Genomic DNA, 55416 nt, shown 5'->3' on the forward strand with positions numbered 1-55416 from the left:
ACGTTCGGACCCTCGCAAGGGTCCGAACGTCAGGGACTATCGCAATTTCAGAGGGCTTCGACGGCGTCCTTGGCTTCCTTCAGGCCGAGGCCGGTCTCCTCGCGGTGCACCTTGATCGCCTGGATCTTCTTGCCCTCGATCGCGAGCTGCCGGACACGAGCCGAGATCGGTGCCCCCGTGGCATGCGGCGCGGAGGCCGTTGACGCCGCCGGGACGATGATCTGGCTGATCTGGTGCTCGGAGATGCCCTGGTGGCGGGCGAGCAGCTCGACCAGTGCCTCGAGTCGGCCGATGCGGGCGCGCAGCGCCTCGACGTCACGGGCGGATGCGGCATTGAAGATTCCCATGCCAGGCAGGCTAACCGCCGTCACGGGTCGTGGTGTGCCGTCGGACAGGCAAGTGGCGGCGATCGTGCTCGTGGGCACGCTCAGCAAGGCGCGCGGGCCCGAAGGTTACCTGTCCTGCGGTCCGCTCGCCCGCGGCCGGACGGGCCATGCGTCTCTCAGCGGGTGCTGACCAGCAGGTAACGCTCGTCGGTGGTCTCCTTGCCCCACAGCACGGGGTCGGTCAGTGGGGTGACCTTCGCCTGCATGCGGTGCACGCGCACGGCCTGCGACGCCTCGCTGGCGTGCAGCCCCGCGCCGGTGGACCAGAAGCCCTCGACCAGCACGAGGATGCCGCCGGGAGACAGCAGGTCGCACCACCGTGCCACCGTCTCGACCGGGTCCTTCATCGCCCAGAGCACGTGTCGACTCAGCACCACGTCGTAGGTCCGGCGCGGCAACGTCGGCGCGCTCGCGTCACCGATCTCGAAGGACGCCGCCACGCCGTGCTCGGCTGCCTTGGCCCGTGCCCGGTTCACCATCTCGGGCGCGAAGTCGATGCCGTCGACCTGGTGCCCGTTCTCGGCCAGGAGCACTGCCAGCGAACCGGTGCCACAGCCGAGGTCCGCGACCCGTGACGGCGCTTCGGGCAGTACGCCGTCCAGCAGCTGGCGCCACGCGTCGCGCGTGGCCGGGTCCTGCAGGCCGTGATCGGCTTCGTCGTCGAAGGTGTCGGCCTGGGCATCCCAGAGGGCTGGGGTCTGTCCCGAGCTCATGGGCGCGAACCTACCGGCCGGGCGGGGATGCGGGCGGCTCGAGGCCCGACTGGATCGCGAAGACGACGAGCTGGGCCCGATCGCGGGCTCGGAGCTTCACCATCGCCCGCGAGACGTGGGTGCGCACCGTGTCGGGGCTGACCACGAGCTCCTCGGCAATCTCCTGGTTGGAACGGCCGGTGGCCACCCACGCCACCATCTCGCGCTCCCGTTCGGTGAGCTGGCCGAGCTCGGGGTGCGGCGTACGACGGGGCGAGGATCCGGCCCCGAAGTGCTCGATCACCCGCCGGGTCACGGACGGAGCCAGCAACGACCCGCCCTCGGCGACCACCCGGATCGCGTCGAGCAGGGCAGTCGGATCGGCGTCCTTGAGCAGGAAGCCGGAGGCACCGAGCCGCAGCGCCTCGAAGACGTACTCGTCGAGCTCGAAGGTGGTCAGCATGACCACGCGTACGTCGGCCAGCTCGGTGTCCTGGCCCACGGCCCGCAGGAGCTCGAGCCCGTCCATGACCGGCATCCGGATGTCGCAGAGCACCACGTCGGGTCGTTCCCGGCGGATCAGCATCAGGCCGCCGCGACCGTCCGCGGCCTCACCGACCAGCTCGAGGTCGGGCTCGCTGCCGACCAGGGTCCGCAGCCCGACTCGCACCAGGGCCTGGTCATCGACCAACGCGACGCGGATCATCGCACCAGAGGCAGCGACGAACGCACGGCAAACCCGCCGTCGGCGGCCGGACCGGACTCGAAGGTCCCGCCCAGGGCACCGACCCGCTCTCTCATGCCCCGGAGACCCATGCCCTCATCGTGCACCACTCCCCCGATCCCGTCATCGACGACCGAGAGGGTGAGCGTGTCGCCGCGCCGGTCCAGGGCGACGACCACGTGCGCAGCATCCGCGTGGCGCAGCACGTTGGTCAACGACTCCTGCACGATCGCGTAGACGCCCGCATCGACGTCCGGGGGCAGGTCGCCCGCGTTGCCGTCGACCCGGACCTCCGGGCCGGCGGCACGCACCCGCTCGATCAGCACCGGTAGATCGGCCAGACCCCGACGCGGGGCGCGTTGGGCGACCTCGCCGGTCATCTGCGACAGCTCGCTGCGCAACGCGTCGAGGGACTCCCGGCTGGTGTCGCGGATCGCCTCCAGGGCCTCGCGGACGGCGGCGGGGTCCTTCTCCAGCACGTGCAGCGCGACCCCGGCCTGCATCGCGATCACGGCCAGCCCGTGACCGACCCCGTCGTGCAGGTCCTGGGCCATCCGCAGCTGCTCCTCCGTGGCGGCGCGGCGTCTGTCGATGGCCAGCGCCTCGCTCTTTGCCCGCACCGTCGTGGCGATCGCCGCGGCCGCCGAGACCAACGCGCCCACGCCCATGGCCTGCCACACGCCGACGGTCAGCTCGTCCCACCGCAGACCGCGAGTCAGCAGGCCCGCCCAGACCAGCACCGCCGAGACGAGCAGCAGCGGCCACCAGGCGCGGAACGAGCGGCGCGTGGCGACCAGGAACGCGGCCACCACGATGGTGAAGAAGATCGGCCCGTTGTGGCCGCCGATCGCGAAGTATCCGCCGACCAGGGCACCGTTGGCGACGACGGCCAGCGGCCACCGGTCGACGGCGAACAGCACCGCAGCCGACAGCACGGCGAGTACGACGGCCGCGATGCCACCAGCCAGCTCCGAGCCGGTGTGGAAGTCGCCACGCTCGCCGAAGTTCACCGCACCGGACCCTCCGGTGACGATCACCAGGACAGGAACCAGCCACCACCGGCGCGTGAGCAGGGACAACGTCGAGTTCATGCCCCCGACGCTAGGGCAGTCGACCGCGTTCGTCGTACGACCCGCGGCGGCGGCTGCGTACGCAGGTTTGCGTAGCCACGGGCCGCACCTGGTCGGACGCCGTGCGGGGCGATCCGCGGAAACCTGAGTGCCATGAACGAATCAGTGGTGGAGACACACGGGTTGACCAAGAGGTACGGCGACCGACTGGCCGTCGACCGCGTCGACATGACCGTGAAGACTGGCGAGGTCTACGGCTTCCTCGGGCCCAACGGCGCGGGCAAGACGACGACCTTGCGCATGATGCTCGGCCTGATCCGGCCCACCGCCGGCTCGGCCAGTGTCCTGGGGCAGCCCGCCGGCCGCCCCGACGTGACCGCGCGCATCGGCGCCTTGATCGAGGGCCCGGGCTTCTACCCCTACCTGTCGGGCCTCGACAACCTGCGGGTGATGGCGCGCTACCGAGGGCTGCCGAAGTCGACGGCCGCAGCGGCGCTGGCCCGGGTCGACCTGGCCGATCGTGGGTCCGACAAGTTCAAGTCCTACTCACTCGGCATGAAGCAACGACTCGGCGTGGCGTCCGCCCTGATGGGCGACCCCGAGCTGATCGTCCTCGATGAGCCCACCAACGGGCTCGACCCTGCCGGTATGGCCGACATGCGGTCGCTGATCGTCGAGTTGGCCCGGGGTGGTCAGACCGTGCTGCTCTCGAGCCACCTGCTGGACGAGGTGCAGGAGATCTGCGACCGGGTCGGCGTGATCAACAAGGGCCGACTGCTCCGGGAGTCGACCGTCGCCGACCTGCGAGGTGGCGCCTCGCTCGTCGTGCGCGGGTTCCCCGTCGACGCGACGCTGGCGGTGGCGATGGAGGTTGCCGGCGAGGACGCCGTTCACCTCGATGGCGAGGACGTGCTGCTCGACGTCTCACCCGGCCAGGCCCCGGACCTCACCCGGGCACTCGTGGCCCGCGGGGTCGACGTACACCAGATCGGGTCCACGGAACGGACCCTCGAGTCGGTCTTCTTCGAGATGACGACCGAGAAGGAGGCAGTGTCATGACTGCACTGACCACGAACGGCATCTTGTCCAGCACCCGCGCCGAGCTGCTGCGGCTGCGCAAGTGGCCCGCGGTGTGGGTCACCATCGGCGCCTGGCTGGCGCTGAGCCTGATGTTCGGCTACCTGTTCAACTACCTGTCCTACACGAGTGGGGACAGCAGCTTCAGCACCGAAGGCACGACCAAGGCGGCCCTGCTCGCCGAGATGATGCCGGCCAACGTGCCGGACGTCTTCGTGCAGGGCATGCCGATGTTCGGCGGGGCGTTGATGATGGTGCTCGGCGCGATCGTGGCCGGCAACGGCTACGGCTGGGGCACCTGGAAGACAGTCTTCACCCAGGGACCCTCACGCACGTCGGTGCTCGCCGGCTCGCTGGTCTCGGTGACCGTGGCCGTGCTCGGCGTGATGGTCACGTCCCTGGTCGTCGACTTCGGCTGCTCGCTGGTGATCGCAGGCACCGAGGGACAGTCGATCGTGTGGCCCTCTCTCGGCGCCATGGTCGAGTCCTTCGGCGCCGGGTTCCTCGTCCTCGAGATGTGGGCGCTGGCCGGCTTCGTGCTCGGCACCGTGGCTCGCGGACCGGCGCTCTCGGTCGGGCTCGGCCTGGTCTGGGCCCTGGTCATCGAGAACCTGCTGCGTGGTGTGGGGCAGCTGCTCTCTCCCGTGGAGGCGTTCACCGAGATCCTGCCCGGCACCGCGGCCGGCTCACTGATCGGCTCGATCGTGGGTGTCGAACGCGGAGGCGACGGCACGCCGGGAGTGCTCGACGTGCTCTCCGGCACCCAGGCGACGTGGACCGTGGCGGTCTACGTGGTGGTGCTGCCGCTGGTTGCGCTGTGGCTGGTCCGCCGACGCGACGTCGTCTGACGATCCGCTCCCCGCTACCGAACAGTCAGCAGGTTCTGTCACCAGAAATCTTGCTGACTGTTCGGTAGCGCGAGGGTGAATCGTCAGACCTGTTTGGCGAAACAGCGAGAGAGCGGCTCGTCCCGGTAGTAGCCGAACCCGTCGACAGGCGTGTAGCCCGAGGTCTCGTACAACGCGATGGCCTCGGGCTGCCTGGTGCCGGTCTCGAGGATCAGCACCTCGGCCCCGGCCTCGGCGGCGGTCGACTCCAGGTGCGCAAGCATCGCCCGCGCCACTCCGCGGTGACGTGCCCGCGGCACGACGTACATGCGCTTGATCTCGGCCGTGGTGCGTGACCCGAGGGCGAGTACGTCGTCCCGCCTGCGCCAGGCCCCCGAGGCGACCGGCTCGTCGTCGAGGTAGGCCACGAAGAAGCTGCCGGTCGGCGGGTCGAACATCGCCGGGTCCAGCGGAGTGTCGTCGCGGCTGCCGTAGCGCTCGACGTACTCGAGCTGGACGTCCTCGATCAGCCGCAGTGCGTGCCGGTGGCCGAAGCCGACCCGCTCGATGCGCGGCTCAGCAGATGCGGTTGCCACAGGAGACACAGAATGTCGCGTCGGCGTGGTTGCGCACCCCGCACTTGATGCAGAGCTGGCCGGACTCGTCCCCCGAGGCCGCCTGCTGCGCGAAACCCGGGTTCGCTGTCATCGGCTGGACTCCATTCGTCAGTGGCTTGAGCCGGATGACACAATAGGGCTTCGCTGACAGCGTGGTCAGGAAGCTCACCCTGAACGAAGATGAGGTTGTCCGATCGTGACCGACATCCAGATCCCCGCTGACCTGCTCCCCGCCGACGGCCGCTTCGGCGCCGGGCCCTCCAAGATCCAGACCTCGCACCTCGACGCGCTGGCCGCCACCGGCGACAAGCTGCTCGGCACGTCGCACCGCCAGGCCCCGGTGAAGAACACCGTGGGCCGCGTGCGTGAAGGCCTCGCCGCGCTCTTCGAGCTGCCCGCGGGCTACGAGATCGTGCTCGGCAACGGTGGCGCCACCGCCTTCTGGGACATCGCCACCTTCGGCCTGATCCGCGAGAAGAGCCAGCACCTCACGTTCGGCGAGTTCTCCTCCAAGTTCGCCAAGGCGGCCAAGCAGGCGCCGTGGTTGGCCGACCCGTCGGTGATCGAGGCCCCCACCGGCTCGCGACCCGACGCGGTCGCCGAAGAGGGCGTCGACGTCTACGCGTGGGCGCACAACGAGACCTCGACCGCCGTGATGGCTCCCGTCGTGCGCCCGGCCGGCGCGGCCGACGACGCCCTGGTGCTGGTCGACGCGACCTCCGGCGCCGGTGGCCTGCCGGTCGACCTCAATGAGGTCGACGCCTACTACTTCGCTCCGCAGAAGTGCTTCGCCTCCGACGGTGGCCTGTGGATCTCGATCATGTCGCCGGCGGCCCTCGAGCGGGCCGCGTCGATCGCGGCCAGCGGTCGGCACATCCCGGCGTTCTTCGACCTGCCCACCGCGATCGACAACTCCGCGAAGAACCAGACCTACAACACGCCTTCGGTCGCCACGCTGTTCCTGATGGCCGAGCAGCTCGACTGGATGAACGCCAACGGCGGCCTCAAGGGCATGGTCGAGCGCACCACGGCCTCGTCCGACGCGCTCTACGGCTGGGCGGAGAAGACGGCCTACACCACGCCGTACGTCGAGAACCCCGACCACCGCTCGCTGGTGATCGGCACCATCGACTTCGACGACGCGATCGACGCGGCGGCCATCGCCAAGACACTGCGCGCCAACGGCGTCGTCGACACCGAGCCCTACCGCAAGCTGGGCCGCAACCAGCTGCGCATCGCGATGTACCCGGCGGTCGACCCGTCCGACGTCGAGAAGCTCACCGGCTGCATCGACCACGTCGTCGGCCAGCTCTGACCACTCACTGGGCGAGGGCGGCTGCGATCTGGTCGTAGGTCGACCGGTCGAACGCCACCATCCGGGCCTCCTCGACGTTCGTCGGGGTGGCCCGGAGCGTTTCCAGGGCCGCGGCGATCGCGTCCTCGCGCGGCCAGCCGTAGACCCCGGCACTGACCAACGGGAAGGCGAGGCTGGCCGCACCGAGCTCGTCGGCGACGCGTAGGGCGCTGGCGTAGCACGAGGTGAGCAGGCTCCGATCGCGCTGACCGGCGGTGAAGTTCGGCCCGACCACGTGGATCACCCAGCGCGCGGGCAACGCACCGGCGATCGTCCACCCCGCTTCTCCGGTGGCCATCCCGTCGGGGAATCGGCGCACGCAGTCCTCGAGGATCACCGGCCCCCCGGCCCGGTGGATGGCCCCGTCGACGCCGCCCCCGCCGCGCAGGTGGCGGTTGGCGGCGTTCACGATCGCGTCGACCTGCTGGGTGGTGATGTCGCCCTGGGCGACGGTGATCTCCATGGGACCAGTGTGCCCCCGTCCCGCCGATCAGGTGCGCGGTCCGGGTCAGCGGGGCCGGAGCGCGCGCAGGAGTACGACGACCGCGCCCAGACCGAACATCCCGCCGATGATCCAGGGCCACGGGTCGGGATCGGAGTCCTCTTCGGACGACTGGTCGGACGACTGGTCGGGCGAGTGGCCATCGGTGACCCGGTCGGAGCCGGGACCTGCCGAGGCATCCTCCTCCGGCTCCTTCGAGGCATCACCCTCCGCCGTCGCGTCCCCGTCGAGCGCCTGCTGGAGCCCGGCCGGAAGCCTGATCCGCAGCACTGGGGCGTGCACGCCCTCCGAGCTGAGGTAGATGCGTCCGTCCGGGCCGATCGCGAGCCCCTCCCCCTGTTGTTGCGAGGGCAGGTCGAAATCGCCCAGAGACGTCATCGCCGCGGTGTCGTAGAGGTAGGCGGTGTCGTAGTTGCGCAGCAGGAAGTGCTTGCCGTCGGGGAAGAACGCGCCGTCGGTGATCAGCCCCCGGGTCTCGCCGACCGGCTTGAAGACGTTGCCGCCCTGGTCGAGGGTGGCCGGGCCGCGGAGCACCTGACCACCGAGAACACCCTTGGTCACCGTGTAGAGCCGCCCGGTGACCGGGTGCACCATGAGGGTCTCGGCGTCCTGCGGTCCGCCCTGCCAGGACACCGGATAGCGCTCGGTCGCGGAGCCGTCGAAGGGCACCCGCACCACGACCAGGTCATGCCTGGCGTGCCGGTTGTCGCCGATGTCGGCCACCCAGACCGCGCGTTCGCCCCGTGCCGCGGGCGCGATCGCCTCGACGTCCCTGGCCCCACCGGGATAGGCCACCTGCGAGGTCGTCGAACAGTCGTCACGGTCGACGAGGAACACGCGAGCCGTGTCACCGGAGTCGTTCACGGTCAGCATCGTGTCGTCGCGCACGACCAGCCCGCTGGACTCGTTGATCGCCGGGTCCGTGAACGCGCAGACGGCCTGCTCGACCGGCCCGGGGTCGGCGACCGCGGCACCGACGGCGAAGGGCGTCGCGATGGCCACGGCCACCAACGCCTTCAGCATCAGACCTCCACCAGGTCGGCCAGTTTCGGCCGCACGCCCCACATCTCGGTGAGGTCGTCGTACTCCTTGCGGACGCTGCCGCCCTTGACCCGACCGCCGGCCCGCACGGCGCGCAGCAGCGTGTTGCGCGGCGTGTGCTGGCTCTCGACGAACTCCACGACGTCGACCCTGTAGCCCAGCACCCGCAGGATCGAGGCGCGCAGCGCGTCAGTGAGGGTGTCCGCGAACCGCTCGCGGAGGATGCCGTGGCGGGTCAGCATCGAGTACGGCGCCGGCGTGGGGTTCTTGCGCAGCTGGGCCGAGATGTCGTGGTGGCAGCAGGGCGCGGCCAGGACGAGCGCGGCCTCCCACTCCACGGCGCGGGCCAAGGCCTCGTCGGTGGCGGTGTCACACGCGTGGAGGGCCAGGGCCACGTCGGGCGCGCGGTCCCGGGTGGCGCTCGCGATGGAGCCGACCACGAACTCGGTCTCGCTGGCGATGCCCAGCCCCGCGGCCACCTCGGTGTTGTGCCGCGCCGACTGCTCCTTCACGTCGACCCCGGTCAGGTGCACCGGTAGGCCACGGACGTGGCTGAGGAAGCGGTGCGCCGCGAAGGTCAGGTAGGCGTTGCCGCAGCCCAGGTCGACGATTCGCAAGGGGTCGTCGGCAGTTGCCGTGCGCAGCGCCCCCTTGGCCACGGCGTCGGTGATCGAGGCGTCGAGCAGGCGCAGGAACTCCTCGACCTGGCGGTACTTCGCCTGCCGGGTCGGCTTGATCCGGCCCTGGGCGTCGGAGATGCCGAGCGCCACCAGCACCGGGTCGTCCTCGGGCAGGAGCCGCTGCTTGGCCTTGTCGTGCTCGCGTTCGACCTCCACCTCGTCCTCACGGGCACTCGTGTGCACCATCGCCTCGAGCTTCTTCGTCACCCGGATCTGGTGCTGCTCGGTCGTGGTCTCGACGTGCCAGTTGGCGAACGGTTGGTCGAGCAGGTCGTCGACGGCGTCACGTGCGTCGGTCTGGTCGGGCCCGACGGCATGGTTCGAGGTGTGGGCCTGGGTGTCGTCGTACGCCGTGATCTGGAGGCGCCGGCCGGCCTTGAGGTCGACATAGCGCAGCTCCACACGCTTCCACCTCGTCTGCTGGCCGCGCTGCCGCCCCGAGGCGACGGCCCGCACGAGCACGGTGTCGTCGAGGATGATTCCGCGCATCCGGGCCAGGGCGCGCAGCAGGGGTTCGGCTGCCATCACTTCACCAGCGCGGCGACGACCACGACGAGCAGGAGCCCCACCAGTGCCACGGGGATGACCAGACGGCGGTAGCGGGGATTCATGGACCCGATCCTACGTGCGAGGCCCGGCGAGCAGCTCGGCCAGGTGCACGGCGCGTACGCCGGCCAGGTCGTCGAGCTGCACCTGGCAGGACATGCCGTCGGCCAGGACGACGGCACCGGGCCCAGCGGCACGAACGGCGGGCAGCAGCGCCTGCTCCGCCACGGCGACCGAGACCTCGTAGTGCCCCTTCTCGACCCCGAAGTTGCCGGCCAGGCCACAGCACCCCCCGACGCGGGTGAGGGTGACACCCGCCCGCCGGAGCAGGGCCTCGTCGGCCTCCCAGCCGAGCACGGAGGCGTGGTGGCAGTGCGGCTGCGCGACCACCTCCACGCCGGTCAGGTCGGGTGGCGTCCAGTCGATCGAGCCGAGGAACTCGGCCAGGGTCTGCACTCCCGAGGCCACCGCGGCTGTGCGCTCCCCCGGGACCAGCTCGGTCGCGTCACTGCGCAACGAGGCCAGGCACGACGGCTCGAGCCCGATCACCGGAACCCCCGACGCGACATACGGGTGCAGGGTCTCGACCGCGCGACCGACGATCGTGCGGGCGGCGTCGAGCTGCCCGGTGGTGATCCAGGTCAGGCCGCAGCAGGCGGACTCGTCGATCACCCGCACCCGCAGCCCGGCAGCCTCGAGGAGCCGGATCGCCGCGAGACCGGAGGCCGGGGTGAAGTGGTCGGTGAACGTGTCGGCCCAGACCCACACGTCGGGAGTGCCGTCGTCAGCAGTGCTGTGCATGCTTCGCCGCAGGGTCCGGGGCGCGAACGCCGGAAGGCTGCGGCGCTGGTCGATGCCGGCCGCTGCGCGCGCCAGCTTCGCCAGCGGCTCGATCCGCAGCGACGCGTTGAGCGCCGGCGCCAGGCGCGAGACCAGTCTCGCCCACCGTGGCAGCCGCCCCAGGGTGTAGTGGCTGCGCGGTCGCCGGCGGCCCCGGAACTGCTGGTGCAGCACCTCGGACTTGTACGTCGCCATGTCGACGCCGGTGGGGCAGTCGCGGGCACATCCCTTGCAGGACAGGCAGAAGTCGAGCGCCTCGGTCACTGCGGGATCGTTCAGCCCGTGGACGAGTTCCCCGTCGAGAGCCTCCTGCAGCACCCGCGCCCGCCCCCGGGTGGAGTCCTTCTCGTCGCGAGTTGCGGTGTAGGACGGACACATCACTCCACCCGACCCGGTGTTGTCAGCCAGGCACTTGCCCACGCCCGTGCAGCGGTGGACCGCTCGCCCGAGGGAGCCGTCGTCGTGCGCCAGGGCCAACAATGGCCGCAGCGCAGCGACCGGGCGAGCCGGCCTCAGATCCGCGTCGAGGGGTGCCGGGTCGACCAGCACGCCGGGGTTGAGCAGGTTGTCGGGGTCACAGATGCGCTTGACCTCCGCGAAGAGCTCGAGCGCGCGTTCGTCGTACATCATCGGCAGGAGTTCGGAGCGGGCCCGCCCGTCGCCGTGCTCCCCGCTCAACGAACCACCGTAGGCCCGCAGCGCCCGGGCGGAGTCGGTCAGGAACGAGCGAAAGCGTGATCCCCCGTCGTCGAACGGGAAGTCGATGCGCACGTGCACGCACCCGTCCCCGAAGTGGCCGTAGGGCACGCCGTCGAGCCCGTGGGTGCGCAGCAGCTCGTCGAAGTCACGCAGCCAGGCGCCGAGGTGCTCGGGTGGCACGGCCGCGTCCTCCCAGCCCGAGTACGCCGGCCGGCTCAGGCTGCGGGCGGCCAACCCGGCACCGTCCTCACGGATCCGCCACAACGCGGCCCGTTCGCCGGCCGCGTCGATGACCCGGTGGCCGAGGGCGCCGGAGGCACCGATCACCAACCCGGCAAGGGATTGCGCCTCATCTGGCGAAGCCGCACCGATCTCGACGAACAACCACCCGGCGCCTCGGGGAAGCTCGGGCACCGGCTTCCCGGCGGCCCTGACCACGTCGACGATCCGGGCATCCAGGCCTTCGCAGGCGACCAGTGCGTGGCCACCCGCAGCGAGGATCGGGGGTACGACGTCCGCGGCCTCGACCATCGAGGCGAAACCGAGCACCACCAGTGTCGTCGCGACCGGTTCGGTGACCAGCTCCACGGTCGCCGACCGGACCAGTGCGAGGGTGCCCTCACTGCCGACCAGGAAGCGATCGAGACGACGTCCGCGCTCGGGCAGCAGGTGCTCGAGGGAGTAGCCGCTCACCTGGCGCCCGAACCGGCCGAACTCCGTGCGCACCACAGCCAACGACTCGTCCACCAGTCCGGCCAGCGCCGAGCCGACGGAGGAGTGGTCCGAGGTCGAGACGGTCTCCCCGGTGCCGAAGACCACGTCGAGACCGGTCACGTTGTCCGACGTGCGTCCGAAGCCCAGGGCCCTGGAGCCGCACGCGTTGTTGCCCAGCATGCCGCCGACCGTGCAGCGGGTGTGGGTCGAGGGATCGGGGCCGTAGCGCAGGCCGTGCGGAGTGATCGCGCGTTGGAGCTGGGCGTGCACGACGCCGGGCTGCACGAGCGCGGTGCGCGCCTCGGGGTCGACGGCGAGGATCCGGTTCAGGTGCTTCGAGGTGTCCACGACGATGCCGGGCCCCACGGCGTTGCCCGCGATGGAGGTGCCGGCGCCGCGCATGGTGACCGAGGTGCCGTTCGCGCGGGCCACGGACAGGATCGCCTCGAGCTCGTCCGGGTGCCGGGGTCGTACGACGACCGCGGGCACCACGCGGTAGAGCGAGGCGTCGGAGGAGTGGAGCGCGCGGTCCAGGGCGGAGGCGGAGACGTCGGTGACTCCCTGCCGGCGCAGGTCCGCGAGGACCGCATCGTTCATGCCGTCACCGTCTCAGCGCCTCGGCGGTCGGTAGCGCCAGGTGGACATGAGGACCACCTGCCCGGCCACGGCCACCAGGAACGCCAGGATCGCGGCCACCCCGAAGGCACCCATCGAGGGCTGAGGGTCGTCGGCCACCCGGATCGTGATCGCCAGGACCACGGTGAGCAGGGTCATCGTGCAGCCCCCGACCCATGCCAGGTCCTGGGCCAGCATCGCGCGCAGCCGGTCCTGGTTCTCGGGCTGCATCCACCACGACCGGTGCGGCACGTTGACATGGTGCAGCGAGCCCCGCCGGAAGAACAGGATGCAGCCGCCGAGCAGCCCACCCAGCACGAGGCCGACGCCGGTCATGCTGAGCACGGCCACGCCACGGCTCTGGAAGCGGTCGGCGGTGCCGCTGGCGTCGAAGTGCACCGGGACCCGGTCGGGATAGAGCAGCGCCGCGGCCACGATGGTGGCGAAGTAGGCGAGCACCGACAGGCGGAAGAACCAGATCACCAGTGCTCCATGGAGTCGGCGAAGATGTGCGCCAGGTCCTCGGCCCTCACCTCGCACGGAGCGGTGGCCAGCAGCCGCTGTTGCTTGAGGGAGCCCTCGACGAGATCGCTGACGTCGCGGTCGTCGTACCCCACCTCGGCGAGGCCGCTGGGCAACCCGATGTCGCGCATCAATGTGGTGAGCACGTCGGGCAGCAGGTCGGGCGAGTCGACTGCGGCCGACGACGGATCAAGCAGTCGGGCCGCTGCCAGATGCCGCTCGGGAGCGGCCGAGAAGGTGAACCGGAACGCCTCCGGCGCGGTCAGGGAGACGGCCATGCCATGCGGCACCATCGCCTCCTCCTGCGGGTAGCCAGCGGGCCGGTAGTCACGCACCCGTCCTGCGATCGGGTAGGCGTTGGCGTGCGGGATGTGCACGCCGGCGTTGCCGAACCCCATGCCGGCGAACGTCGCGGCCAGGGCCATCTGCTCCCGCGCCGGGGCGTCGCTTCCCTCCCGCACGGCGGTCCGGAACGCGCCTGCCAACAACGACAGCGCCTTCTCCGACCACATGTCCGCGATCGGGTTCGCCCCGCAGTAGGGAACCCGTTCGGCGGCCCGCTTCGCCGGGAACTCGGCGTACCAGCGGGCGGTGTAGCTCTCGAGCGCGTGGCAGAGGATGTCCATGCCGGCCGCGGCGGTGACCATCGCGGGCTGCGACATCGACAGCTCGGGGTCGACGACGGCCTGGGTGGGCCGCAGCCGCGGGTGGCTGATGCCGGTCTTCACCTTCAACGACAACACGTCGAGCACGCAGATCGTGGTGCTCTCGCTGCCGGTGCCGGTGGTGGTCGGCACCGCGATCAACGGCTTGAGCGGGTGCTCGGGATCGAGTGCCCGTCCGACGGGGGCGTTGATGTAGTCCATCAGCTCGCCCTCGTTCGTGCCCAGCAGGTTCACCGCCTTGGCGGTGTCGATCGCCGAGCCACCGCCGACGGCCACATAGGCGTCGAACGGTCCCTCGGACCGGCCGAACTCGACCGCGCCGGCCAGGCTCTCGTCGGTGGGCTCGACGTGGGCGTCCTCGAAGACGACGACCTCGATGCCGGCGGCCGCGATCTGCTCGGCGATCCGGGTCGGGTGGCCGGTGGCGGCGACTCCGGGGTCGGTGATCAACAGCACCCGACGGGCGTCGTACTGCCCCAGGTCGTGACCGATCTCGGCCGAGGCCCCGGCACCGAACTTGAGACCGGGCGCAGCATAGGTGAAGACCGTCTCGTTCATCATGACCTGCCTGACGTCGGAAGGGACAGGGAGTGACGCACCAGGTCGAGCACGGGCACCACGCCGGACTCGACGTCCGCGACCGGGACCCAGGCGACGTCGTCGGTGGTGCCGTCGACCTCGACCACCCGCGGTGTCGCGCCGTCGTCCACGTGGGCGCCGAAGATCAGGTGGACCCCGTGGAAGTCCTCGTGCCGACCGCTCGGCGCGGTGCCGGCGAACTGGACGTCGTGCACGTCGAGCAGCTCGCCGGGGGTGCACTCGATGCCGCATTCCTCACGCACCTCGCGGACCAGGGCGGCCGCCGGTCGTTCACCGTGGTCGATCCCCCCGCCGGGCAGGGTCCAGTGCCCGGTGTGGAAGGCCCGTTCCGAGAGACGGGTCAGCAAGATGGTGTCGGCACGTCGGATGACGGCGTACGCCGCGATCCGCTGCAGCTGGAAGGGCCGGTGGTCGGCCAGGGCCTCGTGCACCAGGGAGGTCACCGAGATGGTGCCGCTGCGTACGTCGGCCAGCGGCACCCAGGCCGCCTCCACGGTGGAGCCGTTGACCTCGACCACGTGTGGTTCCGGGGCGTCGGTCGGAACCCAGCCCTCGAAGACGATGCGCAGTGCGTGGTAGTCGGCCGGCCGCTCGCCGTGGGTGGCCTTCGGGTTGTGCAGGGAGTAGACCCGGGCGTCCTCGGAGACGCCTGCCTCGAGGCCGGTCTCCTCCTGGATCTCGCGTACGACGGCCGTGCGCGGATCCTCGCCGTGATCGAGCCCGCCACCGGGGAGCGTCCAGAGCGGGGTCTTCGAGATGCGCGGCGCCAGCCGCGAGAGGAGGATGCGGTCACCCCGCAGGATCACGGCATATGCCGCGACCCGTTGCCGTTTCGGAAGTCGACCCATGTGACCCGACTGTAGTCCTGTGGCGACTCGACTTGCGTCATGGTCTCGCTTGTATACCGTGGACCGAATGGCTCGCGACCCCTGGCTCGACAACGTCAAGTTCACCTTGGTGACCCTCGTGGTGATCGGGCACTCGATGGGCCTCCTCGGAGCCACCGCCCTCGACCTGCAGGTCTACGACTTCATCTACTTCTGGCACATCCCGGCCTTCGTGCTGCTCAGCGGCCATCTGTCGAAGAGCTTCGTCTGGGACCGCCGCCACCTGTCGTCCCTGGTCACCACGATCGCCCTGCCCTACCTGATGTTCGAGCCGGCGCTCTACTACTTCCGCCGCCACATCGACCAGCCCGAGGACGGACCGTTGTGGCTCGAGCCGCACTGGGCGATGTGGTATCTCTGCGTGCTGTTCTTCTGGCGCCTGGCCACCCCGGTGCTCAAGAAGCACTGGGTCGCCGTCCCGATCGCGGTGGCGGTCTCGCTGCTCGGCGGGCTGACCGACGAGCTGATCTTCTGCCTGCCCCGCATCCTGGGCCTGCTGCCGTTCTTCGTGCTCGGGCTGCACCTCAGGCGTGAGCACCTCACCCGACTCACCCGCTGGTGGGTCAAGCCGTTCGCGATCGTCGCGCTGGTCTGGATCTTCCGGTTCAGTGCCGACACCGACGAGTGGGCGCGCTCGGCGTTCCTCTACTACGACCAGGGCTACTCGATGCTGGGCTTCTCCGACGGTGACGCGATGGTGATCCGCGCCAAGGTGCTGGCGATCGGCCTGCTCGGCACGGCCAGTGTGCTGGCCCTGATCCCGCGCCGGGCGTCAGTGGTCAGCACCATGGGCTCGGCCACCCTGGTCGTCTACCTGTTCCACGGCTTCTTCGTGCGGTACGCCGACTACCGCGGCTGGCTCGACCCCTACCTGGAGAGCCAGTGGTTGTCGATCGGCCTGGTTCTGGGTGGCGCGATCGCACTGTCGTGCTTCCTGGCCGCACCGCCGGTGGCCCGGGTGCTGACCTGGTGCGTCGACCCGATCGGTTCGGTGCGTCGTCTACGGTATGGCGGTGGCACGCGACCCCTGGCTCGACAACGTGAAGATGACGCTGGTGACGGTCGTGGTGATCGGCCACATGCTGGTGCTGGTTCCCGGTGAGGGACGCAACAGCCAGATCTACGACTTCATCTACTCCTGGCACATTCCCGCGTTCGTCCTGGTCACCGGCTACCTCTCCCGCAGCTTCGTCTGGACCCGACCGAAGCTCTGGGCGCTGTTCTGCACGATCGTGGTGCCCTACGTCATCTTCGAGTGGGCCATGCTCGCCTTCCGTGGCCACTACGGCGACACCGACCCGGGCTCGGGTCCGATGTGGCTCGATCCGCACTGGCCGATGTGGTACCTCACGGCCACGTTCCTGTGGCGGATGGCGACCCCGATCCTGGTCAAGCACTGGTCGGCGCTCCCGCTCAGCGTCGTCGCCAGCCTGCTGATCGGCACCCAGAGCGCGGAGTGGACCACCTGGCTCGATCTGCAGCGCACGATCGGCTTCCTGCCCTTCTTCGTGCTCGGACTGCACCTGACGCCGCGCGAGGTCGGACTGCTCAAGCACCGGTTCTCACCGGTCGTCGGAGTCACGGTTCTGGTCGGTATCTTCGTGGTGGCCGGCCACACCGACGAGTGGATCGCCACGAAGTGGCTGTGGTACTCGATCCCGTTCGACTCCTTCGGGGTCGACACGGTCGATGGCATGTGGAACCGCTTCCGGGTGCTGCTGCTGGGTGCCGCCGGTTCGCTGGCCGTGCTCTCGGTCATCCCCCGCCGGCGTACGTGGTTCACCGACATGGGTGCGGCCACCCTGGTGGTCTACCTGTTCCACGGCTTCTTCGTACGCCGCCTGGAGTTCGCCGGCTACCCCGACTGGGCCAACGAGCAGGGGACCTGGACGATCTGGCCCACCATGGCGCTCGCGGTTCTCGTCGCCGTGGTGCTGGCCGCCCCGCCGGTGGCACGCAGGCTCACCTGGGCGGTCGACCCGATCGGCTCCGTCCAACGTGCCCGCTCCCGCTGACCCGTCGCCAGTTCGGGCTGACCCGTCGCCAGTTCGGGCTGACCCGTCGCCAGTTCGTCGAACTCACGACGGGTCGATCCGAATTCACGACGGGTCGATCCGAACTCACGACGGGTCGAGGGGTCCCCACGTGGGGCGTACGGCACTGCGCGGCACCGCGTCCAGACCTGCTGCCTCAGCCCGGTCGGGAGCATGTCCACCGAGGTGCGCGGGATACCACGGGGCGTACTCCCCCGGCCGCGGCCGATGGTGCGGCAGCTGCTGCAGCTCCTCGAGCAGGGCTGTCAGCCTGACGCCGAGCCCGCGTGTCCATCCGGTGAGGTCCTCCCCCGGTGCGACTGTCATGGGCGCGCCGAACGAGACGTCGACCCGGCGTCCGCGTGTCCAGTCGGGCGGCGGCTCACGTCCCCCGACCGGCCGGCCGACCGAATAGATCCGCTGGCCTCCCCACAGCGCCACCGGCACCACCGGCACCCCGGTCTCCCGGGCCAGGGACGCGACGCCGCGCATCAGCGCTCGCACCGTGTAGGAGTAGGAGATGCCCGCCTCCGGGAACGCACACACGGCCTCGCCGGCGCGCAGCAGTGAGCGCGCCCGCAGATAGGCGCCCGCCGGGGCCGCCCGGTCGACCGGCACGTGCTGCATGCGCTCCATGAACCACGCCGCCCATGGCCTGTCCCAGACGTCGTGCCGGGTCATGAACCGGATGTGGGGCCGGCGCTCGACGGCGCCACGCTGCACGAACACGAAGTCGGGGTAGGACACGTGCGTGCAGGCCAGCAGCACCGGTCCCGTCGTCGGCACGTGAGCCGTCCCGCGGGTCTCCACCCGTACGTCGAGGGCACGCAACACGCCACGACCCAGCAGGTTGACCGCGGTGTGGATGCGGTCGCCCATGGCAGCGAAGCCTGCCACATCGAGGGCCTGCCCTGCGCCAGACTGTCTCCATGACCACTCCTGCCGCCTCCCCGGCACCCATCGCCTCGCTGCGGATCCTCACCGGCGCCCTCGTCGCCTCCCCGATCTGGATCGGGGTGGCGATCTGGTTCGTGCTGACCGACGATCCGTTCGGCTCCCCGGAGACCTGGGCACTGGCCGTCGTCGTCGCCGTCGGGGTGGCGGCCACCGGCCTGATCCTCGGCGTCGGTTTCCGAGCCCCCGCGCCGAGCGTCAGCACGGGCCCGGACGAAGCCGCGGCGGGTGCTCTGGAGGCGTTCCGCGCCGGAACCATGCTGCGCTTCGCGCTCGCTGAGACACCGATCCTGGCTGGCTTGGCGCTCGCGTTCGTGACCGTCGAGGGAGGCTTCCTGCTCTATCTGATCGGCGCCGCCATCGGACTGGCGCTGATGCTCACCCAGGTCTGGCCCGGCGACGGGGTCATCGCCCGTGCCCAGCGCGTGATGGAACGCGACGGCGCGCAGGTCCCCCTCCGCGAGGCGCTGTACGGCGAGCCGTCGGCCGGCGGTACGACGTACCGGAGCTGATCGGCACAGAAATGCCACGAGGGCCCCAGCCGGAATCGGCTGGGGCCCTCGTGCTGACCACGTCGAATCAGTTCTGGTAGGAACCGAAGTCGAAGTCGTCCAGGGCGACGGCCTGGCCGCCGGTGCCCCCGAACTCGTAGTCGTAGTTGTCGTAACCGGAGACCGAGTACGCCGCGGCGCGGGCCTCCTCGGTCGGCTCCACCCGGATGTTGCGGTACCGCTCGAGGCCGGTACCCGCCGGGATCAGCTTTCCGATGATCACGTTCTCCTTGAGACCGCGCAGCGAGTCGCTGCGCCCGTTGATGGCCGCGTCGGTGAGGACTCGGGTGGTCTCCTGGAAGGAGGCCGCCGAGAGCCACGACTCGGTCGCCAGCGAGGCCTTGGTGATGCCCATCAGCTCGGGACGACCCGATGCCGGCTTGCCACCCTCGGAGAGAACACGGCGGTTCTCCTCCTCGAAGCGGACCCGGTCGACCAGGTCGGACGGCAGCAGGTTGGTCTCACCGGACTCGAGCACCGTGACCCGGCGCAGCATCTGCCGCACGATGATCTCGATGTGCTTGTCGTGGATCGACACACCCTGGCTGCGGTACACGCGCTGCACCTCGTCGACCAGGTGCTGCTGGGCGCGGCGGACACCGAGGATGCGCAGGACCTCCTTCGGGTCCTCCGTTCCCTGGGTGAACTTGTCGCCGACCTCGACGTGGTCACCGTCGCTGACCAGCAGGCGCGAACGCCGGCTGACCGGGTACTCGATGACCTCGGACCCGTCGTCGGGGGTGACCACGATCTTGCGAGCCTTGTCGCCGTCCTCGATGACCACGCGACCGGCGACCTCGGAGATCGGAGCCAGACCCTTGGGGGTGCGGGCCTCGAAGAGCTCCACGACGCGGGGAAGACCCTGCGTGATGTCGTCGGCCGAGGCCACACCACCGGTGTGGAAGGTACGCATGGTCAGCTGCGTGCCGGGCTCACCGATGGACTGGGCGGCGATGATGCCGACCGCCTCACCGATGTCGACCAGCTTGCCGGTGGCCAGCGAACGGCCGTAGCACTTGGCACAGGTGCCGGTGCGGGCGTCACAGGTCAGCACGGAGCGAACCTTGACCTCCACGATGCCGGCAGCGACCAGCTCCGCGATCTTCACGTCGCCGAGGTCTTCGCCGGCCGCGGCGAGAACCTCGCCGCTCTCCGGGTGGGTGACCTCGCCGGCCGAGGTGCGGGCGTAGGCCGCGGTCTCGGCGTTCTCGTGCTTGATCACCTTGCCGTCGGCGAGGACCTCGCCGATCACCTTCGGCAGACCACGCTCGGTGCCGCAGTCGTCCTCACGGATGATGACGTCCTGCGAGACGTCCACCAGACGACGGGTCAGGTAGCCCGAGTCGGCGGTACGGAGCGCGGTGTCGGCCAGACCCTTGCGGGCACCGTGGGTGGAGATGAAGTACTCCAGGACCGAGAGGCCCTCACGGAAGTTGGCCTTGATCGGCCGCGGGATGATGTCACCCTTCGGGTTGGCCACCAGACCACGCATGGCGGCAACCTGACGGATCTGCATCATGTTTCCGGACGCGCCCGAGTCGACCATCATGTAGATCGGGTTGGAGCGGTCGAAGTTCTTCTCCATCGCCTTGGCGACCTCGTTCGACGCCTGGGTCCAGATCTCGATGAGCTCCTGGCGACGCTCGTCGTCGGTGACCAGACCACGCTCGAACTGGGTCTGCACCTTCGCGGCCTGCGTCTCGTAGCCCTCGAGGATCTGGGCCTTGTCGGCAGGCGTGGTGACGTCGTCGATGGAGACCGTCACACCGGAGCGGGTGGCCCAGTGGAAACCGGTGTCCTTGAGGGCGTCCAGCGATGCCGCGACCTCGACCTTGGTGTAGCGCTCGGCCAGGTCGTTGACGATCACGCCGAGCTGCTTCTTGCCCACCTCGTAGTTCACGAAGGCGTAGTCGGCCGGAAGCGCGTCATTGAAGATCGAGCGACCCAGGGTCGTGGCGACCGACTCGCCCTCGAGACGCAGCGTGACCTTGCTCTGCAGGCTGATCTCGTTGCGGTCGAAGGCCATGATCGCCTCGGCCTGCGAGGAGAAGGCACGACCCTCGCCGGGCTCACCCTCGCGGTCCGTGGTCAGGAAGAACAGGCCGATGATCATGTCCTGGGTGGGCATGGTCACCGGACGGCCGTCCGACGGCTTGAGGATGTTGTTGGTCGAGAGCATCAGGATCCGCGCCTCGGCCTGGGCCTCGGCCGACAGCGGCAGGTGCACCGCCATCTGGTCACCGTCGAAGTCGGCGTTGAACGCCGAGCAGACGAGCGGGTGGATCTGGATGGCCTTGCCCTCGATCAGCTGGGGCTCGAAGGCCTGGATGCCGAGGCGGTGCAGCGTGGGTGCGCGGTTGAGCAGCACCGGGTGCTCGGTGATGACCTCTTCGAGGACGTCCCACACGACCGGGCGCGAACGCTCGACCATGCGCTTGGCGGACTTGATGTTCTGCGCGTGCGACAGGTCGACGAGGCGCTTCATCACGAACGGCTTGAAGAGCTCGAGCGCCATCTGCTTGGGCAGACCGCACTGGTGCAGCTTCAGCTGCGGACCCGACACGATGACCGAACGGCCCGAGTAGTCCACGCGCTTGCCGAGGAGGTTCTGACGGAAGCGACCCTGCTTGCCCTTGAGCATGTCGGAGAGCGACTTGAGCGGGCGGTTGCCCGGACCGGTCACCGGACGACCACGGCGGCCGTTGTCGAACAACGAGTCGACGGCCTCCTGGAGCATCCGCTTCTCGTTGTTGACGATGATCTCCGGGGCACCGAGGTCGAGCAGGCGCTTGAGCCGGTTGTTCCGGTTGATCACCCGACGGTAGAGGTCGTTCAGGTCGGAGGTGGCGAACCGGCCACCGTCGAGCTGGACCATCGGACGCAGGTCCGGCGGGATGACCGGAACGGCGTCGAGCACCATGCCGATCGGCTGGTTGCCGGTCTTGCGGAACGCGTCGACCACCTTGAGCCGCTTCAGGGCGCGGACCTTGCGCTGACCCTTGCCGGTGGCAATGGTCTCGCGCAGGTTCTCGACCTCCTGGGCGATGTCGAAGTCCTGGAGACGCTTCTGGATCGCCGTGGCGCCCATGTGGCCCTCGAAGTACTTGCCGAACCAGGTCTTCATCTCGCGGTAGAGCAGCTCGTCGCCCATGAGGTCCTGGACCTTCAGGGTCTTGAACGTGTTCCAGACCTCGTCGAGGCGGTCGATCTCGCGCTGCGCACGGTCGCGCAGCTGCTTCATCTCACGCTCGGCGCCGTCGCGGACCTTGCGGCGTGCGTCGGCCTTGGCACCCTCGGCCTCGAGGGTGGCGAGGTCTTCCTCGAGCTTCTTGGAGCGGTCGTTGATCGAGGTGTCGCGACGACCCTCGAGCCGGGTGCGCTCCAGGCCGACCTTGCCCTCGAGCGAGGACAGGTCCTTGTGACGCGCGTCCTCGTCGACGGAGGTGATCATGTAGGCCGCGAAGTAGATGACCTTCTCGAGGTCCTTCGGAGCCAGGTCGAGCAGGTAGCCCAAGCGCGAGGGAACGCCCTTGAAGTACCAGATGTGCGTGACGGGAGCGGCGAGCTCGATGTGGCCCATGCGCTCGCGGCGCACCTTGGAACGGGTGACCTCGACGCCACACCGCTCGCAGATGATGCCCTTGAAGCGGACTCGCTTGTACTTGCCGCAGTAGCACTCCCAGTCCCGGGTCGGGCCGAAGATCTTCTCGCAGAAGAGTCCGTCGCGCTCGGGCTTGAGGGTGCGGTAGTTGATGGTTTCCGGCTTCTTGACCTCACCGTGGCTCCACCCGCGGATCTCGTCCGCGGTGGCCAGGCCGATCTGAAGCTGGTCGAAGAAGTTAACGTCGAGCACCTTGGCTGCAACCCTTCAATTGTTTCGAAACTCAGTGGTGGTGGGGGCGGAGGCGGCGCCCGGTACGACGATGCGTACCGGGCGCGACGCTCACACCTCTTCGACGGAGCTGGGCTCGCGGCGGGACAGGTCGATGCCGAGCTCCTCGGCGGCGCGGAAGACGTCTTCCTCCGCGTCACGCAGCTCGATCGAGGAGCCGTCCTGGGAGAGGACCTCCACGTTCAAGCAGAGCGACTGCATCTCCTTGACGAGAACCTTGAACGACTCGGGGATGCCGGAGTCGGGGATGTTCTCGCCCTTCACGATCGCCTCGTAGACCTTGACGCGACCGGGCACGTCGTCGGACTTGATGGTCAGCAGCTCCTGCAGGGCGTAGGCGGCGCCGTACGCCTCCATGGCCCAGACCTCCATCTCACCGAAGCGCTGGCCACCGAACTGGGCCTTACCACCCAGCGGCTGCTGCGTGATCATGGAGTACGGCCCCGTGCTGCGCGCGTGGATCTTGTCGTCCACGAGGTGGTGCAGCTTGAGGATGTACATGTAGCCCACCGAGACCGGGTCCGGGAACGGCTCGCCGGAGCGGCCGTCGAACAGGTCGGCCTTGCCCTTCTCACCGATCATCCGCACACCGTCACGGGTCGGCAGGGTCGAGCCCAGCAGACCGGTGATCTCGTCCTCGCGCGCACCGTCGAAGACCGGGGTGGCCACCTTGGTGTTCGGGCCGGACTTCTCGGCGTGGATCTTGATCAGACGCTGCTTCCAGTCCGCGCTCTCGGGGTCCTCGTGCAGGTTGAGGTCCCACCCCTGCTTGGCGAGCCAGCCGAGGTGGAGCTCGAGGATCTGACCGATGTTCATCCGTCGCGGGACACCGAGCGGGTTCAGGATCACGTCGACCGGGGTGCCGTCCTCCATGAACGGCATGTCCTCGATCGGCAGGATCTTGGCGATGACGCCCTTGTTGCCGTGACGACCGGCGAGCTTGTCACCGACCGAGATCTTGCGCTTCTGGGCAACGTAGACACGGACCAGCTGGTTGACGCCCGGGGGCAGCTCGTCGCCGTCCTCGCGGTCGAAGACGCGCACGCCGATGACGGTTCCGGACTCACCGTGCGGGACCTTCATCGAGGTGTCGCGCACCTCGCGCGCCTTCTCACCGAAGATGGCGCGCAGCAGGCGCTCCTCCGGCGTCAGCTCGGTCTCGCCCTTGGGCGTGACCTTGCCGACCAGGATGTCACCGTTGGTGACCTCGGCGCCGATGCGGATGATGCCGCGCTCGTCGAGGTCGGCCAGCATCTCGTCGGAGACGTTCGGGATGTCCCGGGTGATCTCCTCCGGACCCAGCTTGGTGTCGCGGGCGTCGACCTCGTGCTCCTCGATGTGGATCGAGGTGAGGACGTCTTCCTGGACCAGGCGCTGGCTCAGGATGATGGCGTCCTCGTAGTTGTGGCCCTGCCACGGCATGAATGCCACGAGGAGGTTGGTGCCCAGCGCCATCTCGGCGTCGTCGGTGCACGGACCGTCGGCGATCGGCGAACCGGCGCGGCCGGTCAGCGGGTCCCGACCCTCGACCCGGTCACCCTCGGCAACCAGCGGGCGCTGGTTGATGCAGGTGCCCTGGTTGGAGCGGCGGAACTTGGCCAGGCGGTACGACGAGTAGGTGCCGTCGTCGTTCATGACCTCGATCAGGTCGGCCGAGACCTCCTTGACCACACCACCCTTGTCGGCGGTGACCACGTCGCCGGCGTCGACGGCGGCACGGAGTTCCATGCCGGTGCCGACGATGGGCGAGTCGCTCTTGATCAGCGGCACGGCCTGACGCTGCATGTTGGCGCCCATGAGCGCACGGTTGGCGTCGTCGTGCTCGAGGAACGGGATCAGGGCGGTCGCGACCGACACCATCTGGCGCGGCGAGACGTCCATGTAGTCGACCTCGCCGGCCAGGATCTCGGAGACCTCACCGTGACGCTGGCGGACCAGCACCCGCTCCTCGATGAACTTGTCGTTCGAGTCGAGCGGGGCGTTGGCCTGCGCGATGACGAACTTGTCCTCGTCGTCGGCAGTCAGGTAGTCGACCTTCTCGGTGACGACACCGTTCTCCACCTTGCGGTAGGGCGTCTCCACGAACCCGAACGGGTTGATCCGCCCGTAGGAGGCCAGCGACCCGATCAGACCGATGTTCGGGCCTTCCGGGGTCTCGATCGGGCACATGCGGCCGTAGTGCGAGGTGTGGACGTCACGGACCTCCATGCCGGCACGGTCGCGGGAGAGACCACCCGGGCCGAGCGCGGACAGGCGGCGCTTGTGGGTCAGACCGGCGATCGGGTTGGTCTGGTCCATGAACTGCGAGAGCTGGGAGGTTCCGAAGAACTCCTTCAACGCAGCGACCACGGGGCGGATGTTGATCAGGGACTGCGGCGTGATGGCCTCGACGTCCTGGGTCGTCATCCGCTCGCGGACCACGCGCTCCATGCGGGCCAGGCCCGTGCGGAGCTGGTTCTGGATCAGCTCGCCGACCGTGCGCATGCGACGGTTGCCGAAGTGGTCGATGTCGTCCGCACGGACTTCCATCGCCTTGCCGTCGGCGTCGAGGAGGACCTCGCCCTGACGGTTGGTCAGCTTGTCGTCGCCGTTGTGCAGGCGGACGATGTAGCGGATCGTCGCGACGACGTCGGAGATGGTCAGCGTCTGCTGGTCGAACGCCTCGTTCTGGGCCAGCTTCTTGTTGATCTTGTAGCGACCGACCTTGGCCAGGTCGTAGCGCTTGGGGTTGAAGTAGTAGTTCTTCAACAGCGTCAGCGCGGCCTCACGCGTGGGCGGTTCGCCCGGGCGCAGCTTGCGGTAGATGTCGAGCAGCGCGTCGTCGGGGCCCTGCGTGTTGTCCTTCTCCTCGGTCAACACGATGGACTCGTAGGAGCGCAGCTCGGTCATCACGGCGTCGTAGTCGAACTCCTCGCCGATGTCCTCGGCGACCGCGACCAGGGCCTTGAGCAGCACGGTGACGTTCTGCTTGCGCTTGCGGTCGAGGCGTACGCCGACCAGGTCGCGCTTGTCGACCTCGAACTCGAGCCAGGCGCCGCGCGAGGGGATCACCTTGGAGGTGAAGATGTCCTTGTCGGACGTCTTGTCCGCGGCACGCTCGAAGTAGACGCCGGGCGAGCGGACCAGTTGCGAGACGACCACGCGCTCGGTGCCGTTGATGACGAAGGTGCCCTTGTCGGTCATCAGCGGGAACTCGCCCATGAAGACCGTCTGGCCCTTGATCTCACCGGTGTCGTTGTTGGTGAACTCCGCCGAGACGTAGAGCGGAGCGGAGTAGGTGAAGTCCTTCTCCTTGCACTCGTCGACGGTGTACTTCGGGTCGACGAACTCGGGGTTCTCGAACGAAAGCGACATCGTCTCGGAGAAGTCCTCGATCGGCGAGATCTCTTCGAAGATCTCGGTCAGACCGGACTTGGTGGAGACGTCCTCTCCGGCATCGATGCGGGCCTGGACGACCTGCTGCCACTTCTCGTTGCCGACCAGCCAGTCGAAGCTGTCGGTCTGGAGAGAGAGGAGTTGCGGGACCTCGAGAGGTTCGCTGATCTTTGCGAAGGAGATGCGACGGTGGTTGTTGCTTGCTGCGTTGCTGCGCGCGGCCAAGAGTGTGTCCTTCTACAGGTTCGCTCTGGTGGAGTGACGCCGACCCACCACAAACCAAGCCACCGGACAGGCAGGAAGCATTTGAGGGCAGGCGCAAAGAAGAAGCCTAGCGCAAAATGGCGCGCGCCACAATGCGGGGGTGCGGGGAGTTCCGTGCCGCAGGCACCTGCTGGCCAAGATCATGAACCGGCAACGGCCCCAGGTCAAGCACCGAGGCGTTCCTGCGGTCGGCGCGGCGGCCTCGATTCCGTTCTCCGAAGCCCCCTCACTCCCCCAGGGCGCGCCTAGTCAGACGGTGTGGCGGACCCGTCGTCGCCGGGCTCTTCCTCCGCGGCGGTGGGCTCCCACAGCTCCATGTCGCCGATCAGCCACTCGCCGTTCTTGTGCACCATCTGCACGCTGAGCGGCAGCGGGGGGATCTCGGTGGACACGTTGCGGTTGGCGGTACGGGTGTGCAGCACCACCAGGACCTCGACTCGCTCACCGTCATCCGAGGCCCGCACGACACCGGATCCCAAGGACTCGGAGGTGGCCGTCGCCTTGGTCTTCTGGAGGTTCGGCAGGATCGCGTCGTTCCAGATGTGGTCGTACTCCTCGTGCGCATCGCCGGTGAGCAACCTCATCGCGACATCGTGGTCACGCTCGGGATAGCGGTAGTCGTAGGTGAGCACCTTGGGCACGGCCTTCTCGGCGGCGGAGCGAGCAGCCGAGATGTTGCCCTCGACATCGACGTCGTCGTTGCTGACGTGGAGGTAGGTCGCCACCCCTGCGACCACCAGCGTGAGGGCGGTGAGCGCGATCAGCACCCAGTCGGGCACGACGACCGTGGAGCGGGCAGCTGACGGCCCTGCCTGGGGTTCCTCGGCCTCGCCGCCGTCGTCCGGATGGTTCGTCCCCGCCTCGGGTTCCTCGGCCTCGTCGCCGTCGTCCGGCTGGTCCGTCTCGTCGGGCTCCTCGGGAGGCAGCGTCCGGTCGTACGCCGCCCGCTGGTCCTCGTCGAGCAGCACCCCGGCCGCCTCGTTGTAGACCTTGAACCGTCGATCGGTGGGCTCGAGCTCGCCGATCGACTGCTTCCAGGCCTCACGGATCTCCTCCGAGGTCGCCTCGCGCTCGACCCCGAGGACGTCGTACCAGCTGGCGCTCACTGGCCCGCCCCCTGGCCACTGGACTGCCCGGCCTCATACGCCTTGAACTTGTCGACCAGCCAGGTGCCGTCGACCTTCTTCAAGGTGATCGACCACGCGTAGGGCTGCGGAGCAGGCTGCTTCTTCGTGCCCAGCCGGATGGTCAGCTCACCGCCCACGATCACCGTGGCGGTGTCCTCGTCGAGGGACTCGACCGCGGTGTGGTCCACCGTGGCCTTGCTGGACGACTGACCCTGGGCCACCGCCTGCTCGACCGCGCCGGTCGCCTGCTCGAAGTCGGCCTCGAACTGCGTGGTGATCAGCGGGGTGACCCGGTCCCGGTAGGCGGTCAGGTGCTTCTGCGCGTCGAGGTCGCCGGCGCCGAAGTTGAAGGCGGCCAGCATGTACTCGCGTGTCTTGAGCATCACCTTGTCGCGGTCGGCCTGCACGTCGGGGCCGTCGTCGGTGCGGTCGCGCACCCCCATGACCAGCCAGACCAGTGAGGCCACCAGCGCGACCACGAGCAGGCAGGCAACCACCAACCGCAGACGGGACGACCTCGGCTTCACTCCGCGTTCTGGAGCGCGCTGAGCATCAACCACGTCCACGACCCCTTTCCTTGGCTCCCCGAGCTTCGACTGGTCAGGCTACCGTCGCGGTTCAACGTGGCCGGCTCGCCGAGCCAGGTCACCTTGCCGGAGGTCTCGTCGTACGTCGCCACGACCGGGTTGTCGTAGTCCGTGGCGGCGCGGTGCAGGTTCTGGGCACCGCGGGCGTTGGACTTGTCGGCGGAGTCGGTGCACCGCAGACCGGTCTTCAGCGGGCGGTTCTCCCGATCGAACGGGCTGCGCTTGTCGGCGCCCTGGTAGCCGTTGTGACACAGCTGGTGCGGGGTCAGCACGAGCCCGAAGTGGGCGTCGTACTTGCCCGTCTCGGGGTCCTTGGAGACCACGGTGAAGCCGGCCTCCACCACGTGGGGGTAGACCACGAGGAGGTGCTCGACGCCGTCGAGGTTGGCCACCACCACCTCGCTGGTGGTGCGCACGTTGTTCAGCAGCGAGGCGATGTCGACCTGGTTCTCCTCGATGAAGCTGCGCAGCTCGTTGGCAGTCGCCGAACCGGTGTCAATGACAGTGCGCAGGTCCTTGTCGGAGCCGGCCAGCGTCGTGCTGAACAGGCGCAGGTTCTTGGAGAAGTTGCGGATCGAGGAGGCGGTCGCCAGCTGGCCGGAGAGCACCGTGTTGGCGTCCTTGATCAAGGCAGTGGTCAACTCGAAGTTCTCGTTCGCGGTCTCGATGAACGAGTTCGAGGTGTCGATGATCTGGCCGAGATCCTCACCGGTGCCGTCGAACGCCGTGCCTAGCTCGGAGACCACGGTGCGCAGGTCGTCCCGGTCGACGCTGTTCACGGTCGCCGACAGGTCACCGAGGAGCTTCGCCGTCGGGATCGGCAGACGCGTGTCGTCGACGTCGATCTCGGAGTCGTCCTTGAGGTAGGGCCCGTCGTCGACCTTCGGCTGCAGCTCGACGTACTGCTCGCCGACGGCCGAGCGGTTGCCGACCACCGCCAGGGTGTCGGAGGGGATGGTGTCCCACTTGTTGTCGATGTCGAGGTGGACGTCGACCCCGTCGTCGGTGAGCACCATCTCCTCGACGCGGCCGATGGTGACGCCGCGGTAGGTCACCTCCGCCCCGGCGAAGATGCCGCCGGACTCCTGGAGGTGGGCGACCACGGTGTAGCTGCGATCGAGCACGATCCGGTCGAGTCGCGCGTAGCGGGCGCCCACGAACGTGACGCCGAGCAGGGTGATCACCACGAAGATGATCAGCTGCACCTTGGTCCGTCTGGTGATCACTGGGCCACCCCCGGGAGCAGGATGCGGGCCAGGGTCGGGTCATACAGGTCCATCATCTGGCCGAGAGTCACGGAGCCCTTCAGGGACTGGCCACCGGGCGCCGCGCGACCGAGACCCAGGTTGCCCAGACCGAGGTCGGGCAGTCCGGGGACCGCCCCGCCGTCGCCCGTCGAGTCTCCCCCGCTCAGGGTCAGCCCGTTGAGGACCTTGCAGACGGGGAGCTTCTGGTTCGCCGGCTTCTGGCACAGCTGCCTCAGCTGGAGCAGCTGCTGCGGCTTCTTCAGCACCTTGCTGCACTCCGGGCCGAGCAGGTCGCCACTGGTCAGGCAGCTCAGCACGTCGTTGACGATCTCCGTGGGGTCGATCTCGGAGGGCACCAAGGTGGGGAGCGGCAGCTGCATCGACCCGTCGAGGCGGATGTCGAGCTTGATCGCCAGGTTCACGTAGTCGCCCATGTGCAGGTTGCGCGCGACCTGTGGGTCACGGCCCACCGACTCGTCCACGAAGGGATAGGTCAGGAAGACGCTGAACGCGTTGGCGAAGTCGTCACCGGTCTTGGCGAGCTCGGTGAGCACGGGGTCGAGCTGGGTGAGGGCATCGATGGTGGACGCCTTCGACGCCTTGATCACCCGGGTGCCCACGTTGCCCAGGCGGGCCAACGCCTTGAGCATCTTGACGAGGTCCTGGCGCTGGCTGTCGATCGAGGCCAGTGCCGCGGGCAGCTCGTCGAGCGCGGTGGTGATCGAGGACTTCTGCTTGTTGGCCGCGATCGAGAGTCGGTTGAGCGACTCGATGGCCGCGACCACGTCGGCCTTGTTGTCGTCGAGCTGGGTGACGAAGGTGCGCAGTGACGTCAGCACCGAACGGGCGCTGCCCTCGCGGCCCTCCAGTGCCTTGTTCAGCTCACTGGAGATCGTCTTCAGCTGGGCCACGCCGCCGCCGTTGAGGACCAGGCTCAGCGCGCCCAGGACCTCCTCGACCTCGGGGTTGCGGTTGGTGCTGGACTCGGCGATCTCGTCGCCGTCACCGAGCTTCCCGGCCGCCGGGTCGTCGGGCGCCTTGAGCGAGACGAACTTCTCGCCGAGCAGGCTGGTCTGCCGGATCTCCGCCTCGGCGTTGGCGGGCAGGCCGACGTCCTTGCGGAGCAGCATGGTGACCTCGGCCGCGTTGTCGACCAGCGAGATGTCGGTGACCTTGCCGACGGTCACGTCGGCCACCTTCACCGTCGACTGGGGCACCAGGTCGAGTGCGTCGGGGAACCTCACGGTGACCTCGATGGGGTCGTCCCCCACGTCGGCGCCGCCGGGGAGCGGCAGCTTCTGCACCGAGAAACCGCAGCCCGTGACGGCACTCAGGACCAGGGCACACAGCAGCGCGATCAGGGACCGCCTCATCGGGCCACCCCCAACAGCGCGTTGAACGTCGGGTCGTCCACCGCTGCTGCACCGTAGGTCCCGGTGCGCGGCAACAGCCCCTGGATCAGGTCGCAGAGGGCGTCGCTCTTCTGCGTCTGCCCCACGACGGAGCACAGGAACAGGCCCGGATTGTTGGTGAGCTCGTGCGCGGCGTTCTCGAGGTTGGCCGACGTGTCGAGGGTGCCGGCACCCGGGTTGTAGGTCAGCGCCAGGTTGCTGAGCGCGACCGGGGCCGCCTTGAGGATCTCGTCGAGCTCACCGCGGCGCTTGACCAGGGTCTTCGACACCTTGTTGAGCCCCTTCACGTTGCGGCTGAGCAGGGTCTTGTTGTCCTTGACGAAGGTCTGCACCCTCCCCAGGGCGGTGGCCAGGTTCGACAGCGACGTGGACAGCTCGTCGCGCTCACCGGCCAACAGGTCGGACACGGAGGACATCGACGCGTTGAACCGGCGTACGACCTTGTCGTTGCGGGCCAGCGTGTTGACGAACTTCTCCAACTGCTCGGCACTGCCGAACAGTTCGTCCTTGTTGTTCTCCAACGTGCCGGTCAACTTGCCGAGGTCCTTGATGGTCCGGTTGACCTGTGCTCCCTGACCGTCGAAGTTGTCGGCAGTGGTGCTCAGCAGCTCGGTCAGCGCACCGTCGCTGTTGGCGCCCTCCGGCCCCAGGGCCACGGTGAGGTCGTCGAGGCTCTGGTAGATGTCGTCGAGCTCGAGAGGCGTCGACGTGCTCTTCATGTCCAGCTTCGCGCCGTCGTCGAGCTTCGGCCCCTCGGTGTAGACAGGGGTGAGCTGGACGAACCGGTCGCCGACCACGCTCGGGGAGACGATGACCGCCTTGGCGTCCGCGGGGATGTCGATGTCGGACTCGTAGGACATCTTCACCGTCACGGTGGTGCCGTTCGGGGTCACCGAGTCGACCTGCCCGACGGGGATGCCGAGCACCCGGACGTCGGAGCCCTCGTAGATCGAGACGGTGCGGGGGAACTCCGCGGTCAGGGTCTTGCGGTCCTCGTCGCGGAACATGACGAACGCAGCGGCGGCCACCAGCACGAAGATGATGCCGGGCACGATGAAGCGCTTCATCTCAGCCACCTCCCGGGAGCGGCGGCATGTTGGTGATCGTGGTGTCGAACCACGGTCCGTTGCCGAGCGTGCTGGCGAAGTAGCGGTAGAACGGCGCCATCGTGCGGAGGCTCTCGTCGAGGTTGTCCTGGTTCTTCAGCAGCACCTTGACCACCGTGTCGAGGTTGGTCAGGGCCGGCTTCAGGTCGGCCTTGGTCTGGTCGACCAACGCGGTGAGCTCCTGCGACATGGTGGCGGTGGAGACCAGCAGGTTGTGGATGGCGTCGCGGCGCGAGACGAGGGCCGAGAACAGCACCCGGGCGTCCTTCATCAACGCGATGATGTCCTGGTCACGCGAGCCGAGCGTGCCGGAGACCTTGCGCAGGTTCTTCAGCAGTGTGTTGATCTGCTTGTCGCGCGCGGCCAGGTTGTTGGACAGCGCCGAGACACCCGTCAGCGCGGCCCGGAACTCCTCGGGGGTGTTGCGGGTGAGGTCGGCCAGGGTGTTCAGCGACGTCTTCAGCTGGTCGACGTCGATGGCATCGGAGCGCTCGGCGAGTCCCTCGAACGCCTGCACCACGTCGTACGGCGAGCTCGTGCGGCTGACCGGGATCGTGTCACCCTCGTCCATCTGCCCGGAGCCGGCCGGCTCGAGCTCGAGGTACATCGCACCCAGCAGGGTCTTGACCTTGATCGAGGCACGGGACTCGGGTCCGAAGTCGACATCGCCCTGGACCTTGAAGCTGACCTTGACGTGGTCACCGTCGAGCTCGAGCTTGTCGATCTTGCCGACGCGTACGCCGGCCACCCGGACCTCGTCGTTGGCCTTGAGACCCCCTGCCTCCTTGAAGGAGGCGTAGTAGGTGTCGCCTCCGCCGATGATCGGGAGCTGGTCGGCCCGGAAGGCCAGCAGGATGAGCGCGGCGATCGCCGCCATGCTGACGGCCCCGATGATGACCGGGTTCTTCTCGCGGAACGGGGTGCTCATGGCAGCTGGCACCTCGAGTTCTTGGTGTCGTAGTCGACCGGGATCTCCTTCAGCGTGCCGATCTTGACGGTGCCGGTGAAACGGCACAGGTAGAAGTTGAACCACGAGCCGTAGGTCGCGGTGCGGCCGATCTTGGTCAGCTTGATCGGCAGCACCTGCAGGGCACGGTCGAGCTCGGCCCGGTTCTTGGCGAGGTTGCCGGCCACGGTGCGCAGCTGCTTCACGTCACGCACGAGGGGCCCACGGACGCCCTTGACCAGGTCGGAGGTCTGCACCGCCAGGGATGAGATCGAGTCCAGCGACCCGAGGATGGCGTCCTTGTCGTCGGCCAGGCCGCCCACGAGATTGCGCAGGTTGACGATCAGGCTGGACAGCTGCTCGTCGCGGTCACCGACGGTGACCAGCACCTCGTTCAGGTTGTCGACGAGGTCACCGATCACCTGGTCGCGGTCGGCCAAGGTCTGGGTGATCGACGCCGTGTGTCCGAGCAGCCCCTCGAGGGTGCCGCCCTCTCCCTGGAAGACCTGGATGATCTCGTAGGAGAGCTGGTTGAGGTCCTGGGGCGACAACGCCTGGAAGAGCGGCTTGAAACCGTTGAACAGCACGGTGAGGTCCAGGGCCGGCTTGGTGCGGGAGACCGGGATCGTGTCGCCCTTGTCCATGTCGGACCCGCCCTCACCCTGTTGGGCCAGGGCGATGTAGCGCTGGCCGACGAGGTTGCGATAGCGGATCGTGGCATGGGTGGTGGTCGTGACGTCGGCCTCGTCGGCGACGCTGAACGTCAGCACGGCCCGGGTGCGGTCCTTGATCTCGATGTCCTTGACGGTGCCGACCTTGACCCCGGCGATGCGGACGTCGTCACCCTTGACCACGCCGGCCACGTTGGTGAACTCCGCCTTGAACTCACGGCTGGGGGCGAAGGTGAGGTTGCCGATCAGGACGGCGAGCATGCCGGTGGCGATCGCGGTGATGACCATGAAGACCACGAGCTTCCAGGTGGCCGATGCGGTGCGCTTGTCGAGGATGCTCATCGCAGGGTCACCTCCGTGCCCCGCACCATGGGGCCGAGCAGCAGCACACCGAGGGCGGAGGGCTGGGTGTCGTTCATGCCGGCCAGCAGTCCGCGGATCATGGCCGCCTCGGCGGAGCCACCCGGGGCGGCGGTGAGGCCGGTCGATCCCGGGGCCACCCGGCGGGTGCCCTTGCCGGTGTCCTGTTCGACGCCGTCGTCGAAGTTCGGCACCGTCCTCAGCGGGTTCTGCTGGGTGAACGGCGGGTTGGGCAGCGTGCCGCAGTAGGCACCGCCCTTGGCCCGGGTCACGGGGGTGTCCTGGGGGCCGTACTCACGCGGGTTGTTCGGCAGCACTTCGAGGTTGATGTGGAGGGTGAAGCCGCGGAACGCCTCGGCCTGGGTCTTGCCGGCGCCGATGATGCCCTTGGTCAGGCAGGGGAACTCGGGGGCGTACTTCGCGATCATCCGCAGCGAGGTGGCGCTCAGCTCACCGACGCGGATCAGGTTCTCCTCGTTGGCGTCGAGGAACTGGCCGGTCACGTCGGAGAACCGGGAGACGTCGGAGAAGAGCTTGTTGAGCTTGTCCTCGCGGGAGAGCAGCGTGTTGCCGGTCTTGACCGTGTTGCGCAACGTGGTGGCAAGGTCGGGCAGCACCTCGGCGTAGACGTCGGCGGTCCGCGCGGTGAGGCGGAGGTCCTCGATCAGTGCCGGCAGCTGCGGGTTGATCCGCTTGAGGTAGCCGTCGAGGATCTCGAGGTTCTCACCGATCCGCTCGCCGCGACCCTCGAGTGCGGTGGCCAGCGCGTTGAGCGTCTTGTTCAGGTCGGCCGGCTCCACCGCGCGCAGCAGCGGGTAGATGTCGTTGAGGGTCTCTTCCACCTGGGCGGCGACCTTGGTCTGGGTGATCGTCGCGCCGGCCCGGATGTGGCTGTCCTCCGGCTGGGCGGGCACCTGCAGGGCGACGTACTTCTCACCGAAGAGGGTCTTGGGCTCGATGCGCGCGGTCACGTTGGCCGGGATGGTGTCGACCTGGTCGGGATAGAGGCCCAGGGTGAGTACGGCGCCGTCGGAGGTCGCCTTCATGTCGAGGACCTCACCGACCTGGACGCCGCGGATCTTGACGTCGGCGCGGGCCGGCAGCTGGAGCCCGACGCTGCTGGACTCCAGGTCGACCTTGTCGTAGTCGGTGAACTTCTTGCTGAAGATCGCCATGGTCAGCCACAGGCCCGACGCGATCAGCGCCAGGAAGAGCAGCCCGACGATCTTGGTGTGTCCGAGGACTCTGTTCATCCCGCCAGCCTCACCGTCGTGGTGGTGCCCCAGATCGCCATCGACAGGAACAGGTCGATCACGTTGATCGCCACGATCGAGGTGCGCACTGCACGCCCCACGGAGACGCCGACGCCGGCGGGGCCGCCGCTGGCGTTGTAGCCGTGATAGCAGTGGATCAGGATGACGACGACCGCGAAGACCATCACCTTGCCGAAGGACCACAGCACGTCGCCGGGTGGCAGGAACTGGTTGAAGTAGTGGTCGTAGGTGCCCTTGCTCTGGCCGAAGAACGTGGTCAGGGTGAGCCGGGTCGCGAAGTACGACGACATCAGGCCGACGACGTAGAGCGGGATGACCGCGATCAGGCCGCCGATGATGCGCGTGGTGACCAGGAACGGCAGTGACGGGATCGCCATCACCTCGAGGGCGTCGATCTCCTCGGAGATGCGCATGGCACCCAGCTGCGCGGTGAAGCCACAGCCCACCGTCGCGGCCAGCGCGATGCCGGCCACCAGCGGGGCGATCTCGCGGGTGTTGAAGTAGGCCGAGAGGAATCCGGAGAAGGCTGCGGTGCCGATCTGGTTCAGCGCGGCATAGCCCTGCAGACCGACCTCGGTGCCGGTGAAGAAGCACATCGCCAGGATGACGCCGACGGTGCCACCGATGACCGCCAGAGCTCCGGAGCCGAGCGTGACCTCGGCCAGGATGCGCAGGATCTCTTTCTTGTAGCGCCGGATCGTGCGCGGGGTCCACAGCAACGCGCGCAGGTAGAACGCGAGCTGCTGACCCATCTCGTCGAGCATCTGCATGGGTCGCCGGTAGACGGCTTTGAGATCGGCCACGGCGTCAACCCGTCTTCGGCGGGACGAGCTGCATGTAGATCGCGCTCATCACGAAGTTGACGACGAAGAGGAGCATGAACGTGATGACCACGGACTCGTTGACCGCGTCACCGACGCCCTTCGGGCCACCACCGGCGTTCATGCCCTTGTAGCAGGCCACGATCGCCGCGATCAGTCCGAAGACCAGGGCCTTGGCCATGCCCTGCCACAGGTCGGGAAGTTGTGCGAGCGCGGTGAAGCTCGCCAAATAGGCCCCTGGTGTGCCGTCCTGGAGGACGACGTTGAAGACGTAGCCGCCGATCACGCCCACAACGGAGACCAATCCGTTCAGGAAGACCGCGACCAGCATGCAGGCCAGCACGCGGGGCACGACGAGGCGTTGGATCGGGTCGATGCCGAGCACCATCATGGCGTCGAGCTCTTCACGGATCTTGCGGGCGCCCAGGTCGGCGGCGATCGCCGAGCCGCCCGCTCCCGCGATCAGCAGGGACGTGGCGATCGGCCCGGCCTCGCGTACGACGGCCAGCACGGCCGCGGACCCGGTGAAGGACTGGGCACCGAACTGCTTGATCAGGCCACCGACCTGGAGTGCGATCACCGCACCGAACGGGATCGCCACCAGCGCGGTCGGGACGATCGTCACTGACGCGATGAACCACGCCTGCTGCAGGAACTCCCGCAGCTGGAAGGGTCGCCGGAACAACCCGCGCCCGACGTCGAGACCGAAGGCGAACAGCTTGCCGGCGGTGCCGATCGGGGCGAGTGCCCGTGAAGTCGTCAGTGAGGCCATGGGTCGGGTCAGGATCCCGGCGTCAAGCCGGCGTTGCTGGACTCGAAGGACCCGGGAGGCGGGGTGATGCCGTTGGTGCGGCACCACTCACCGGCGGGCCGCTGGCTGCGACGGGGAATGCCGTTGGACGGCTCGAGCTGCAGCGGGATCGGCGGAAGCGGCGGCATCTCGATGTCCTTCTCGGCGGCCAGCTCGTCGGCGTCCTTCTCCTCAGACATGCCGATCGGGCCGACGGTCTGGGCGTTGAGGAACTGGCGAACGACCGGCTCCTCGGAGCTCAGCAGCATCTCGCGGGGACCGAACATGGCCAGGTGCTTGTGGTAGAGCAACCCGATGTTGTCGGGAACCGTGCGCGTGCTGTTGATGTCGTGGGTCACGATCAGGAACGTCGCGTCGATCTGCGCATTGAGGTCGATGAAGAGCTGGTTGATGAATGAGGTACGGACCGGGTCGAGACCGGAGTCGGGCTCGTCGATCAGCAGGATCTCGGGGTCGAGCACCAGCGCGCGGGCCAGGCCGGCACGCTTGCGCATGCCGCCGGAGATCTCACCGGGGAGCTTGTCCTCGGCACCGATGAGACCGACCAGGTCCATCTTCTCCATGACGATGTTGCGAATCTCGGACTCGCCCTTCTTGGTGTGCTCGCGCAGCGGGAAGGCAACGTTGTCGAAGAGGTTCATCGAACCGAACATGGCGCCGTCCTGGAACAGCACGCCGAAGAGCTTGCGGATCTCGTAGAGGTCCTTCTCGGAGCAGCTGGCGATGTCGGTGCCCTCGATGATCACCGAGCCCTTGTCGGGCTTGAGCAGACCGATCAGTGTCTTCAGGAACACGGACTTGCCGGTTCCCGAAGGGCCCAGCATCACCGACACCTCGCCGGCCGGGATCGTCAACGTGACGTCGCCCCAGATCAGCTGCTTGCCGAACGACTTGCTGAGCTCTTCAACTCTGATGTCTACGCCCATGGCGTCTCGTCTCCCTCAATGCTTCGCTGGACTGGCGCCTCGGCCGATCGAACTGGCCGGGGACTCCCCCGCCCCACGTTGACTTCGCAGTAACAACGCAAGCGCTCCGGTTAAGTTACGGCGTTTCGTGGGTCGCGTCACTACCCTGACCAACCTTTGTCGCAGGTGCCCACGCACCGCGCGGCCCTTGGGCGAAATGACAAGACGGGCGGTCCCCCGTGATGGGGAACCGCCCGTCTGTCGCACGCTGGCGCGTGCGGACGATCACAGCACGCTTGCGCGTGCGTGGATCACTTGACCGTGACGGTGGCGCCGGCGCCCTCGAGGGCTTCCTTCGCCTTGTCCGCGGCGGCCTTGTCGACCTTCTCGAGGATCGCCTTGGGAGCCGACTCGACGAGGTCCTTGGCCTCCTTCAGACCGAGGGAGGTCAGCGCGCGGACCTCCTTGATGACGTTGATCTTCTTGTCACCAGCGGCCTCGAGGACGACGTCGAACTCGTCCTGAGCAGCGGCCTCGTCGCCACCAGCGGCGCCACCGGCGGCCGGGGCAGCGGCAACGGCGACGGGGGCAGCGGCGGTGACGCCGAAGGTCTCTTCGAACTGCTTCACGAACTCGGAGAGCTCGATGAGGGTCATTTCCTTGAACGCGTCGAGCAGCTCGTCGGTGCTGAGCTTCGCCATGGTGGCGCTTCCTTTCGGTTCTGGCTCATCCCCGATCAATGGGGAGAAGCCGGGTTTCAGGTGGTGTACGTCGGCCCTGGATCAGGCGTCAGTGGACTCGGCGGCCTCTTCGGCAACCGGGGCTTCCTCGGCGGCGTCGGAAGCCGGGGCTTCCTCGACTGCCGGGGATTCCTCAGCAGTGCTTTCGGCCGGGGCGGGAGCGCCGGCACCACCTGCGAGGATCGAGGGGTCCTGCTGTGCCTTGGCCTCGAGGGCGCCGGCGAGCCGCGCAGCCTGCGAGATCGGGGCGTTGAGCAGGTAGACGGCCTGGGAGAGCGAAGCGAGCATTGCGCCCGCCAGCTTGCCCATGAGGACCTCGCGCGACTCGAGATCGGCCAGCTTGGCGATCTCCTTCGCGTCGAGGAAGCCGCCGTCGAGCACGCCACCCTTGATGATCAGGGCGGGGTTTGCCTTGGCAAAGTCACGCAGACCCTTGGCCGCCTCGACGACGTCACCGCTGATGAAGGCGATGGCGGTCGGGCCGGCGAGGAGGTCGTCGAAGCCTTCGATGCCCGCCTCATTGGCGGCGATCTTGGCCAGCGTGTTCTTGACCACGGCGTAGTTGGCGTTCTCGCCGAGTGCGCGCCGCAATTCCTGCAGCTGAGCAACGGTGAGACCGCGGTAATCGGTCAGCACAGCACCAGCGGAGTTGTTGAACGAGTCAACGACCTCCGCAACGGCTGCTGCCTTGTCTGGCCGCGCCATGGGTCTCCTTCCGAACTACGTCGAAGAGACCACCACACCCCCGTGAAATGTCGAACGCCCCGACACAGGGCCAGGGCGGGGAGATCCGGGGATCTTGCTCTGAACCTGCGCTGGCCGTCCGCTTCGCGGAACCTTCGGTCTGTGACCCAGTCTCCTGGGTTGTGGACCACCGGCGGTCTCTGGTTACGAACGGGGAGTCTACGCACCGACGTACGGCCCGGCCAAATCGCGCGGCGGTCGAGCGCGGGGTGTCAGAGGCCGGCGCCCTGGGGAGCCTTGGTGGTGACCTGGTCGGCGGGCGGCGCTGCGATCTCGAGGTCCTGCCCGTAGTCGGAGTAGACCAGCGTGCTGGTCTGCTTGTGACCCTCGACGGTGAACGTCGAGATCGCCTGCACCGGCCGGTTCTCGTTGTCGACCCACAGGTCCAGCTGCACCGGCTGGGTGCCGTTCTGCTCGCCGTTCTCGTCGGCAGTCTCGGCGTCCACTCCGATCTTGTAGTGGACAGCGTTGCCGGACTCGACCTTCTCGACGCCGATCACCTCGAAGGACCTCGGATCCTTGATGCCCGAGAGGAACTGCTCCGGGTCGGCGAAGACCAGGAGGTCCTCGATCGCGGGAGACGTGGGCACCTTCCACCAGGGCGTGGGCGCCGCGGTGAGTCCGTGGACGTAGAACCGTCCACCGACGTAGACCCCGATCACGGGGCCCTTGGTGGACTGGATCTGGATACGGATCGCCGGGTCGCCGTTGGCGTCGACGACGTCCTGGGTCGAGGCCGGCGAGGCCTTGCCGTCGATCTCGGAGACGGAGACGACGCGCCAACTGCCGGCCGCCTTCTGGGCCGCCGTGACGGTGGCGAAGAACGCGTCGGAGGGGATGGTGACGAAGCCGCCGGCCAGCTCCTGGGACTCGGTCACGTCGCTGCTCCGGTCGCCGTCGTCGGCGTTGTCGTCGGCGTCGTCGCGGTTGTGACCGCTGACGATCAGCAGGAGCATGACGCCCACGACGAGGACCGCGGCGGCTCCTGCCTGGAGGGCCGAGGAGCGGGAGAGCTGGCGAGACATGACCGCCAGAGTACGTCTCCCCTCCCCGTCGACGACGGGGAGGGGAGACGGATGCTGCGGCGAGTGCCGGCCGGAGCCGGCAGGACTCAACGGCTGACGGTGTCCGCGGCCGGCGGAGCCTCGATGTTCACATCGGTGCCGTAGTCGGTGTAGAGCACGTCGGTGGTGCTGGACTGGCCACTGACCTCGATCTCCTGGTGCATCTTCACCGGGCGGTTCTCGGCGTCGACCCACATGTCGAAGGTCAGCTCCGGCGGGAGGGCGCTGGCGATCTCGGGCAGGTTGAGGTTCTTCGCGTACGTCGCCGAGTCGAGCGTGATCTGGTAGTGGTTGGCCCCGACCCCGTCGACGTCCTCGGCCCCGATCAGCTTGAACTCCTTGGGGTCGTCGAGCAGCTTGATCGCGTTCTCCGGGTCGGCCAGGCTCAGCAGCGACGAGAGCGGGTTGTTCGCGCCGCTCGAGTCCTTGGTGTCGATCTTGAGCCACTTGCCCTCAGGGGCACCGAGTCCGGCGCCCTTCATGTAGACCACGCCGTCCACCAGGATCGTCTCGATCTGCTGGGCCGAGCTCGGGTCGCTGCTCGCACGGGAGGAGAGCTTGCCGTCCTCGTAGCTGGCCTCCATGTTCATCACCACGCTCTGGCCGGCAACGGTGCTCGTGGTGGTGCCCTTGTAGGAACCGGCCTCGATCTGCGCCTCGATCACGGTCTGGTAGAAATTGTCCTTCTCCAAGGGGGCGATGTCGCCGTCACCGCTGTCGCCGGACTCGGAGACCGCGGGGTCGCCGCCGTCGCCGTCGTCGCCGGAGTCAGGGTTGGAGGTCTCGCTGCTGTCCTGCTTGGAGTCGTTCTTGTCCTTGTCGCTGTCGTCGGAGCAGCCGGCGAAGAACAGGGTGGAGGCCAGGGCCACGGCGATCGCGGCGCGGGGCATCTTGATGGACATTGGTGAGTCTCCTCGTGGTTTGTGGATTCGCGCAGGCAACCTACCCGGGAGCCTCCGGGCCAAACCCGCCCGCGCCACTGCCCGACAAAGAAACCGGCCGGTCACCCCGCGTGGGGTGACCGGCCGGTGTGGCGTCGTACGACGACCGCAGGCTCAGGCCTGGGCGTCGTCCTCGAGCGCAACATTCTTGGTGCGGTTCGGGTCGACCTGGACACCAGGGCCCATGGTCGTGGAGACGACGACCTTGGAGATGTAGCGGCCCTTGGAGCTGGCCGGCTTGAGACGCAGCACCTCGTCGAGCGCCGCGGCGTAGTTCTCGGCGAGCTGGGCTTCGCTGAACGAGGCCTTGCCGATGATGAAGTGCAGGTTGGCGTGACGGTCCACGCGGAACTCGATCTTGCCGCCCTTGATGTCGGTGACGGCCTTGGCCACGTCGGGGGTGACCGTGCCGGTCTTCGGGTTCGGCATGAGGCCGCGGGGGCCGAGCACGCGGCCGAGGCGACCGACCTTGCCCATCATGTCGGGGGTCGCGACGACGGCGTCGAAGTCGGTCCAGCCGCCGTTGACCTTCTCGATCAGCTCGTCGCCACCGACGATGTCGGCACCGGCCTCGCGAGCGGCCTCGGCCTTGTCACCGTTGGCGAAGACGAGAACCTTGGCGGTCTTGCCGGTGCCGTGGGGCAGGTTGACGGTGCCGCGCACCATCTGGTCGGCCTTGCGGGGGTCGACGCCGAGGCGCATGACGACGTCAACGGTCTCGTCGAACTTCTTCTTGCTGCTGCTCTTGGCGATCTTGATCGCGGCCAGCGGGGCGTAGAGCTCGTCCTGGTCGAACGTGTCTGCCGCCGCACGGTAGGTCTTGCTGCGCTGCATGGTGTTCTCGTTTCTTCGAAAGAGTGTGTGGTGCACGGGCCAGCGCGGCCCTGCCACGGGGTACTCGAGTCTGGGAGCCAGACCCTCGGATCAGGCGGTCTCGACGCCCATCGAACGTGCGGTGCCCTCGACGATCTTCATCGCGGCATCGATGTCGTTGGCGTTCAGGTCGGGCAGCTTGGTCTGCGCGATCTCACGCACCTGGTCCTTGGTCAGCTTGCCGACCTTCTCCTTGTGCGGGACGCCCGAGCCCTTCTTGACGCCGGCGGCCTTCTTGATCAGCTCGGCGGCCGGCGGAGTCTTGGTGATGAAGGTGAAGGAACGGTCCTCGAAGATGGTGATCTCGACGGGGATGACGTTGCCACGCATCGACTCGGTCTGCGCGTTGTAGGCCTTGCAGAAGTCCATGATGTTCACACCGTGCGGACCGAGAGCGGTACCGACCGGCGGGGCCGGAGTTGCTGCGCCTGCCTGCAGCTGCACCTTGACCAGGGCAGCGATCTTCTTCTTGGGGGGCATGTCTTCTCTTTCTTCGTGTGGTCATGACGGGGATCGAACCCCTGCCACTTCTTACGTGGTGCCTGTGTGCCGGCCGACGTACGGGCCGAGGCATCCGGACCATTGTGCTCCGGATGCCTTGCGCTTGTGAAATCGCCGGGGCGCGCCGTGCGCTCCACCGGGTCTCGACCCGCAGTGCCGGCTTCGTTCCTCAGCCGGCCGCTCGCTCGACCTCAGCGCGGTTCTGACCGGCTCCGCCGGTCAGACGCGCTGGATCTGGCTGAAGGACAGCTCGACGGGCGTCTCGCGACCGAAGATCTCGACCAGGGCCTTGACCCGCTGCGACTCGGCGTTGATCTCGGTGATCGTGGCGTGCAGCGTGGCGAACGGACCGTCGACGACCATGACCGAGTCACTGACGTCGAAGTCGGCAACCTCGACCGGCTTGCGCGAAGCTCCCGCGCCACCGGACTTCTGGGCACCCGAGCCGGACTCGCCTGCGGCGGCCTCGGCCTCGGCGGCCGCGACCACGGCCGGGGCCAGCATGCTCTCGACCTCGGACATGCTCAGCGGCACCGGCTGGTGGCTGTGGCCCACGAAGCCGGTCACCGACGGCGTGTGGCGCACGGTCGACCAGGACTCGTCGGTCAGGTCCATGCGGACCAGGACGTAGCCGGGCAGGACGGTGCGCTTGACGAGCTTGCGCTGACCGTTCTTGATCTCGGCGACCTCTTCGATGGGGACCACGATCTCGTGGATGTAGTCCTCCATGTTGAGGGAGATGATGCGGTTCTCGAGGTTCGCCTTCACCCGGTTCTCCATGCCGGAGTAGGTGTGGACGACGTACCAGTCGCCGGGCTTGGCCCACAGCGCGCGGCGGAACTCCTCGAGCGGGTCCTCGTCCTCAGCGTCAGCGTCAGCGTCGACCTCGGTCTCGGCTACGTCGTCGGCCGGAGCCTCGTCGGCTTCATCGACCTCGGGCTCATCGACCTCGGGCTGCGCGTCGTCGGCCTGAGCCTCGTCGGCCTGAGCCTCGTCGACCTGCTCCTCGTCGGGCTGGGGGGCCGTCTCCGTCGACTCCGCGGGGTCGCAAAGGATCTCGACCTGCTCACCGGTCTCGTCGACCGATGCTTCGTCGTACTGCTCCGACACGTGATGCTCCGTCATTTCGTAGTGCGTGGTGCCTGCCGAGCGGTGCCCGATCCAGTCAGGGCGAACCGCGGGGCGGACCTACTGTTTGGTGTTGGTCGCGAAGATCTCGAAGACGAGCTTGCCGAAGCCGAGATCCAGCAGTGACACCAGCGTCATCAGGACGATCACGAACACCATGACCACCAGGAAGTAGGTGATCAGCTGTTCCTGGGTCGGCCAGACCACCTTGCGCAGCTCGGCGATGGCCTGACGCAGGAAGGTGATCGGTCCGGTGCGCTCTTGCTCATCGCCCGAGCCGCGAACCGCGTCGCTCTCCGCCACGTCCTCCACCTTCCGTTGCTTGCCTGTTGACCTCTGATGATGTTGCAGGGCACGAGGGACTTGAACCCCCAACCTTCGGTTTTGGAGACCGATGCTCTGCCAGTTGAGCTAGTGCCCTCCGGTGGCCCGAGCCGTCGCCGCACCCGATCCGGGGCATGGCTGAGCATGGGTGGGATCCACCAAAACGGGAGTCTACGTGGAACACCAAGGTGGCGTCCAAACCGACCGACTCCGCGCGTCGACCGACCACCTTGTGGGTGGCCCGCGTCGACCGCACGCCACCCATGAAAACATGGACCCATGACCGAGGCGAACCAGACCGTCCAGCCACTCGCGGAGCGCTCCGCCGACCAGCTCGCCGCATTCCTCGCGGAACAGCGCGCGGCGTACGACGCCCTCAAGGCCGGCGGCCTGAAGCTCGACCTCACCCGCGGCAAGCCCGCACCCGCTCAGCTCGACCTGTCCGACGGGTTGCTCTCACTGCCCGACGGGGTGAAGGACGCCGACGGCGTCGACACCCGCAACTACGGCGGCCTGGCCGGCATCTCCGAGCTGCGCGCCATGTTTGCCGACCTGCTGTGGGTCGAGCCCGCGCAGGTCGTTGCCGGCGGCAACTCCAGCCTGGTGATGATGCGCGAGGTGCTCACCGACCTGTGGCTCAAGGGCGGTGTCGACAGCGAGCGCCCGTGGGGACAGGAGGAGAAGGTCACCTTCATCTGCCCCGTCCCCGGCTACGACCGTCACTTCACCCTGCTCGACTGGTTCGGCATCGAGACCGTCACCGTGCCGATGAACGAGGACGGCCCGGACGCCGAGGCCGTGGCGGCGCTGGTCGCCGACGATCCCAGCATCAAGGGCATGTGGATCGTGCCGACCTATGCCAACCCGAGCGGCTCGATCGCCAGCCAGGAGGTCGCGGCCCGCCTGGCGTCGATGCCGACCGCGGCACCGGACTTCAAGATCTTCTGGGACAACGCCTACGCGTTCCACCACCTGACCGAGGACGAGGCCAAGAGCGCCGACATCCTCACCCTGGCCAGCGCGGCGGGCAACCCGCACCGCCCGATCATGTTCGCCTCGACCTCGAAGATCACCTTCGCCGGCGCCGGCGTCGCCTTCCTGGCCGGCTCGGTCGAGACCGTGAAGTGGTACACCACCCACCTCGGCAAGGGTGCGATCGGTCCCGACAAGCTCAACCAGCTGCGGCACGCGCAGTTCTTCGGCTCACCCCAGGGCGTGCGCGACCACATGGCCAAGCACCGCGCGATCATCGCCCCGAAGTTCGCGGAGGTCGAGCAGGTGCTCTCCGAGCGCCTGGGCGGCCTGGGGGTGGCCACCTGGACCAAGCCCGCAGGCGGCTACTTCGTCAACCTCGACGTCATGGACGGCACCGCGTCCCGGGTGATCGCCCTGGCCAAGGAGGCCGGCATCGCGCTGACTCCCGCCGGCTCCTCCTTCCCGCACGGCGACGACCCACGCAACCGCAACATCCGCCTGGCGCCGACGTTCCCGGAGCTGGCCGACGTCGCCGCGGCGATGGATGGTGTGGCCACCTGCGCCCTGCTCGCAGCCGCGGAGAAACTCGCCGGCTGACGCGCTGCCGCACGGCCGGGACTCGGGTGCCCGGTAGTGTCCCGGCATGGGTGACCCGAGGCGCGACCTGACCAGCCTGCCCAAGGCACACCTTCACCTGCACTTCACCGGATCGATGCGGCACGCCACGCTTCTCGAGCTCGCCGCACGCGACGGCGTCGTACTCCCCGACTCGCTGGTCGAGGAGTGGCCACCGCAACTGTCCGCGGCCGACGAGAAGGGCTGGTTCCGCTTCCAGCGGCTCTACGACGTGGCGCGGTCGGTGCTGCGCACGCCCGACGACGTACGACGACTGGTGCGCGAGGCCGCCGAGGACGACGTCCGCGACGGTGGCCGCTGGTTGGAGATCCAGGTCGATCCCAGCGGGTACGCCGCGAAGTTCGGTGGCATCACCGCGTTCACCGACCTCGTGCTCGACTGCGTCCGCGACGCGTCCGAGCGCACCGGGTTGGGCATCGCCGTCGTGATCGCGGCCAACCGCACCCGGCACCCGCTCGACGCCCGCGCCCTGGCCCGGCTCGCGGCGCAGTACGCCGAGCGCGGGGTGGTCGGCTTCGGGCTCTCCAACGACGAACGCCGGGGCACCACCGCAGACTTCGCGCCGGCCTTCGCCATAGCCGAGCGGGCCGGACTCCTGCTGGCCCCGCACGGCGGCGAGCTGCGCGGGCCCGACAGCATCAGGCTCTGCCTCGACCACCTGCACGCGGACCGGCTCGGCCACGGGGTGCGGGTCGGGGAGGACCCGGCGTTGCTCGATCGCGTGGTGCAGCAGGGCATCGCCCTCGAGGTGTGCCCGGTCTCCAACGTCGCGCTCGGCGTCTACTCCGACCTCACCTCGGTGCCGCTCCCCCAGCTGATGGACGCGGGGGCCACCGTCGCTCTGGGGGCCGACGACCCGCTGCTGTTCGGCTCCCAGCTCGAGGGCCAGTACGCCACGATGCGCGCCGCCCACGACCTGACCGATGCCCGGTTGGCCGAGCTGGCGCGGATGTCGTTCCGGGCCTCACGGGCTCCCTCCGACGTGGTCGATCGAGGCCTGGCGGACATCGACCGATGGCTGCGGGCAGATCCTGCCACCGTTGAGGCATGAGCACCTCCGACCACCAGCCCACTCCTCCAGGCCAGCGCCCGCCCGTGCCACCTCAGGGCAGTGGGTGGGGGTGGCCCGCGATGCCGATCCCGCCGCCGCAGCATCCCGGCGCCGCGGGCGCTCTGACGTTGGGACTGGTCGCCGTCATCGGGGCGGTCTTCTGCGTGGTGCCGATCCTGCTCTCCCCCGTGGCGTGGATCCGGGGCCGGGCCGTCCTGAAGGAGATCGACGCGAACCCGCAGCGCTGGAGCGGGCGCGACCTCGCCAACACCGGCTACATCCTCGGCATCGTCGGTACGGCGTTGCTGGCGCTCGGCGTCATCGGCGTCGGCGGGGTGATCGCCCTCTTCCTGGCCACCGAGTGAAGGGGCGGCTCACAGCCCGCAGCCGACCATCACCGGCTCGTTGACCAGCCGCACGCCGAAGCGGGCCTCGACGCCGTCGCGCACCTCGCGGGCCAGAGCCAACAGGTCGTCGGTGGACGCACTCCCCCGATTGGTGAGCGCCAGCGTGTGCTTCGTCGAGAGGCTCACCCGTTCGTTGCCGTGGCCCTTGGTGAACCCGGCATGCTCGATCAGCCAGGCCGCACTCGTCTTCACCGTGCCGTCGGGCTGCGGGAACCGAGGCGCGCTGTCGGGCAGCGCGTGTGCCTGCTCGGGGGTCAGGAACGGGTTGGTGAAGAACGAGCCGGCGCTCCACGTGTCGTGGTCGTCCGCGTCGAGCACCATCCCCTTGCCGGCGCGCAGCCCCAGCACCGTGCGGCGTACGTCGGCCAGCGGAGCCCGCTCGCCCTGCTCGACGCCGAGGGTGCGGGCGAGCTCGGCGTACTTCACCGGCGCACCGAGATCACCGGGGAGGAACTGGAAGGTCACCTCGAGCACGACGTGCCGCCCGGGGTCGGCCTTGAAGCGGCTGTGTCGGTAGGCGAAGCCGCAGTCGGCGTTGGCGAAGGTGCGCACGCCGCGCAGCCGGCGGTCCCACACCCGGACGGAGCTGATCGTCTCGGCGACCTCCTGCCCGTAGGCGCCGACGTTCTGGATCGGGGTGGCTCCCACGGAGCCTGGGATGCCGGAGAGCGCCTCGACGCCCACCCAGCCACTGGCCACCGCACGGGCAACCAGGTCGTCCCAGTTCTCGCCGGCGGCCACGCTCACGGTGACGCCACCGGTCGGGCTCTCGCCGTGCTCGTCGACCCCGGCCGCGAGGCCACGCGTGGCGATGCGGACCACGGCGCCCGGAAACCCGTCGTCGGAGACGACCAGGTTGCTGCCGCCGGCCACCAGCAGGACCGGCTCACCACGGCCGTCCGCGTCGCTGACGGCGGAGATCAGCTCGTCCTCGGTGCGCGCCTCGACGTAGGAGCCGATCGGGCCACCGAGCCTCAGTGTGGTCAGGTCGGCCAGGCGTTCAGCCACGAATGACTGCCTTGGGGGCCCCGAGCACCTTCTCGTCGCCGCAGGTGACCTCGAGCGCGATCGTGGTGAGCCCGTCGGCCGCACCGGTGACCCTGCCGGCCACCCGGACCACCACGCCGTCGTCGTCATCGGGGACCACGACGGGCTTGGTGAACTTGCAGCCGAACTCGACGACCTTGCCGGGGCCGCCGGCCCACTCCTCGACGGCGCGGGCGGCCAGCGCCATCGTGAACATGCCGTGGGCGATCACTCCGGGCAGGCCGACGGAGGTCGCCACCCGCTCGCTCCAGTGGATCGGGTTGAAGTCGCCACTGGCGCCGGCGTAGCGGACCAGGTCGGCGCGCGTGATGCGGAACTCGCGGGTCGGGTAGTCGTTCATGCGCTCTCACCCCGGTGGATCAGCGTCGCCTTGGTGGTGCAGACCAGCGCCCCGTCGGCGTCGGTGATGCGGCTCGAGGTGCCGATGATGTCGTTGCCGCCGATCTGGCGCAGGGTGTCGACGGTCAGGCTCGCGGTGAGCACGTCGCCGGCTACGACCGGCCTCTCGTAGGCGAAGCGCTGCTCGCCGTGCACGATCCGGAACAGGTCGACCTGCACGTCGGCAAGGAAGTCGTTCATCGCATGGAAGGCCACGATGATCGGGAAGGTGGGCGGCGCGGTGCGTTCGTCGTACGACGCCCCGGTCGCGTCGGCGAACTCCCGCAGCTTGCCGGCGGTCACGGCGTACGGCGCGGTGGGTGGGAACTCACGGCCCACCAGGGACTGGTCGATCGGCATGCGTCCAACCTATCGGTCCGTGAAATGGCGTCGAGGACGACACCCATGACGGGCGTCGTCCTCGACGGACGTGGGTGGAGACTCGCTCAGCGGGTCTCGCGGTGCGCGGTGTGCGTGCGGCAGCGCGGGCAGAACTTCTTCATCTCCATGCGGTCGGGGTCGTTCCGACGATTCTTCTTGGTGATGTAGTTCCGCTCCTTGCAGTCCACGCAGGCAAGCGTGATCTTGGGGCGAACGTCAGAGCTCTTGCTGGCCACGGGAAGTCCTTCGCTGGATAGGTACTGCAGGGTGGTGCTGGTGTTGCTCGGTCGAACGTCTGTGTAGCGGGAGCGGGACTCGAACCCGCGACACCACGATTATGAGTCGTGTGCTCTAACCACCTGAGCTACCCCGCCACGGGGACAGGGTGGCCCGCCGGCGCGAACCGGCGGGACCCCACACCCAGAGCCCCTTTACGGAATCGAACCGTAGACCTTCTCCTTACCATGGAGACGCTCTGCCGACTGAGCTAAAGGGGCGCAACGACAGTGAAGAATACACAGACGGTCGGGCGATCATGAAATCGGGTGCCAGAGGCCCTGCTCACACCTGAATCCGGGCGAACGGATGGGCCTCCTCGAGCTCGTAGGCGAGCTCGAGAAGACTCGCTTCGCGACCCGCTGCAGCGCCGAACATCATGCCCTGAGGAAGGCCCGACGCGGTGGTCGCCAGCGGGAGCGAGATCGCCGGATCACCGGTCGCGTTCTGCAACGGGGTGAAGGCCACCCACTCCATCAGCCGCTCGATGATCTGCTCGTAGTCCGCAGTGGGGTCGAGGTGGCCGACCTCGGGGGTCTCGGTCGCCAGCGTGGGTGTGAGCACCACGTCGTAGTCCCGGAAGAAGCGGGCGGAGATGCGCTTGGACGCCCCGATGCGCGCCGTCGCCAGGGGCAGCCGGTGGGCGTTGCGGCGCGCGTGCCGAGCCAGGCCCAGGGTCAGGTTGTCGAGTCGCGAGGGGTCCCACGACTTGCCGTGGGCCAACCGTCCGGTGCGCACGATGAACTCGCTGAGCAGCGACCAGTAGAGCAGGAAGTCGTCGACGAAGTACGCCGGCACCGGCGGCTCGATCTGTTCGACGTGGTGGCCGAGCTCCTCCAGGGCGGCCGCGGTCTTCAAGGTCAGCTCCGAGACCTCGGGGCCTGCCGCGCGTCCCACCGACTCGGTCGTGACGGCGATCCTGAGCCGCTTGCGACCCGGGTGGGTGATGTCGCCGATCGGGGCGAGCTTGAGGTTGCGGTAGACCTTCTCGGCCTCACGGAAGAACGCGGCGGTGTCGCGCACCGAGCGGGTGACGACACCGTCGGCGACGATGCGCACCGGCATGTCTCGCATCAGCTTGTCCTGGGCGATCCGGGTGCGGGTCGGTTTCAGGCCGACCAGGCCGTTCACCGACGCGGGGATGCGGATCGAGCCACCACCGTCGTTGGCGTGCGCGATCGGCAGGGCGCCCGAGGCCACGAGTGCCGCAGACCCGGCGGAGGACGCCCCCGCCGTACGCGTCGTGTCCCAGGGGTTGCGGACCGGGCCGATGCGCGGATGCTCGGCCGAGCCGCTGAAGCCCCACTCGGACAGCTGGGACTTCCCGAGCGGGATCACGCCGGTGGCCTTGAACATGCGCGCGAAGTCGCCGTCCTTGCGGGCGGGCCTGGCGACGTAGGCGTCGGAGCCCTGCTGCGTGGGCATGCCCTCGGCATCGCAGTTGTCCTTCACCAGGGTGGGGACGCCGCAGAAGTAGCCGCCCTGCGGCGTCCTCGCCTCGACGCGGGCCCGGTCGAAGGCGGCGTAGGCGAGACCGTTCAGCTCGGGGTTGACCTTCTCGATGCGCCCGATGGCGGCCTCGACCACCTCGGGAACCGTGACCAGGCCGGACTGGATGGCCTCGACCAGGCCCACCGCGTCGTGGTCACCGAGGGCGTCGTCACTGAAGGCGTGCACATGTGTCATGAGCCACAAGTTACCGCCCGGTTGCGGCTCATCCCAGCAGGTGGATCAGCAACGGAACGAGCAGGCTGGTGGCCAGCGCGGTGAGACCCATCGACAGTCCGGAGAAGGCCCCCTCGGTCGGGTCCTCCTGCAGGGCACGTGAGGTGCCGATGCCGTGCGAGACAGCGCCCAGGGCGAGGCCACGGGCGCGGCGGTCACGGATGTGCAGCAGGGTCAGCACCGTGGGGCCGAGGACGGCGCCGAGCATGCCGACCACGATGGTGAGGACGGCCACCATCGACGGGTTGCCGCCGGCGTGGTCGGTGACCGCGATCGCGATCGGCGTCGTCGTCGACTTCGCCGCCATGGTGCGCTCCAGGACATCGCCACCGCCCAGCACACGAACCATGAGGACACCGGTGGCGATGGAGACGAACGCCCCCACCGGGATGGCGATCAGCATCGGGACCGCCAACTCCTTGAGGTGGTGTGCCTGGCGGTGGAGCGGTACGGCGAGGGCGACCGTGGCCGGGCCGAGGAAGAAGGCGATGACGGACCCGCCGACCAGGTACTCGTCGTACTCGATGTCGAGCAGCCACATGGCCACACCGATGACCACGATGGCCACCAGCACGGGCTGGGCCAGCGGGTGGTTGCGGGAGAGTCGCTTCATCTCGAGACCGACCCGGTAGCCGGCCAGGGTCAGGAAGACGCCCAGGAGGGGCGAGGAACGCAGGTAGTCCATGGTCTCGCTCACGACGCACTCCTGCGCCGGGTGAGGAGGACGACCAGCAGCGCCACGGCGACCAGACCGGCCAGCCACGAGACCAGCAGCGCGCCGGTGATCGGCACGGCGTCGTTCCGCACCGCGCCGAGGTAGGCCACGATCCCGACACCCGGCGGGATGAAGAGCAGCTGCAGGTGGCGCAGCATGCGGTCGGAGATCCGGAGCAGGCCCGCGCCCGTCTCGGGGCGCCGCCACTGGAGCAGCGCGAAGAGAATCACCATCCCGACGACCGGGCCGGGAACCGGCAGGTCGAGCGAACGCACCAGCACCTCACCGACGAGCTGGCAACCGAGCAGCCACATCATCCCGTTGAGCACGGCGGTCACCCTACGCGCGAGATCTGGGTCACTGAGGGGTCGCCGGTGGGTTGCTAGGACGGCGGTTGCAGGGGCCTCTCGAGGGTGACCACCTCGGGTGGCAGTCCCCACTCGGCCCCGCCCAGGCGGGACACGGGCTGCAGTCCGGCCATTGCCGGTGAGCCGTCGACCAGCGCCTCGTCGCGGACCGTGACCGCCACGACCCGGCCGAGCACGAGGGTGCAGGTGCCGACCTCGATCGTGCTGTGCAGGACGCACTCGATGGACGCCGGCGCCTCGGCCACGCGGGGCGGTGCCACCTGCTCGCTGGGCTCCATGGCGACGCCAACGGCCGCGGCCTCGTCGACGTCGGCGTCGTAGGGCGCACTGGTCCGGTTGACCGCGTCCATCTGCGGCAGGCTGGCCAGGTTCACCACGAACTCGCCGGTGGCCAGCACGTTGCGCAGCGTGTCCTTGACCCCGACCGAGGTGAACTGGACGACCGGGGGGCGGTTGCTGGCGACGGTGAAGAACGAGTGCGGGGCGAGGTTGAGGACGCCGTCGCCGGACAGCGTGGAGACCCACGCGATCGGACGGGGTACGACGAGCGCGGTCAGCAGGCGGTAGGGGTTGACGTCGGGGTCGTCGACCGCGAAGACGTGGCGGGTGGTCACGGCATCCAGCATCGCTCAGACCGCAACGCGGAGGAGTCGGGGGTCGTGCCGGCCCAGCAGCTGCGCGGCGGCATCGGTGTCTCCGTCGGCCAGGAGCCGGCGTACCTCGGTGGAGGAACAGGTGCGCTCCCCCACGCGGACCAGGTCGAGCGCGTCGACACGGAAGCCGTGCCAGGCACCGGCCTCGACCAGGTAGTCGACGTCGCCGTGCCCGCCACGCCCGCACCGCAAGTTGGACCCCACGACCAGAGAACGCAGGCCCAGCCGACCGACCAGCCCCTCGGTCACGAAGTCCTCGGCCGAGATGGCGGCCGTGGCACGGGTGAAGGGAAGCACGACGACACCGTCGATGCCCTGGTCAAGGGCCAGCTCCACCCGCTCATCGACGCCGAGCAGCACGCGGGGTGCGCGCTCGGGGCAGGTGACCAGCATCGGGTGCGGATCGAAGGTGACCAACAGCGTCGGCAGCCGCATCCGTGCTCCATGGTCGACCGCTCGGCGGGCGAGTGCCTGGTGCCCACGGTGGAATCCGTCGAAGAAACCCATCGTGACGACCGAGCCGTGCGGGTCGATCTCGTCCCGGGAGGGCCAGTCGTGCCATACGCGACCGCTCATGGTGCTCACCTTCATCGAAGTTGGAAACCCGCGAGGCCGGGCGGGGTGAGTGCCGGCCCCGCGGGTGTCAGTGGGTGTCTTTGCCTGAATCCGTCGATCGGCGGTTCAGGCTCAGTCGGACTCCAGCTCGAAGTCGTAGGTCGAGCGGCGCACGCCGGTGCCGTCGTCCTGAGGGTCGATGACCAGCTCGGGCTTGGTCGCCTCGGCGACGTCGGACTCGAGGTACTCACCACCGGCGAAGTAGATCTGGGTGGTGACCGGACGATGACCCTCGGCGCGCACCTGGATGTGCAGGTGCGCCGGACGCCACGGGTGCCAGCCGGACGCCTCGATCAGCTGGCCGGTCGGCCCGTCGTGGGGGATCTGGTAGGGCGCGGGCTGGATCGTGGAGATCTCGAACCTGCCCTCGTCGTCGGTGACGAAGATGCCACGCAGGTTGCCGTCGGGGACGTGCGGCGCGAAGCCGGAGTAGTAGCCGTCGGCGTCCGCGTGCCAGATGTCGACCTCGGCACCGGCCAGCGGCGTTCCGTTCACGTCGCGGACCTGGCCGGACAGCGCCAGCGGGGTGCCCTGCTCGTCGGCCCGGCGGGGCAGCCCGGCCCTCGCCGGCAACCGCACCTGGTCGGGCAGGAAGTACGGGCCGAGGATGGAGCCCTTGGTGCCGTGCTGGGAGCGGGCGACCTGGGCCTCGACGGCGTGCTCGACGAACACGTCCATGAAGAGGGGCCACTCGCCACCCTCACCGACGGCCATCAGCCAGGCCTTGGCCGCCTGGAACTCGGGATAGGTGACGTCGTACTCCTCGATGGCGGTGTGGACGCCCTTGAGGACGGCGGTGACGATCGCCGCGACCCGCTCGGGCGGGGTGTCGGCGAGGTCCTGGTTGGCGGCGGCAGCCTTGAAGTTCTCACTCGCGTTCGCGCCCGAGCCGGCGGCGGTGGGTGATTCCTGGAGAGAGGTCATGACTGCTTCCTTCACTTGCGGTTGAGGATCTGGCTGACGTCGGTGGGGTTGACCAGGTCGGGCACGGTCCAGCCGTCGAGGTCGTACTCGGAGAGGAAGGAGTCGGCGAAGCCGGTCATCTTCTCGGTCTCCCCCTGCGCCTCGGCGGCGAAGAGGATCTCGGCCTTCACGTTCTCGTGGTTGCCCGAGTAGTTGCGCTCGTAGAGCTCGTGACGGCCACCGAACTCGGTGCCGACGGCGTCCCAGAGTGCCTTCATGAGCTTGGTGCGGTCGACCGCGTCGTAGCCGTTGGAGCCGCGGACGTACTTGTCGAGGTAGGGCCGGACCTCCGGGGTCTTGAAGTCGATCGCGTTGGAGTTGAGGTAGATCAGGCCGGAGGCGACATCCTGCATGATGATCTCCTTGACCCGGGGGTACATCTGGATCATCAGCTGGCGGTAGACCATGCCGTAGTCGAGCTTGGGCAGCGCCATGCCGCCCGGTCCCTCGTCGGGATTGGCGACCATCGCGTCCGCCAGCGCCCGGAAGGTGTTGCGGTAGCCGATCACCTCACCGACCCGGGTCTGCACGCCGCGGAAGTCCTTGGTGCCGGTTGCCTCCAGTGCCTTGAGCAGCAGGCCGGCGATGAACTCCAGCTTCGTGGCCAGGCGGATGCAGCCGTGGAAGGTGAAGCGGTGGAAGAAGCCGGTCTGCATCGCGAAGCCGTTGATCTTGTCCACGTCGCCGTAGACGAAGATGTTCTCCCAGGGGACCAGCACCTTGTCGAAGACGAAGATGGTGTCGTTCTCGTCCATCCGGCTCGAGAGCGGGTAGTCGAACGGGCTGCCGAGGCTGTCGGCCTGCATGCCGTACGACGGGCGGCAGATCAGCTTGACGCCGGGCGCGTCCATCGGGACGGTGCAGACCAGGGCGTACTCCTTCTTGCGGATCGGGAGTCCGTAGTGCGCGATGAAGTTGTAGTTGGTGATCGCCGAGCCGGTCGCGACGACCTTGGCGCCCGAGACGATGACGCCGGCGTCGGTCTCCTTCTCGACCTTCATGAACACGTCGCCGACCTCGTCCGGCGGCAGGTTGCGGTCGACCGGCGGGTTGATGATCGCGTGGTTCCAGTAGAGGACCTTCTCCTGGCTCTCCTTGTACCAGCGCTTCGCGTTCTCCTGGTAGGGCGAGTAGAACTCCGAGTTGCCGCCGAGGGTGCCCAGGAAGCTGCCCTTGTAGTCGGGGGAACGGCCCATCCAACCCCAGGTCTGGCGGGACCAGTGCTCGATGGCCTTGCGGTCGGCCTGCAGGTCCGCACTGTTCTTGGGGGTCTTGAAGAACGGGTGGGTCCAGCCGCCGTTGCCGGTGTCGGTGGGCACCCACAGGTCCTTCTTGAGCTGCTCGTCGTGCAGCGAGTCGTAGAGCCGGGCCGTCATCCGGATCGGGTTGCGGAAGGCCGGGTGCTCGGTGACGTCCTTGACCCGCTCGCCGTAGATCCAGATCTCACGGTCGTCCTTGAGTGAGTCCATGTATTCGGCGCCGTTCATCGGCTGGGTCGCGGTGGCCCCCTCGGGGGC

At 68.5% G+C, this 55416-nt stretch carries 55 protein-coding genes and 3 tRNA genes (1 of these 58 only partly in view); 9 read left to right on the top strand and 49 right to left on the bottom strand.

Translation table 11 applies throughout. The features are described from left to right. Positions 1–47 precede the first annotated feature (47 nt). The 4 genes from NJ4_RS11910 to NJ4_RS11925 all read right to left on the bottom strand — a co-directional run bounded on the left by NJ4_RS11910 (position 48) and on the right by NJ4_RS11925 (position 2893). Positions 48–347: a ribosomal protein L7/L12 gene (locus NJ4_RS11910; protein WP_067434960.1), complete on the bottom strand. Its 300-nt coding sequence runs from the start codon at positions 345–347 to the stop codon at positions 48–50. Positions 348–502: 155 nt separating this feature from the next. Continuing rightward, positions 503–1099: a class I SAM-dependent methyltransferase gene (locus NJ4_RS11915; protein ID WP_067434963.1), complete on the bottom strand. Its 597-nt coding sequence runs from the start codon at positions 1097–1099 to the stop codon at positions 503–505. Between the two features lie 10 nt (positions 1100–1109). After that, complete coding sequence (locus tag NJ4_RS11920) at positions 1110–1784, bottom strand: response regulator (protein ID WP_067434966.1); 675 nt, start codon at positions 1782–1784, stop codon at positions 1110–1112. Beyond that, positions 1781–2893: a sensor histidine kinase gene (locus NJ4_RS11925; RefSeq protein ID WP_067434969.1), complete on the bottom strand. Its 1113-nt coding sequence runs from the start codon at positions 2891–2893 to the stop codon at positions 1781–1783. Before NJ4_RS11925 ends, NJ4_RS11920 begins: the two co-directional genes overlap by 4 nt. A gap of 132 nt (positions 2894–3025) precedes the next feature. On the opposite strand from NJ4_RS11925, the gene NJ4_RS11930 reads away from it, so the two are divergent. Next, positions 3026–3931: an ABC transporter ATP-binding protein gene (locus tag NJ4_RS11930; RefSeq protein WP_067434972.1), complete on the top strand. Its 906-nt coding sequence runs from the start codon at positions 3026–3028 to the stop codon at positions 3929–3931. Next, positions 3928–4797 carry an ABC transporter permease subunit gene (locus NJ4_RS11935; RefSeq protein WP_067434978.1) on the top strand — a complete coding sequence of 290 codons (870 nt, stop codon included), beginning with the start codon at positions 3928–3930 and terminating at the stop codon, positions 4795–4797. Before NJ4_RS11930 ends, NJ4_RS11935 begins: the two co-directional genes overlap by 4 nt. Positions 4798–4880: 83 nt before the next feature. Here the strand turns inward: NJ4_RS11935 and NJ4_RS11940 are convergent, their stop codons facing one another. Both NJ4_RS11940 and NJ4_RS26940 read right to left on the bottom strand, forming a co-directional pair. Further along, positions 4881–5372 carry a GNAT family N-acetyltransferase gene (locus NJ4_RS11940; protein ID WP_157551107.1) on the bottom strand — a complete coding sequence of 164 codons (492 nt, stop codon included), beginning with the start codon at positions 5370–5372 and terminating at the stop codon, positions 4881–4883. Beyond that, complete coding sequence (locus NJ4_RS26940; RefSeq protein WP_281178309.1) at positions 5353–5484, bottom strand: hypothetical protein; 132 nt, start codon at positions 5482–5484, stop codon at positions 5353–5355. The genes NJ4_RS11940 and NJ4_RS26940 overlap by 20 nt, the downstream gene beginning before the upstream one ends. A gap of 105 nt (positions 5485–5589) precedes the next feature. On the opposite strand from NJ4_RS26940, the gene serC reads away from it, so the two are divergent. Then, a complete protein-coding gene (gene serC / locus NJ4_RS11950; RefSeq protein ID WP_067434984.1) occupies positions 5590–6708 on the top strand; it encodes a phosphoserine transaminase in 1119 nt (372 codons plus the stop codon). A 4-nt stretch (positions 6709–6712) separates the two neighbouring features. Here serC and NJ4_RS11955 read toward each other — a convergent pair whose 3' ends face one another. The 7 genes from NJ4_RS11955 to NJ4_RS26945 form a co-directional block, all read right to left on the bottom strand. After that, complete coding sequence (locus tag NJ4_RS11955; protein ID WP_067434987.1) at positions 6713–7210, bottom strand: O-acetyl-ADP-ribose deacetylase; 498 nt, start codon at positions 7208–7210, stop codon at positions 6713–6715. Between the two features lie 45 nt (positions 7211–7255). Further along, a complete protein-coding gene (locus NJ4_RS11960; RefSeq protein ID WP_067434990.1) occupies positions 7256–8272 on the bottom strand; it encodes a hypothetical protein in 1017 nt (338 codons plus the stop codon). Next, on the bottom strand, positions 8272–9495 hold the full coding sequence (locus tag NJ4_RS11965; protein WP_067434993.1) for a class I SAM-dependent methyltransferase: 1224 nt from the start codon (positions 9493–9495) through the stop codon (positions 8272–8274). The genes NJ4_RS11960 and NJ4_RS11965 overlap by 1 nt, the downstream gene beginning before the upstream one ends. Before the next feature lie 96 nt (positions 9496–9591). After that, a complete protein-coding gene (locus NJ4_RS11970; protein WP_067434997.1) occupies positions 9592–12366 on the bottom strand; it encodes an FAD-binding and (Fe-S)-binding domain-containing protein in 2775 nt (924 codons plus the stop codon). A gap of 12 nt (positions 12367–12378) precedes the next feature. Continuing rightward, entirely contained in the window at positions 12379–12867 is a 489-nt protein-coding gene (locus tag NJ4_RS11975) for a DUF1648 domain-containing protein (RefSeq protein ID WP_067435001.1), read from the bottom strand. Beyond that, complete coding sequence (locus tag NJ4_RS11980) at positions 12864–14129, bottom strand: hydroxyacid-oxoacid transhydrogenase (protein ID WP_067435004.1); 1266 nt, start codon at positions 14127–14129, stop codon at positions 12864–12866. Before NJ4_RS11980 ends, NJ4_RS11975 begins: the two co-directional genes overlap by 4 nt. Then, positions 14129–15019, bottom strand: coding sequence for an NUDIX domain-containing protein (locus NJ4_RS26945; RefSeq protein ID WP_067435007.1), 891 nt, complete (start codon positions 15017–15019; stop codon positions 14129–14131). Before NJ4_RS26945 ends, NJ4_RS11980 begins: the two co-directional genes overlap by 1 nt. Before the next feature lie 67 nt (positions 15020–15086). Between NJ4_RS26945 and NJ4_RS25675 the strand changes: the two genes are divergently transcribed. After that, on the top strand, positions 15087–16160 hold the full coding sequence (locus tag NJ4_RS25675) for an acyltransferase family protein (protein WP_067435010.1): 1074 nt from the start codon (positions 15087–15089) through the stop codon (positions 16158–16160). Continuing rightward, complete coding sequence (locus tag NJ4_RS11995) at positions 16072–17073, top strand: acyltransferase family protein (protein ID WP_169799251.1); 1002 nt, start codon at positions 16072–16074, stop codon at positions 17071–17073. Before NJ4_RS25675 ends, NJ4_RS11995 begins: the two co-directional genes overlap by 89 nt. Before the next feature lie 105 nt (positions 17074–17178). On the opposite strand, the gene NJ4_RS12000 is transcribed toward NJ4_RS11995, so the two are convergent. Further along, entirely contained in the window at positions 17179–17970 is a 792-nt protein-coding gene (locus tag NJ4_RS12000; RefSeq protein WP_082748491.1) for a lysophospholipid acyltransferase family protein, read from the bottom strand. 50 nt (positions 17971–18020) lie between these two features. On the opposite strand from NJ4_RS12000, the gene NJ4_RS12005 reads away from it, so the two are divergent. Then, positions 18021–18557, top strand: a complete 537-nt coding sequence (locus NJ4_RS12005; RefSeq protein WP_067435021.1) for a hypothetical protein — start codon at positions 18021–18023, stop codon at positions 18555–18557. 67 nt (positions 18558–18624) lie between these two features. Here the strand turns inward: NJ4_RS12005 and NJ4_RS12010 are convergent, their stop codons facing one another. From NJ4_RS12010 to NJ4_RS12115, 22 genes are all read right to left on the bottom strand, one after another. After that, positions 18625–22449: a DNA-directed RNA polymerase subunit beta' gene (locus NJ4_RS12010; protein ID WP_067435024.1), complete on the bottom strand. Its 3825-nt coding sequence runs from the start codon at positions 22447–22449 to the stop codon at positions 18625–18627. Between the two features lie 90 nt (positions 22450–22539). After that, the gene (rpoB, locus tag NJ4_RS12015; RefSeq protein ID WP_067435027.1) at positions 22540–26088 is read right to left on the bottom strand and encodes a DNA-directed RNA polymerase subunit beta; all 3549 of its coding nucleotides are present in this window, start codon (positions 26086–26088) and stop codon (positions 22540–22542) included. A 284-nt stretch (positions 26089–26372) separates the two neighbouring features. Beyond that, positions 26373–27233: a J domain-containing protein gene (locus NJ4_RS12020; RefSeq protein WP_067435030.1), complete on the bottom strand. Its 861-nt coding sequence runs from the start codon at positions 27231–27233 to the stop codon at positions 26373–26375. Next, positions 27230–27781, bottom strand: a complete 552-nt coding sequence (locus NJ4_RS12025) for a hypothetical protein (RefSeq protein ID WP_067435033.1) — start codon at positions 27779–27781, stop codon at positions 27230–27232. Before NJ4_RS12025 ends, NJ4_RS12020 begins: the two co-directional genes overlap by 4 nt. Then, positions 27778–29067, bottom strand: a complete 1290-nt coding sequence (locus tag NJ4_RS12030) for an MCE family protein (protein WP_067435035.1) — start codon at positions 29065–29067, stop codon at positions 27778–27780. The genes NJ4_RS12025 and NJ4_RS12030 overlap by 4 nt, the downstream gene beginning before the upstream one ends. Next, positions 29064–30461: an MCE family protein gene (locus tag NJ4_RS12035; RefSeq protein WP_067435038.1), complete on the bottom strand. Its 1398-nt coding sequence runs from the start codon at positions 30459–30461 to the stop codon at positions 29064–29066. Before NJ4_RS12035 ends, NJ4_RS12030 begins: the two co-directional genes overlap by 4 nt. Continuing rightward, entirely contained in the window at positions 30458–31567 is a 1110-nt protein-coding gene (locus tag NJ4_RS12040; RefSeq protein ID WP_067435041.1) for an MCE family protein, read from the bottom strand. Before NJ4_RS12040 ends, NJ4_RS12035 begins: the two co-directional genes overlap by 4 nt. A 1-nt stretch (position 31568) precedes the next feature. Continuing rightward, the gene (locus NJ4_RS12045) at positions 31569–32534 is read right to left on the bottom strand and encodes an MCE family protein (RefSeq protein ID WP_067435044.1); all 966 of its coding nucleotides are present in this window, start codon (positions 32532–32534) and stop codon (positions 31569–31571) included. Next, the gene (locus NJ4_RS12050; protein WP_067435047.1) at positions 32531–33565 is read right to left on the bottom strand and encodes an MCE family protein; all 1035 of its coding nucleotides are present in this window, start codon (positions 33563–33565) and stop codon (positions 32531–32533) included. Before NJ4_RS12050 ends, NJ4_RS12045 begins: the two co-directional genes overlap by 4 nt. Beyond that, positions 33562–34836 carry an MCE family protein gene (locus NJ4_RS12055; RefSeq protein WP_067435050.1) on the bottom strand — a complete coding sequence of 425 codons (1275 nt, stop codon included), beginning with the start codon at positions 34834–34836 and terminating at the stop codon, positions 33562–33564. Before NJ4_RS12055 ends, NJ4_RS12050 begins: the two co-directional genes overlap by 4 nt. Continuing rightward, complete coding sequence (locus tag NJ4_RS12060) at positions 34833–35627, bottom strand: MlaE family ABC transporter permease (protein WP_082748493.1); 795 nt, start codon at positions 35625–35627, stop codon at positions 34833–34835. Before NJ4_RS12060 ends, NJ4_RS12055 begins: the two co-directional genes overlap by 4 nt. Positions 35628–35664: 37 nt before the next feature. Then, complete coding sequence (locus tag NJ4_RS12065; protein ID WP_067435056.1) at positions 35665–36450, bottom strand: MlaE family ABC transporter permease; 786 nt, start codon at positions 36448–36450, stop codon at positions 35665–35667. Positions 36451–36458: 8 nt separating this feature from the next. Next, positions 36459–37415, bottom strand: a complete 957-nt coding sequence (locus tag NJ4_RS12070) for an ABC transporter ATP-binding protein (protein WP_067435059.1) — start codon at positions 37413–37415, stop codon at positions 36459–36461. A 290-nt stretch (positions 37416–37705) separates the two neighbouring features. Beyond that, entirely contained in the window at positions 37706–38095 is a 390-nt protein-coding gene (rplL, locus tag NJ4_RS12075) for a 50S ribosomal protein L7/L12 (protein ID WP_056682430.1), read from the bottom strand. A gap of 81 nt (positions 38096–38176) precedes the next feature. Further along, positions 38177–38839: a 50S ribosomal protein L10 gene (rplJ, locus tag NJ4_RS12080; RefSeq protein ID WP_067435061.1), complete on the bottom strand. Its 663-nt coding sequence runs from the start codon at positions 38837–38839 to the stop codon at positions 38177–38179. Positions 38840–39090: 251 nt separating this feature from the next. Then, positions 39091–39903, bottom strand: a complete 813-nt coding sequence (locus tag NJ4_RS12085; protein ID WP_067435064.1) for a hypothetical protein — start codon at positions 39901–39903, stop codon at positions 39091–39093. Positions 39904–39989: 86 nt separating this feature from the next. Then, on the bottom strand, positions 39990–40844 hold the full coding sequence (locus tag NJ4_RS12090) for a LolA-like protein (protein ID WP_067435067.1): 855 nt from the start codon (positions 40842–40844) through the stop codon (positions 39990–39992). Between the two features lie 153 nt (positions 40845–40997). Further along, a complete protein-coding gene (rplA, locus tag NJ4_RS12095) occupies positions 40998–41717 on the bottom strand; it encodes a 50S ribosomal protein L1 (RefSeq protein ID WP_067435070.1) in 720 nt (239 codons plus the stop codon). Between the two features lie 90 nt (positions 41718–41807). After that, the gene (gene rplK / locus NJ4_RS12100) at positions 41808–42236 is read right to left on the bottom strand and encodes a 50S ribosomal protein L11 (RefSeq protein ID WP_067435073.1); all 429 of its coding nucleotides are present in this window, start codon (positions 42234–42236) and stop codon (positions 41808–41810) included. Positions 42237–42476: 240 nt separating this feature from the next. Continuing rightward, positions 42477–43382 (bottom strand): transcription termination/antitermination protein NusG, encoded by a 906-nt coding sequence (gene nusG / locus NJ4_RS12105; RefSeq protein ID WP_067435075.1) that lies wholly within the window; start codon positions 43380–43382, stop codon positions 42477–42479. Between the two features lie 63 nt (positions 43383–43445). Next, on the bottom strand, positions 43446–43688 hold the full coding sequence (gene secE, locus NJ4_RS12110; RefSeq protein WP_067435166.1) for a preprotein translocase subunit SecE: 243 nt from the start codon (positions 43686–43688) through the stop codon (positions 43446–43448). 45 nt (positions 43689–43733) lie between these two features. Next, a tRNA-Trp gene (locus NJ4_RS12115) sits at positions 43734–43806 on the bottom strand. A 182-nt stretch (positions 43807–43988) separates the two neighbouring features. On the opposite strand from NJ4_RS12115, the gene NJ4_RS12120 reads away from it, so the two are divergent. Genes NJ4_RS12120 through NJ4_RS12130 form a run of 3 tightly spaced genes read left to right on the top strand, consistent with a single transcriptional unit; the run spans position 43989 to position 46736 of the window. Beyond that, positions 43989–45281: a PLP-dependent aminotransferase family protein gene (locus NJ4_RS12120; RefSeq protein WP_067435078.1), complete on the top strand. Its 1293-nt coding sequence runs from the start codon at positions 43989–43991 to the stop codon at positions 45279–45281. A gap of 46 nt (positions 45282–45327) precedes the next feature. Then, a complete protein-coding gene (locus NJ4_RS12125; RefSeq protein WP_067435081.1) occupies positions 45328–46371 on the top strand; it encodes an adenosine deaminase in 1044 nt (347 codons plus the stop codon). Then, entirely contained in the window at positions 46368–46736 is a 369-nt protein-coding gene (locus NJ4_RS12130; RefSeq protein ID WP_157551109.1) for a DUF4190 domain-containing protein, read from the top strand. Before NJ4_RS12125 ends, NJ4_RS12130 begins: the two co-directional genes overlap by 4 nt. Before the next feature lie 9 nt (positions 46737–46745). On the opposite strand, the gene NJ4_RS12135 is transcribed toward NJ4_RS12130, so the two are convergent. The 13 genes from NJ4_RS12135 to NJ4_RS12195 all read right to left on the bottom strand — a co-directional run. Further along, on the bottom strand, positions 46746–47786 hold the full coding sequence (locus NJ4_RS12135) for a UDP-N-acetylmuramate dehydrogenase (protein ID WP_067435087.1): 1041 nt from the start codon (positions 47784–47786) through the stop codon (positions 46746–46748). Continuing rightward, positions 47779–48165, bottom strand: coding sequence for a MaoC/PaaZ C-terminal domain-containing protein (locus tag NJ4_RS12140; RefSeq protein ID WP_067435090.1), 387 nt, complete (start codon positions 48163–48165; stop codon positions 47779–47781). The genes NJ4_RS12135 and NJ4_RS12140 overlap by 8 nt, the downstream gene beginning before the upstream one ends. Then, positions 48162–48563, bottom strand: coding sequence for an FAS1-like dehydratase domain-containing protein (locus NJ4_RS12145; RefSeq protein ID WP_067435093.1), 402 nt, complete (start codon positions 48561–48563; stop codon positions 48162–48164). Before NJ4_RS12145 ends, NJ4_RS12140 begins: the two co-directional genes overlap by 4 nt. 86 nt (positions 48564–48649) lie before the next feature. Then, a complete protein-coding gene (gene rpmG, locus NJ4_RS12150) occupies positions 48650–48820 on the bottom strand; it encodes a 50S ribosomal protein L33 (protein ID WP_056682466.1) in 171 nt (56 codons plus the stop codon). 64 nt (positions 48821–48884) lie between these two features. Next, positions 48885–48958 (bottom strand) — tRNA-Met (locus tag NJ4_RS12155). Between the two features lie 50 nt (positions 48959–49008). Beyond that, positions 49009–49081 (bottom strand) — tRNA-Thr (locus tag NJ4_RS12160). A 64-nt stretch (positions 49082–49145) separates the two neighbouring features. Continuing rightward, positions 49146–50546: an amidase gene (locus NJ4_RS12165; protein ID WP_067435096.1), complete on the bottom strand. Its 1401-nt coding sequence runs from the start codon at positions 50544–50546 to the stop codon at positions 49146–49148. Between the two features lie 28 nt (positions 50547–50574). Further along, entirely contained in the window at positions 50575–51282 is a 708-nt protein-coding gene (locus NJ4_RS12170; RefSeq protein ID WP_245644546.1) for an LrgB family protein, read from the bottom strand. Next, positions 51279–51629: a CidA/LrgA family protein gene (locus tag NJ4_RS12175; RefSeq protein WP_067435099.1), complete on the bottom strand. Its 351-nt coding sequence runs from the start codon at positions 51627–51629 to the stop codon at positions 51279–51281. Before NJ4_RS12175 ends, NJ4_RS12170 begins: the two co-directional genes overlap by 4 nt. A gap of 53 nt (positions 51630–51682) precedes the next feature. Continuing rightward, complete coding sequence (locus NJ4_RS12180; RefSeq protein ID WP_217996848.1) at positions 51683–52282, bottom strand: flavin reductase family protein; 600 nt, start codon at positions 52280–52282, stop codon at positions 51683–51685. Positions 52283–52297: 15 nt separating this feature from the next. Beyond that, on the bottom strand, positions 52298–52897 hold the full coding sequence (locus NJ4_RS12185) for a hypothetical protein (RefSeq protein WP_067435104.1): 600 nt from the start codon (positions 52895–52897) through the stop codon (positions 52298–52300). Positions 52898–53008: 111 nt separating this feature from the next. Further along, positions 53009–53860: a dioxygenase family protein gene (locus NJ4_RS12190; RefSeq protein WP_067435107.1), complete on the bottom strand. Its 852-nt coding sequence runs from the start codon at positions 53858–53860 to the stop codon at positions 53009–53011. 11 nt (positions 53861–53871) lie between these two features. Then, positions 53872–55416, bottom strand: partial view of a 4-hydroxyphenylacetate 3-hydroxylase family protein gene (locus tag NJ4_RS12195; RefSeq protein WP_067435110.1) — the 3' portion only. 63 nt of this gene lie beyond the right edge of the window; 1545 of the gene's 1608 nt are visible here — the last part of the coding sequence; the start codon falls outside the window, past its right edge — the gene reads right to left on this strand; it ends in the stop codon at positions 53872–53874.

The sequence above is a fragment of the Nocardioides jensenii JCM 1364 = NBRC 14755 genome, assembly GCF_001552535.1.
Lineage (GTDB): Bacteria > Actinomycetota > Actinomycetes > Propionibacteriales > Nocardioidaceae > Nocardioides > Nocardioides jensenii.

What these genes read in the sequence shown, in the direction of transcription:
- NJ4_RS11910 (WP_067434960.1), bottom strand. Translation starts at nt 347, where the DNA reads ATGGGAATCTTCAATGCCGCATCCGCCCGTGACGTCGAGGCGCTGCGC.
- NJ4_RS11915 (WP_067434963.1), bottom strand. Translation starts at nt 1,099, where the DNA reads ATGAGCTCGGGACAGACCCCAGCCCTCTGGGATGCCCAGGCCGACACC.
- NJ4_RS11920 (WP_067434966.1), bottom strand. Translation starts at nt 1,784, where the DNA reads ATGATCCGCGTCGCGTTGGTCGATGACCAGGCCCTGGTGCGAGTCGGG.
- NJ4_RS11925 (WP_067434969.1), bottom strand. Translation starts at nt 2,893, where the DNA reads ATGAACTCGACGTTGTCCCTGCTCACGCGCCGGTGGTGGCTGGTTCCT.
- NJ4_RS11930 (WP_067434972.1), top strand. Translation starts at nt 3,026, where the DNA reads ATGAACGAATCAGTGGTGGAGACACACGGGTTGACCAAGAGGTACGGC.
- NJ4_RS11935 (WP_067434978.1), top strand. Translation starts at nt 3,928, where the DNA reads ATGACTGCACTGACCACGAACGGCATCTTGTCCAGCACCCGCGCCGAG.
- NJ4_RS26940 (WP_281178309.1), bottom strand. Translation starts at nt 5,484, where the DNA reads ATGACAGCGAACCCGGGTTTCGCGCAGCAGGCGGCCTCGGGGGACGAG.
- NJ4_RS11955 (WP_067434987.1), bottom strand. Translation starts at nt 7,210, where the DNA reads ATGGAGATCACCGTCGCCCAGGGCGACATCACCACCCAGCAGGTCGAC.
- NJ4_RS11960 (WP_067434990.1), bottom strand. Translation starts at nt 8,272, where the DNA reads ATGCTGAAGGCGTTGGTGGCCGTGGCCATCGCGACGCCCTTCGCCGTC.
- NJ4_RS11965 (WP_067434993.1), bottom strand. Translation starts at nt 9,495, where the DNA reads ATGGCAGCCGAACCCCTGCTGCGCGCCCTGGCCCGGATGCGCGGAATC.
- NJ4_RS11970 (WP_067434997.1), bottom strand. Translation starts at nt 12,366, where the DNA reads ATGAACGATGCGGTCCTCGCGGACCTGCGCCGGCAGGGAGTCACCGAC.
- NJ4_RS11980 (WP_067435004.1), bottom strand. Translation starts at nt 14,129, where the DNA reads ATGAACGAGACGGTCTTCACCTATGCTGCGCCCGGTCTCAAGTTCGGT.
- NJ4_RS26945 (WP_067435007.1), bottom strand. Translation starts at nt 15,019, where the DNA reads ATGGGTCGACTTCCGAAACGGCAACGGGTCGCGGCATATGCCGTGATC.
- NJ4_RS25675 (WP_067435010.1), top strand. Translation starts at nt 15,087, where the DNA reads ATGGCTCGCGACCCCTGGCTCGACAACGTCAAGTTCACCTTGGTGACC.
- NJ4_RS12000 (WP_082748491.1), bottom strand. Translation starts at nt 17,970, where the DNA reads ATGGGCGACCGCATCCACACCGCGGTCAACCTGCTGGGTCGTGGCGTG.
- NJ4_RS12005 (WP_067435021.1), top strand. Translation starts at nt 18,021, where the DNA reads ATGACCACTCCTGCCGCCTCCCCGGCACCCATCGCCTCGCTGCGGATC.
- NJ4_RS12035 (WP_067435038.1), bottom strand. Translation starts at nt 30,461, where the DNA reads ATGAGGCGGTCCCTGATCGCGCTGCTGTGTGCCCTGGTCCTGAGTGCC.
- NJ4_RS12040 (WP_067435041.1), bottom strand. Translation starts at nt 31,567, where the DNA reads ATGAAGCGCTTCATCGTGCCCGGCATCATCTTCGTGCTGGTGGCCGCC.
- NJ4_RS12045 (WP_067435044.1), bottom strand. Translation starts at nt 32,534, where the DNA reads ATGAGCACCCCGTTCCGCGAGAAGAACCCGGTCATCATCGGGGCCGTC.
- NJ4_RS12050 (WP_067435047.1), bottom strand. Translation starts at nt 33,565, where the DNA reads ATGAGCATCCTCGACAAGCGCACCGCATCGGCCACCTGGAAGCTCGTG.
- NJ4_RS12055 (WP_067435050.1), bottom strand. Translation starts at nt 34,836, where the DNA reads ATGAACAGAGTCCTCGGACACACCAAGATCGTCGGGCTGCTCTTCCTG.
- NJ4_RS12060 (WP_082748493.1), bottom strand. Translation starts at nt 35,627, where the DNA reads ATGCAGATGCTCGACGAGATGGGTCAGCAGCTCGCGTTCTACCTGCGC.
- NJ4_RS12065 (WP_067435056.1), bottom strand. Translation starts at nt 36,450, where the DNA reads ATGGCCTCACTGACGACTTCACGGGCACTCGCCCCGATCGGCACCGCC.
- NJ4_RS12070 (WP_067435059.1), bottom strand. Translation starts at nt 37,415, where the DNA reads ATGGGCGTAGACATCAGAGTTGAAGAGCTCAGCAAGTCGTTCGGCAAG.
- rplL (WP_056682430.1), bottom strand. Translation starts at nt 38,095, where the DNA reads ATGGCGAAGCTCAGCACCGACGAGCTGCTCGACGCGTTCAAGGAAATG.
- rplJ (WP_067435061.1), bottom strand. Translation starts at nt 38,839, where the DNA reads ATGGCGCGGCCAGACAAGGCAGCAGCCGTTGCGGAGGTCGTTGACTCG.
- NJ4_RS12085 (WP_067435064.1), bottom strand. Translation starts at nt 39,903, where the DNA reads ATGTCTCGCCAGCTCTCCCGCTCCTCGGCCCTCCAGGCAGGAGCCGCC.
- NJ4_RS12090 (WP_067435067.1), bottom strand. Translation starts at nt 40,844, where the DNA reads ATGTCCATCAAGATGCCCCGCGCCGCGATCGCCGTGGCCCTGGCCTCC.
- rplA (WP_067435070.1), bottom strand. Translation starts at nt 41,717, where the DNA reads ATGCAGCGCAGCAAGACCTACCGTGCGGCGGCAGACACGTTCGACCAG.
- rplK (WP_067435073.1), bottom strand. Translation starts at nt 42,236, where the DNA reads ATGCCCCCCAAGAAGAAGATCGCTGCCCTGGTCAAGGTGCAGCTGCAG.
- nusG (WP_067435075.1), bottom strand. Translation starts at nt 43,382, where the DNA reads ATGACGGAGCATCACGTGTCGGAGCAGTACGACGAAGCATCGGTCGAC.
- NJ4_RS12120 (WP_067435078.1), top strand. Translation starts at nt 43,989, where the DNA reads ATGACCGAGGCGAACCAGACCGTCCAGCCACTCGCGGAGCGCTCCGCC.
- NJ4_RS12125 (WP_067435081.1), top strand. Translation starts at nt 45,328, where the DNA reads ATGGGTGACCCGAGGCGCGACCTGACCAGCCTGCCCAAGGCACACCTT.
- NJ4_RS12130 (WP_157551109.1), top strand. Translation starts at nt 46,368, where the DNA reads ATGAGCACCTCCGACCACCAGCCCACTCCTCCAGGCCAGCGCCCGCCC.
- NJ4_RS12140 (WP_067435090.1), bottom strand. Translation starts at nt 48,165, where the DNA reads ATGAACGACTACCCGACCCGCGAGTTCCGCATCACGCGCGCCGACCTG.
- NJ4_RS12145 (WP_067435093.1), bottom strand. Translation starts at nt 48,563, where the DNA reads ATGCCGATCGACCAGTCCCTGGTGGGCCGTGAGTTCCCACCCACCGCG.
- NJ4_RS12165 (WP_067435096.1), bottom strand. Translation starts at nt 50,546, where the DNA reads ATGACACATGTGCACGCCTTCAGTGACGACGCCCTCGGTGACCACGAC.
- NJ4_RS12185 (WP_067435104.1), bottom strand. Translation starts at nt 52,897, where the DNA reads ATGAGCGGTCGCGTATGGCACGACTGGCCCTCCCGGGACGAGATCGAC.
- NJ4_RS12190 (WP_067435107.1), bottom strand. Translation starts at nt 53,860, where the DNA reads ATGACCTCTCTCCAGGAATCACCCACCGCCGCCGGCTCGGGCGCGAAC.